Here is a 53,968-nt window from a genome sequence, read left to right as displayed (position 1 = left end):
CAGGGCCTCCAGCGGGGCTCCCCAGACGCCGCCGCGGATCTTGGCCACCACCGGGTCGCCCGCGTTTTCGGGCAGGGCCGCGGCGATCTCCGCGATACCGGCATGGGCCGCGGCGCGCAGCTCACCCGCGGCGATGCTGCCGCGGGCCTCCCAGCCGCCGCGCGGGGCGGCGATACCGGACCAGGCGGCGCGCACCTCGGCCACGGGCAGGGGAACCTCCTGCGCGATTCCCTCCTCGAGTTCCAGGCGCGCGAGGCGCTCCAGCACGGAGGCGGGGGCCACCACGGTATCAAAGGTTCCGCCCCCGGTATCGGCAAACGTGCGCAGGCCGAGGATCGTGGGGCCCGCGTCGAGGATGCCCCGCGGGGTGAACACGGGGGCATAAACGGCGAGAACTCCGCCGGCCCCGATCAGGCGAATCGCGCTCTCATCCACACGCTTGGCGCGTTTCAGGTATACCGTGAGATCGGCACGCGCGTGGACATCGCTCAGGGTGAAGGAAGTGTTCATCAAGAACCTAAACTATCCCTGACGCCCGGGCATTCCCAATCCCGCGCCCAATTCGCCCCCTAAGCTCCGAAGGAGACGCATGACCTCGCCGCTGGAATCCCTCCTGGCCACCCTGGATCTGACCGATACCGGTGCGCGCACCAGTGAGGATATCTTCACCGGGACCTCCGAGTGGACCCCCGGGGGCCGCGTATTTGGGGGCCAGGTGCTGGCCCAGTCGGTGGTCTCCGCCGCCCGCACGGTGGCCGAGGACCGGTTTATCCACTCGATGCACGGCTATTTTTTGCGCCCCGGGGATGTGGCCAAACCGATCACGTTCTCGGTGGATCGCATCCACGACGGCCGCTCGTTTTCCACGCGCCGCACCCAGGCATATCAGGACGGCCTGCCGATCCTGTCGATGATCGCGTCCTTCCAGGATGAGGATCCCGGGCTGGAGCATCAGGAGCGGATGCCCGAGGGCATTCCCGATCCCGAGACCCTGCCCTGCGCGGCCGATATTCTCGCGGGCGTGAAACATCCCGTGGCCGAGCAGTGGGCCACGGGGCGGGCCTTTGATATTCGACACGTTCCCGGGCCGATCTATCTCTCGGTTCCCGAGGGCCCCAGCGCGCGACAGGCGGTATGGATGCGCGTAAACGGTGCGTTCCCGGATAGCGATCTGCTGCACCGCGCGGCGCTGGCCTATGCGAGCGATTACACGCTTCTTGAGCCGATCCTGCGCGCGCACGGCGTGCCCTGGGTCACCCCGGGGCTGAAGATCGCGAGCCTCGATCACGCGATGTGGTGGCACCGCCGGGTGCGCGTGGACGAGTGGCTGCTCTATGTGCAGGAATCGCCCACCGCTCGCGGGGGCCGCGGGCTGTCCACGGGCAAGATCTTTAACCGCGCGGGCGACCTCGTGGCGAGCGTGGCCCAGGAGGGCATGGTGCGCGTGCCCGACGCGGACGCCTAGTCCCGCGCCGGGCGCACACCCCGCCGGGCGGGTCAGCGACCGTAGCGTTCGCGGTTTTCCTGGCCGCGGCGGATTCCCGCCTCGCGTCGCTCCGCGCCGAGGGAGCGGCCATAGCCGGGACCGTACTGCGGCGGGGATACCGAGGCGCCCCCGGTGACGTTCGCGGCGGGCGGGGCCGGAGCCACCGCCGCTGCGGCCCTGGCCGCCGCCGCGTCCGCCTCCGCGGCCAGGGCCGCGCGCGCCGCGTCCATATAGGCGTGGGTGACCCCCGCAAAATCGCCCTCGACGGTCGTGGCATCCTCGATCGCGCCGGCCAGCGCCGCGCGGATCTCCTCGGGGGCGGACGGCGACTCGGCGAGGATTCGCTCGCCATTTTCGCGCGCGGTTGCGAGCGTGGCCAGGATAGCGGCGGCGAGCGTATCGCGGGCCGTAGCGTGGCTATCGATCAGCTCCCGATGGCTCTCCATCGCGGCGGTCATTTTTTCGGCCTGTAGCGCGAGCTCCGCCGATCCGCGCCGCACGGATTCCCGGGTGGAGTCATCAGATTCTGTTCCGGGCTCAAAATCCAGCTCGGTCAACGGCATCCCCGCGGCCCCGATCCGCTCGTCAAATTCGACGAGTGCCGAGGCCAGGTCCTGCCGTTCCGGCGCGCCGAGGAATCCGTCCTCCGAGGCCTCAGATACCACCTGGGCCTGCGCGCGAAGGTCCTCGGACTCGGCGAGGCTCCCGGAGGCATGCTGCACGGATTCCAAGAACTCGGCATGCCGGGTCCCGGCCCGCTCCACCTCGAGGGCAAACTCGGCCGCCTCCGCGCGTGCGGTGCTCGCGCCGATCGCGGCCACCGCGGTGCCGGTTCCCGCCCCCAGGATGAGCACACCCCCGAGGATCAGGGCGAGGCGCTTGGGGACGCGGCGATTGGGCGTTGTGGTATCGGTGAGGGCTTCGGACATCGTGCTGGCGCTCCTTTATGTGGACCAGCCCGCATCCTATCCGGCCCGGGGCAGCGCCCCGGGATTCTGGCGCGTTAAGCCCCGCCCGGGGCCACACGCCCGGATTATGGCGGCTACTCGCGCCCGCGGAAGGTCAGCGGAGCCTCCAGATAGCGGCCCCAGGCTGCGCGCTCCTCGGCGCCGATCCGGCGCGGGCGGCCGGTGGCCGCGGTCACCAAGACAATCGTGGTGAGGGCGCGCGCATATACCGCGGAGTCCTCCTCCGCCGAATCGCGCAGCTCATAAAATACGTCCATGCTCGCGCCGCCCAGCGCGCCGATCCACATCCGCACGATGATCGGGCGCTGCCGATAATCCACCGGCAGCAGATACTCCACCCGCTGGGAGCCGATCAGCGTCATGGTCTCCGCGCCCGCGGAGGCCTCCACGAGGGCCATGCCGTCGTCCAGCTCGGATTCTCCCGGCTCGCGCTTCCAGAAGGCCCGCACCCGCGCCTCCTCAAAGAGGCGCATGATCTCGACGTTATTAACGTGGTTATAGGCGTCAAGATCGGCCCAGCGCAGGTGAATGGGAACATCGAGTTTCATGGGTGGGCGCTCCTTTTAGAATCCGGGGTGAAACGGGTGAGGGCCCGGTTCCGCGCAGGGAACTCCCTGCCCTCAGGGCATGGTATTCCCCGCGCGGCGCGCGGGCCCTCGGCTGCGTGACGCCTAGTCGCGCGTGAGCTTACGGTAGGTGGCACGGCCGGGCTTGGCCGCGTCGGCACCGAGGCGCTCGATCTTATTCTGCTCATAGGATTCGAAGTTACCCTCGAACCAGTGCCACTGCGCCGGGTTCTCCTCGGTACCCTCATAGGCGAGGATATGCGTGGCGATGCGGTCGAGGAACCACCGGTCGTGGGTGATGACCACGGCACAACCGGGGAACTCCAGCAGCGCGTTTTCGAGGCTACCGAGGGTTTCCACGTCCAGGTCGTTGGTGGGCTCATCCAGAAGCAGGAGGTTTCCGCCCTGCTTCAGGGTGAGGGCGAGGTTCAGGCGGTTACGCTCACCACCGGAGAGCACACCTGCCTTCTTCTGCTGATCGGGGCCCTTAAAACCAAACGTGGAGACATAGGCGCGCGAGGGGATCTCGACGTTACCCACCTGGATATAGTCGAGTCCATCGGAGACAACCTCCCAGAGGTTTTTCTCCGGGTCGATGCCGCCGCGGCTCTGGTCCACATAGCTGAGCTTCACGGTCTCACCGATCTTCAGCTCACCGGCGTCCAGGGGCTCGAGGCCCACGATGGTCTTAAACAGGGTGGTCTTACCCACACCGTTCGGTCCGATGATGCCCACGATGCCGTTGCGCGGCAGCGAGAAGCTGAGGTTTTCGATCAGGGTGCGACCCTCAAAACCCTTGGTGAGGCCCTTGGCCTCCAGCACCACGGAGCCCAGGCGGGGCCCGGCGGGAATCTGAATTTCCTCAAAGTCGAGCTTTTTGGTGCGCTCGGCCTCGGCTGCCATCTCCTCATAGCGGGCGAGACGCGCCTTGGACTTCACCTGGCGGCCCTTGGCGTTGGAGCGAACCCATTCCAGCTCCTCGGCGAGGCGCTTGGACAGCTTGGCGTCCTTCTTGCCCTGAACCTGCAGGCGCTCCTGCTTCTTCTCCAGGTAGGTGGAGTAGTTGCCCTCATAGGGGTAGAGCTTTCCGCGGTCCACCTCGGCGATCCACTCGGCCACGTGGTCGAGGAAGTACCGGTCGTGGGTCACGGCGAGCACGGCGCCGGGATACTTCGCGAGGTGCTGCTCGAGCCAGAGAACACTCTCGGCGTCGAGGTGGTTAGTGGGCTCATCCAGCAGCAGCAGATCGGGCTTCTGCAGCAGCAGCTTACAGAGCGCCACGCGACGCTTCTCACCACCGGAGAGGTTGGTGATCTCGGCGTCCCCGGGCGGGCAGCGCAGGGCGTCCATCGCCTGCTCCAGCTGGGAGTCGAGGTCCCAGGCATCGGCGGCGTCGATGGCCTCCTGCAGCTTGCCCATCTCCTCCAGCAGCGTGTCGAAGTCGGCATCGGGCTCGGCCATTTCGGCGGAGATTTCGTTAAAGCGGTCGATCTTGCCCTTGATCTCCCCCACGCCCTCCTGGACGTTTTCGAGGACGGTCTTGGACTCGTCGAGCTCGGGCTCCTGCATGAGGATTCCGACGGAATAACCGGGGGTGAGTTTTGCCTCACCGTTGCTCGGGGTGTCGAGGCCCGCCATGATCTTCAGGATCGTGGACTTACCGGCACCGTTGGGGCCCACCACACCGATCTTGGCACCGGGGATGAACGCCATCGTGACGTCATCAAGGATCAGTTTATCGCCGACCGCCTTGCGGGTTCGGACCATCGAGTAAATATATTCAGCCATATCGCTACCAGTCTATCGGGCGGGTGCTGCCCACGAGGCAGCCTCCGGAATTCAGTGCGGGGGAAACGGTGGAGTGGTAGCCACCCACCGTGGGGCCGTTCTGGCCGAGGAGACACTGATCTCCCCAGCGAACGGCAAATTCGAGGGCATCCACGGGGCGACCCAGCGTGGTGGTATCCGAGCCCACCTGCATCGTGGACTTATCAAAGCCCGCGGCCACGAGGCCGTCGATGATCTCGCGGCCCAGGGCCTCGGGATTGGCGGCGAGGGTCGCGCGGTTCACCTGGTCAAAAAACGGCAGGTTTTCCTCGGCGCTGCCGCCGGGGATCAGTACCGCGGGTTCGGTCGGGGCCTCGGTGGAGGCGGAGGGTTTGGGCGAGGCGGGAGCGTCCCCGCCGATCGAGCAGCCCGAGAGCAGCAGGGCGCTCAGCGCCAGGATACCCAGCGTCGGGACCAGGGGGCGGCGGCGTGCCCGACCGGCCACTACCGATGAACGCACTATCACAAAGAACTCCTCAGGCTGATTTCTCTTGGTTCTGGTCGCGGAGGCGACACCCGCCGGCGGCGGGGGCCACAACAGAGACCGATCCGAGTCTAGGCGGTCCATAATTTTTTTGGGTGAAAGCACACAGCGATTTGCCGGGTACGGGGGCGCGATGCGACGCGTGTGGCGTGATTGCGGCCCCGGGAGGCCGACAGCGTAAACACGCATACGCGCGATAGCGCCCCCACGCGCCCCACCCGGGGCACCCCGGGAACCTCCCGCCGAGACGCGCGGTTATCCCGGACCCGGCCGGGACCGGGGAGGCTCCGGATGCCGCGGCGCCCGGGAACCCAACGCGTCCATGCCGATTCCGGATCCATAATCGCCGATCGTGAATCCACCATCATCGGAGGCTCTTCGGGATGCACCTCGAAAACCGATGACCAATCACGGGCTGCGAGAAGGAACGCCACGCGCCCCGCACACCCGCGCCCGGTGCGCCTCGCCGCGTGCGGGACCGCGGAATGCTCCGCCGGAGGGACTCACGACCCCATAAGCACCACACCACACTGAGGCAATAAAGCTCGGCGCTCAGTCTTGATGTTCAGTCTCGGAACTCAACCTCGACGCTCAGTCTCGGAACTCAACCTCGACGCTGAGTCTCGGTACTCAACCTCGACGCTCAACCTCGCCACTCGGGCTCGGCACTCAATCTCGGCGCTCAGTCTTGAAGTTCAATCTCGACGCCCAGTCTCGGAGCTCAACCTCGACACTCGGGCTCGACACTCGGGCTCGACACTCGGGCTCGACACTCAACCTCGGCACCCAAGCTCGGCACCCAATCTCGACGCTCAACCTCGACACTCGGGCTCGGCGCTCAGTCTCGACGCCCAATCTCGGCACTCAGTCTCGGAACTCAACCTCGACACTCGGGCTCGGCACTCAACCTCGGCACCCAAGCTCGGTGCCCAATCTCGACGCCCGATCTCGACGCCCGATCTCGGCACTCGGGCTCAATAAGCAAGCCCGGCGTCTGCGCATGCAGTCCCGCCGACCCCGTCCCGCCGGCCTCTTCCAGTCGGCCTCTTCCCGCTAACCCCGCCCCGCAGGACTTATCTCGCCGACCTCACCCCGCCGACCTCTTCCCACCGGCCTCGCCCCGCCTGCCTCACCCCATTCCCCGGGGCGGCCACGTTGATGACCGCCCCGGCGAGGGGCGTGATGTGCCCGGTTGCGATGTGTGCCGGGGATTATTCGAGGGACGCACCGGAGACCCCACCACTCCAGTGTCCCCCTCCCCCGCTCCCCTCACGCACTCCTCGCGCCTTCTGTGGATAATTCATTCCCCACGCAAGCCCCGGGAATAACTCTCCTTAGAGCGGGCGCGTATATTCGGCGAAACGGCGGCGCACCGCGTTCACCTTGGGGACGGTCACCGCGAGGCAATAGCCCTGTCCCGGGTTCTTGGCAAAAAAGTCCTGGTGATAGTCCTCGGCCGGATAAAACTCGCCGAGCGGGGAGATCTCCGTGACCACTCCGCCTCCCCAGATCTCATCGGCCCGCTCGCGCGCCGCCTCAAATTCCGCGCGCTCCTCCTCGCTGCGATAAAACATCGCGGAGCGATACTGCGTGCCCACATCATTGCCCTGCCGGTTCAGCTGGCGCGGGTCGTGCAGCGTAAAGAAGGCATCAAGAATAATTTCGGCCGGGATGATGGTCTCATCAAATGTGACCTCCACCACCTCGGCATGGCCGGTATGCCCCGTGCATACGGCCTCATAGCTGGGTGCGACCAGCGTGCCCCCGGTATAGCCGGAGACCACGTCGCTCACGCCGCGCAGCGAACGATAGACCGCGTCCAGACACCAGAAACATCCACCGCCGAGTACATAGCTTTTCACCGTGATCGTTCTCCTTAGGTTCCGTGCGAGTCGAGTCTTCGCCCGCCGAATATAACACCGCAGGGCGCCGCATTGTTCCCCGCGGCCCGCGCACGGAAACCGGCGCGGTGATCCCGGGCGTGGCGGCACTGTCGGGGGTGCCGCGTAGCGTAATAGCCATGAAGCCACTCACCTCTACCCAGCACGGCGGACTTCGCCTCGTGGCGGTCCGTGATTCCCTCTGGCGCGTCATCGCGCGAGACGATCGCATCGTGGGCCATCTGGAGCGCCTCGATACCGCGGAGGGCTCCCGCTACCTGGCCAAACGATTCATCACCTCGCGCGCGAGCTTTGCGTCGCTCGGCGAGTTTTGGAGCGCCGACGAGGCCATCGATTGCCTGCACTGCCTCTAGCCCGTCCCCGCTAAAAGCCCGGGAATACAGCGACACGGCAGCGCGGAGCACCCCGAACAGCCCCGAACGCGGGTATTCTTCCGCTCATGGACTCGTGGAACTCTTTTACCGATTGGCTGGCCTCCACCGAGGCCCGTCCCGTGCTTTTTAGCGTGGTGGTGGCCGCCGTGGCCATTATCATTTCGGGGCTGATCGCCTCGCTCATTTCTCGCGGCGTGGTTCGCAGGCTACTGGCCCAGCGCGACCGCGAGGGCAAGGTGGCGGCCATTGCCGCCCTTATTGACGCCTCCACCGAGGCCGCGGTCTGGTCCTCGCTCACCCCGCAGGAGCAGGTTCTCGCCGATCGCGCCGTGGGGCAGGCCGATATTCTCATTCGTCTTCTTCCGGTGCGTGGCTCCGCCCTCGCCGCCAACTGGTCCTCGCATCAGCTGGCCGAGCTGAAGCGCCATTCGGCCACGTTTGGTTTTGAGCTTGACCCGGTGATCGCCGAGTTCCGCGATCGCCTGATCGAATGGCAGAATCGTCCCGGCCGCGCCAAAAAAATCTTCGAGGAAGACCTGGGTCGCTGGCGTTTTGAGAGCACCGAGCCCGCTGCGGAGGCCCCCGCGGCCGATCGCTGGGTGGATGCCCGCGCCACCACCACGCCCGCCGAGCCCGCCCGCCCCTTTGGGGTGGATGCCGCGGCCCCCACCACCACGCTTCCCGCCGCCGTCACGTCCCCGCTCGCGGGGGCCGATACCGGCACCCAGCGCCTGATCGATGATGTGGCGGCCATCGAGGCGGTCACCCCGGATTCCGGCGGGGACCGTCCCACGCCGCATCCGCTCTAGGCCAATATCACGGCGCCCTCGGGCCCGCTCCCCTCGGGGTGCGGGCCCGAGGGCGCTTATGGTTTACGGCAGTTCCCGCCACCAGGTATCGGCGGGGCCCACGGGCAGCGCGCGCTTATGGCGGCTCGTGATGAAGCGTCGCTCGATCGCGAGGGCTGCCTCCTCGGCGATCTCCTCGCCGCGCAGATAGGCGTCGATCTGGGTATATTCCACGCCCAGGCTGGACTCATCGGTCTGGCCGGGCTCATCGTCGAGCAGATCGGCCGTGGGGATTTTTTCGTAGAGACGGGCCGGCGCCTCCAGCTCGCGCAGCAGGTCCTTGCCCTGGCCCTTGGTGAGTCCGGCGAGCGGCAGGACATCGGCCCCACCGTCACCAAATTTGGTATAAAACCCCGTGACGGCCTCGGCCGCGTGATCGGTGCCCACAACCAGCAGGCCGTCCTGGCCGGCCAGCGCGTATTGCGCGATCATGCGCATCCGCGCCTTCACATTGCCCTTATTAAAATCGGTGATGTCCTCGCCGGTGGCCCGCCGAAACTCGGCGGCGATACCGTCCACTCCGGGACGAATATCCACGGTGCTATTTTCATCGGCACGGATGAAGGTGAGCGCAAGCTGCGCATCGTCCTCATCGTGCTGCACCCCGTGCGGGAGGCGCACGGCGATGAAGCGTGCGGTGCCCCCCTCGGCGCGCACGCGTTCGACGGCGAGCTGGCACAGGCGTCCGGCGAGGGAGGAGTCCTGCCCGCCGCTGATGCCCAGGACAAATCCGCGCGCGCCCGAGGCGCGCAGGTATTCGGAGAGGAAGGAGACGCGGCGGTTGATCTCGGTGCGCGGGTCGATCTCGGGGTGAACGTGAAGCTCGGAAATGATCCGTTCCTGGAGTGCTCTCATTCCTCTAATCTAATCCTCCCGCCGCCGCGCGCCAACCTCCATAAATCGGCTCCGGCCCCGGCTCGCGCGGGCGACACCGCTTTCCCACCCGATTCGCGACGCTCGCCTCGGCGTCTAGTATGCTGTCATGGTTGCCCCTCGTAGCTCAATGGATAGAGCATCGGCCTTCTAATCCGACGGTTGCAGGTTCGAGTCCTGTCGAGGGGACCAGGAGCCCCCGGTCGCGGCGGGGATATGCCCCGGGTCATGCCGGATACGGCGGCTGAGGTAATCCGCCCGGCACGCCCGGGTTCGGTCAATCCCGCCCCTGCCGGTGGGGTCGCCGCTAGCCTTATTGGCATGAAAATCATCGTGACTATTCGCTCACTTGAAACCCAGGTCATCGAGGTGGAGGTCGAGGACTATGCCACCGGCCGCGATCTTGCGCTCGCCCAGGTCCCGGAGGGGTGGGAGGCGCAGAGCCTCGTGCTCTCCGAATAATCCCACGCGACGGTGCGGAACCCCGAGATATACGCGGGGTGCCGCACCAATTTGGCCGGGTTAATGTATCCGGCTATCGGGACCGCGTTCACCGGATAAAACGTATGGGGCCTATCCGCGGCATCACGGGCGCGAGAATCATTTTGGGGCGGGTGCATAACCGCGGCCACGCAACCCACGTCGTCGGGGCGGCCTGCGAGGATCACCGGCCCGCCACCGGACGCCGACCGTTATTGAGGCCGCGCGAACCGCGGCGTTTCCCCGGGAGCCTTGGCGACGGAATCTCCCTCGCGATATCGGCCTATGCCCGGGGCTTCGCGCGCCCGAAGAGGTCCCGGTATCGGGTGATAAACACTCCCAGGATGCCCGCAAGCGCGCCCCCGGTCAGATAGCCGATCTGGTTGATGCCAAAGCGAACCACAATGGGCAGACTAATAAGCACGATGCCTCCGGCGATGATGCCCCGAAGCCAGCTCCGGCGCGTCTCGTTCAGGAACGCATCCAGCCCCCAGAAAATCGCCAGGGGTAGCACGGGAACAAAAACGAGGAGCCAATACGCCTGCCCCAATGAGCCCAGGAGCACCAGCAGAAAAACGCCCATGACGGTGATGGCGCCAACCGGAGCCCCCACGAGTACGTGGATGATCGCTCCCCTGCGTATCGCCCGCAACGTTTTGGCCGAGGGTGGGGTCTCCGTGGCCTCGCCTGCGGCGCGTGCAGCATCGCCCGGAAGATGTTTCTCTGAATCCATGAAACCGTCCCCAACTTTGGTGAGTGCCCACACTGCCATAGGTCGGGGGCCATCTCAACCGACAGGCGTGTATACCGCCATGTCCGGAGGACCAGGAGCGCCGCGGGCCGGGGATCCCGGCTGCCGGATCCCGGGCGCCTCCCGCCGCCGTTGTCCCTCTCGGATCTCGGCGTCACGGCGGAGCCCCACGGGTGCAGTGCGAACGCACTCGCGAGGGCAGATCAGGCCCGGGATAATGCGTTCCGGGGTCGCCGCGGGGGCGGCCCCGGACAGAATACGGCGCGCGACGTCGCGGCATTCAGACTCGGACTTCGGATGCCGCGCCGGTATGGCCGGAGTGGTTTATCCGGCGATCAGGGCAATCACGCCAAATACGGCGGATACGGCGGCGATCAGCAGGGCGATCGCGATCAGGACCGCGTGCACCGTATAAAACTTGGTGGGCTTACCCGCGGCATCGCGGGCGCGAGGATCGTTTTTTACGCGGGTCCAAAACCGCGGCCACACCACGGCGTTATACACGGCATTAATCAGCAGCAAAATCGCGAGTACGGTATTCACGCCCCCAGTCTATCCGGCGAATTTCCGCGAGTGTCCCCGATCGGGACTAACATGGGGCCATGGCAAATCTCGCGGACCGCTTGGTCTGGATCGACTGTGAAATGACCGGCCTCGACCTTGGTGTTGACGAACTCGTGGAAATCGCGGTGGTGATCACAGACTTCGACCTCAACCCCGTTGATCCCGGCATCGACCTGGTCATCAAGCCCAGCGCCGCGGCCCTGGAACAGATGGGCGAGTTTGTCACCACGATGCACACCACCTCGGGCCTGATTAATGAGCTCAACGACGGGCTCTCGCTCGAGGAGGCCGAACGCCGCGTCCTCGAGTATGTGCGCTCGTTTATTCCCGAGGCACGCAAGGCTCCCCTGGCGGGAAACTCGATCGGCACCGATCGTGCATTCCTTTCCAAGTACATGCCCGAGCTGGATAACCACCTGCACTATCGCAATATCGATGTGTCCTCCATTAAGGAGCTGGCACACCGCTGGTACCCCCGAGTCTATTTCCAGGCCCCCGCCAAGGACGGTGGCCACCGCGCCCTCGCCGATATTCTTGAGTCCATCCGTGAGCTTGCGTATTATCGCGCCGCGGCCTTTGTGGATACCCCCGGACCCACCTCCGAGGAGGCCAAGGCCATCTCGGAGGACGTGGTGGCAAAGTTCGCTCCAAATATGTAATAGACTAGTCACGTTGCAATCGCACGACACGAAGGCCTCGATTCGTCCCAGACGAAAAGAACCGATAGTATCGAGTGGTGACATGGTGGGTATAGCTCAGCTGGTAGAGCGCCTGATTGTGGTTCAGGAGGTCGCGGGTTCAAGCCCCGTTACTCACCCCAAGTAATATATGAAAAGAGGAGCATATGCTCCTCTTTTCTGTTTAACGCCCCGCGTCACGCCACGGCTCGCGCCACGCCCGAGCTACACGATTCGCCGAAAATTCTCGATAGGATTCAGACGTGATGGAACTCGATGCCGATGCGTTTGACACCCTCGTAAACGAGGTCTTCGACGCGCTCCCCGCCGAGATCACCGAGGGGCTCGAAAACGTGGCCATCACGATCGAGGATCTGCCCGAGGATGGCACCCTCGATCTCCTGGGTCTGTATCACGGCATCGAGCTTCCCGACCGCGATGCCTATGGTTATGGCGAGATGCCCGATCTGATCAGCATCTACCGCCTCCCGCTCCTGAATATCGTGGAGAACGAGGAGGAGCTGCGGGAAGAGGTGCGCGTCACGCTGATTCACGAGATCGGTCACTATTATGGGCTCGATGATGCGGAACTACACCGGCTTGGCTGGGGTTAGGGTGCCGTCCGCACACCCCAGACAGCCGTTATCCCCGGGAGGCCCACCGTGCGCATAGGACGATTTATCGGCGTGAGCCTCGGCACCATCGCGATTCTTGTGGTGGGCGCCTATGCCCCGGTCATGCTTGTGGGGCCACTCCCCGACCCCACCGTGAGCGTGGATGCCGTCCCCAGCCTCACGGTCACGGGGCCCGCGCTGCCCGCCACCGGCGCAAGCGCCGTCGCGGCCGGCAGCGAGCTGCTTGGTGCCGCGGGCGATACCGAGGCGCTGCCGATCGACGGCGCCACCCGCCTGATCACCGCACTCGTGGTCGCCGAACGCTTCCCGCTGGCCGCCGATGCCGCGGGCCCGGCCGTGCCCATCGGCGAGGCCGATTATCAGGACTTCCGGGCGCGCCTCGAGGCGGGCGAGCGCACGATTGCCGTCTATCCGGGTGATACCTGGAGCCAGCGCGAGGTCTTGCAGGCAGCCCTGCTCTCCGATAGCGGAAACCACGCCACTACCCTCGCGCTCTGGGCCTATGGCAGCAACGAAAACTATCTCTCCGCGGCCCGTACCTGGGCCCAGAAAAATCACCTGGACAGCCTCGTGCTGGTGGATGCCGCCGGAACCGCCGCGGGTAACCTCGCCTCGGCGGCGGACCTCGCCCGCATCGCGGCGCTCGTGCAGGCCGATCCCGGTCTGCACGCGATCCTCACCTCCGCCCCGAGCGGCATCGCCGCCCAGCGCGAGGTGGCCTCCCCCGATACCTATCTGGCAGAGCGCGGCCTCGGGGTGCTCTACCGCGGCTATAACGCCCGCGCCGGAATCATCCTGGTGTTTACCGCGCGGGTGCCCGTGGGCGAGGAATCCTTTGAGTTCGCGGGGGCCTCGCTGCGCAGCGATACGTGGGGCAGCCTCGAATCCGAGATGAACGCCCTGCTGGCCAGCGCGGAGGCGGGCGTGCGCTCGGGCCCGCTACTCGAAACGGGCACACCCCTGATCACCCTCACGGCGGCCTGGGGCGAACGCGTCCAGGGCATCTCGGGTGAGATGCCCAATACCGTGTATTGGCCCGTGCGGGCCCCGGAGATCTCCGTATCCGCCCGGGAGGCTCAGGCCGATGTGCAGAAGGGCGATATCGTGGGCACGATCCGCGTGGCCGAGGAGAAAACGGCGCCGGACGTGCCCATCCTGGCCACGGGATCGCTGGACTCCCCGGATATTCCGTGGCGCCTGCTGCATCCCCTGCCGCTGATCGGCGCCTGGATCGACTCCTTCTCCGCCCCTGCCCCCTAGGCCCGGAACGCGGCCCTATTCCGCGGCGGAGTGACCCTCGGGGATCACAAACGTCTCGGTGGCCCGCAGCCGGAGGTCGGCGAGGGCACGCGGATCCTCGCGCGCGGTGAAGATCTCATAATCGCGCTGCCAGGCGTCCCAGTGCGGCAGATAGGTATCGCCATCGCGGGCGAGCGCGCGGCGCTTGCGCAGGCCGTCCTCCGCGCCGATCCAGATCCGCAGATCCGCGAGCCGCGCGGAGGCCCGGGAGAGCGCGCCGCATCCCTCCACGATCAGCGGCAATCCGGGATCCACGGGGTATTGCTTGGTGGTGTGCCCGGCCTCCCAGTCATAGCCGGTCCAAAATCCACGCTCGCCGCGGCTCAGCGGCAGCAGCAGATCCCGCACCAGCGCCCGCGCGGCGGCCTCCAGCCCGGACCAGCCCGGATAGAGCCCGTCCATGCGCACCAGGCGTGGCGTATCCGGCCCCGGCCAGTGCTGCCGGAGCTCGCCGGCAAACGTGGATTTGCCCGCGCCGCTGGGGCCCTCGATCAGCAAAATTTGAGCACCGGGCTCGCCGAGCGCCGCCCAGGCCTGCGCCCGGGCGGCGCTCGAATCCTCCGGCCTAGTCAAAAACGAAATTCCAGTGTCCGGTGCTCACCGTGACGATCACGATCAGCGCGGCCACGGCAAGCCCCACCACGGCCAGCACGGCATCGCGCCAGCCCAGGGTGGACTCGCGGGCCCAGGTGCGCGGAATATCGCCGCCAAAGCCGCGGGCCTCCATCGCCATCGCGAGCTTGCTGCCGCGCCGGATCGAGAGCACCAGGATCGCCAGGCACATCCCCAGCAGGCGCCGCACCCGGCCGGTATCGGCCACACCGCGGGCCCGCCGCGCGAGCTCAAGCTGCCGCCAATCGTCCATAAACAGCCCCACCATCCGCAGCCCCGCCAGGGCTCCGAGGACAAAACGCGCCGGGAGGTGCAGGATCTGCGCGAGGCCATCGGCCAGGTCGGTGGGGTCCACGGTGATAAATAGCACCACCGCGGGCAGCGCAATCGCGAGCAGGCGCAGCATCGTGGCCACGGCAATCTCGATCGAACCATCGCTGATCTGGGCGACCCCAAACTCCCAGTACACCGTGCCCGACGGCCGCCCATAGAGCAGCATCGTCACGGCCGCGGCGGGGGCCGCGATCCATACCGGCAGGGTGCGGAGGAAAAACTGTCGCGCGGTGATCCCGGTAAACGGCAGCAGGATCGCCAGCGCCGCGAGCGCCGTGGCCGCGGATACCCAGTCCAGGGTCAACAGGAGAACCAGCGTGATCGGGACCGGGACCAGCAGCCGCGAAACGGCATTGGTGCGGTGGATTCCGCCCGCGCGTTCGGCCGTGACCACGCCGCTATAGGTGGTGGCGCTCATGCCTGTGTACCCCCGTTTGGTGCGGCCAGGACCAGCTCACGATCGGCGAGTGCCGCGATAAAGTCCTCATCGTGACTCACCGCGAGCACCGAGGTGCCGCCCGAGCGCAGCTCATCCACCAGCGCCACCAGCTCCGCCCAGGTCAGGGCGTCCTGCCCAAATGTGGGCTCGTCCAGCATCAGCACCGCGGGGGCCGCCACGAGGGCGGTGGCCACCGAGAGGCGGCGTTTTTCCCCGCCGGAGAGGGTGAAGGGATGGGCGCGGGCCAGGGCCGTGAGGCGCAGACGCCCCAGGATCTCGGTGATGCGGGCCTCGGTATGCTCGGCATCCCAGCGCAGCATGCGCGGGGAGATTTCGAGTTCACCGCGCACGGTGGTGCTCAGGAACTGGTGTTCGGGATCCTGGAACACCGATCCGATCCGGCCCAGCAGCTGCCGGGATTTCCAGCCGATGGGAGCGGGTCCCGCGCCCTGCGCAAGCGCGGGAGACGCCGCCAGCGTGCCCGCCTCGGGGCGAATCAGGCCGGCGAGGGTCAGCGCCAGCGTGGATTTTCCGGCACCATTGGGCCCGGTGAGGGCGAGGATCTCCCCCGCCCGCAGGTCCAGGTCCAGTGCCCGGGTGACCGGGGTGCCCGGAATCCGCGCGGCCCGCAGGCCGCGCCCGGAGAGCAGCACCTCGCCCGCGATGGTCGGCGGTCGCGGTGCAAGAACCGGCGGATGCTCGGGCACCCAGACCCCCGCGGCGGCCAGCTCCGCGCCGCGCTCGCGCAGCACGGTGGCGGGATCACCATCGGCGATCACCCCCGCACCGGGGCCCAGGACGATGACGCGGTCCACGATGGGTAGCCACGTGGAGACCCGATGCTCAATCACGATCAGTGTCGCGCCCGTGCGGTCCAGGGCGCGGCCCACGGCATCGCGCACCTCGCGCACCCCCGCGGGATCCAAATTTGCGGTGGGCTCGTCCAGGAGAATCAGCCCCGGATTCATCGCGAGTACCCCCGCGAGGGCGAGGCGCTGTTTTTGCCCGCCCGAGAGCCGCGAGGAGAGGTGGTCCAGCGGCAGGTCCAGGCCCACATCCCCCAGGGCCCGGCTCACCCGCGGCCAGATCTGTTCGCGCGGAACACCAAGATTTTCGCAGCCAAAGGCCACGTCATCACCCACGCGGGCGAGGATCATCTGCGAGTCGGGATCCTGGAGCACCAGGCCGGAGCGGCCGCGCAGGGACGCGGGTGGCACGCCGTCCACGGTCAGGGTCCCGTGGCTTTCGCCCTCGTCGTCCCCGCCCACCACGCCGGCGAGGGCGTGCATAAACGTGGATTTTCCGGCCCCGGAGGCACCCAGCAGCAATACCCGCTCGCCGGGGTTGATCCGGAGCGTGAGGTTATCCACCGCCCAGGCGAGGCGGGAGGCGTGGCGCCAGCCCCAGCCGCGGGCTTCCACCGCGGCCGGGACCGGCGCCGATCCGGGATTTATCACTGCGGCTATACCCGCGCGGTGGCCGTGCGGCCGGAGGCGAACCTATTCAGCGCCCCGGTGGCCGCCAGGCCGCGCACGGCAAACCACATCAGCAGCCCGGCGATCAGCGCGCCTCCCGCGACCTGGGACACCACATAGATGATCTGATAGTCGAGCTTGGCCCCGGGGTTCCAGAGGAACAGGTTATTAATCGAGGCAAAGAGCGCGGATACGGCTCCCGCGAGCATCGCTACCGGCAGATTCCAGACCCGGTAGGCGAAGATCAGGAAGACGATCTCCGCGCCGAGGCCCTGCACCAGGCCGGCCTCAATCGTGGGGAATCCACCCCACTGGTTACCCACCAGCGCGGAGACCACCGCGGCGAGGGTTTCCACATAGAGCGCCGCACCGGGCTTACGAATCACGAGGGCACCGAGAACACCACCGATATACCATACGGGTTCGGCGAAGCCCTGGACCCCGGGCAGGAGCGCCTCAAACGGCACTTTAATGCCGCTCCAGCCGATGTTATAAACCGCGAAGATGAGGGCCACGGCCACACCAAGCACGCTGGCCACGACGATATCAACGACCCTCCAGCGCAGGTTGGGACGGCCGCGGGTGGGGGTGGGTGCGAGATTTTTTTCGCGCTGCATAGACACTAAATCGTGCCCCTTTCATCAATAGACAATAGAAGGGCACGGGTTTGAGATGATTATCCTCCCTGCGCTGGCATGATCCAGATCAGGTTTGACGGTCGAAGGGATTACCTTCCTCTCAGCCCGGTACTCCGGACTCCCGTGTTGACCTCAGCATAGCGCAACGGCCCGGCCCGTCACCACCGGTGACGGGCCGGGCCGGGGCGGACGCGGCTATTTTTTGGCGGCGCGGATGATGCGGGACAGTGCGCGACCGAGTACACAGATCACGGGCACCGAGACGGTCAGGAGGGCGATGATATTGGGCGAGAACTTCCAACCCTCGCGGGTCTTCTCATAGGCACCGATGGGCAGGGACAGGCTGCCACCGCCGCCGCCGTTGCCCTCGCCGGCCGAGCCGGAATCGCCCGCACCAAAGCCGAACCAGCCCACGGCCACGGGGACCATGGTGGCGCCGTCCACCTCCACTGGGGCGCCATAGGAGGTGCCCACACCGGTGTTTTTGAACTTATCTGCAAGGTCCAACGCGATTTTACTCATGGCTCCACGCTACCGCGCCGGGCCCCGTTCGGATAGACCGCCGTCGGGTGGGGTGGGCGGAACCCGCGGATTTTTTCGGAGGAGGGAGGCGGGGCCGATGGCCGCCGTGCCAAATTTGCCGCGCAGGGTATCGATGGTATTTTCGGCCTCGCGCCACTCCTCATCGGGATCCCAGAGCGCGGCCTCGGGGACCACCCCGGCCTGGAGCCCCTCGGCGCGCACACCGATCAGGCGTACGGGCCGACCGCGGGACTCCAGGGAGGCCAGCAGCTCCACGGATTCCTCGTAGATGCGCCGGGCAACCCGGGTGGGTTCGGCGAGGGTGCGCGAGCGCGACAGGGTGCTGAAATCGCTATAGCGCACCTTCAGGGCCACGGTGCGGGCGGAGAGATCGGCGGCCCGCAGGCGCGATGCCACGCGATCGCTCAGCCCCAGGAGTTCCCGGCGCAGGGCGTGTTCATCGGTGACATCGTATTCAAACGTGACCTCGTGGCCGATGCTCTTCTCGGCGGCGGAGGAGGCCTCCACGCGGCGCGGGTCATAACCGCGGGATAGCTGCGAGAGTTTCAGCGCGGCGGCGGGGCCCACGGCGCGCACGAGCTGACGCTCGGGGGCATCCGCGACATCGCCAATGGTGTGCAGGGCGATGCGTTCAAGCGACTCGGCGGTTTTTGCGCCCACGCCCCAGAGTGCGCGGATGGGCAGCGGGCGCAGGAACTGCACGGTCTCGTCGCGGGGGATCACAAGGAGGCCATCGGGCTTGCCCTTGCCCGAGGCGATCTTGGCCACAAATTTGGTGGCCGCGATTCCCACGGTGCAGGCGAGGCCGGTTTGATCGCGCACGCGGCGGCGGATCTGCTGGCCGATCTGCGCGGGCGAGCCGAGCAGGCGGCGCGCACCCGAGACGTCGAGGAAGGCCTCGTCGATGCCCAGGACCTCCACCAGCGGGGTGGTATCGCGGAAGATATTCATGACGATGCTCGAATAGTGTTGATAGGCCGCAAAATCGGGCTCGATCACCAGCAGCGAGGGGCAGAGCTGGAGGGCGCGGGCCATGGGCATGGCGGCCCCCACGCCGTAGCGGCGCGCGGCGTAATTGGCCGTGGAGACCACGCTGCGGCCGGTGCGATGCCCGATGGCCACGGGGCGGTGGGCGTCTTCCGGGCGGTCCAGCAGCGAGACGGAGGCGAAGAAGGCGTCCATGTCGATATGCAGAATGGGCGTGCCGGAATCATCGGCATCCGCCGCGGATACCACACGGGAACGGCCATCCTGTTTACTCACCCCTCCATCCTCGCACCCACCACCGACAGCGCCGCCCGCGCGCCGCGCGACCCGCCGGGGCGGTGAGCCGCCCCGGGCTAGCGCGTGCCGGGAGGATCGTTATGCCGCGGGCTTTCCGGGTTCAGCAGGGAGTGCCGGCGGGAATAGCCAAAATAGATGGCCAGGCCAAGCACAAGCCATACGCCAAACCGGATAAACGTGAAGTGGTCCAGCTGCGAGATGAGGAAGGCCGAGGCGATGATGCCAATCGCGGGGACTATCGGCATCAGCGGCAGCCGGAAGGTGCGCGGGGTATCGGGGCGGCGATAGCGGAATACGATCACGGCGATACACACCACCAGGAAGGCCGCGAGGATTCCGATATTGGTGAGGTCGGCAACCTCGCGAATGGGGAAGACACCGGCCAGCAGCGCGGCGCAGAGACCGGCGAGCCAGGTCACGCGCTGGGGAACTCCCGCGCGGTCGGTCTTGGAGAACCAGCGCGGCAGCAGCCCATCGCGGCTGAGCGAAAACCAGACGCGGCAGCAGCCCATCGCGGCTGAGCGAAAACCAGACGCGGGAGCAGCCGAGGAGGAACGTGAGCACCACGGTCACGATCGAGACCACGGCCACCACCGAGATGATCGTGGCCACCACGGGCAAGCCCACCGCGCCAAAGGCCGAGGCATAGCCGGCCTTTTCGTCGATCTCGGTATAGTTTTGCATTCCCGTGAGCACCAGCGTGGCCGCGACATAGAGAGTAAGGGCGATGGCCAGGGACCAGAGGATCGCGCGCGGCATATGCTTTTTGCCGTCCCGGGATTCCTCGGCCGCGGTGCTCATGGCGTCATAACCAAATACCGCAAAAAACACCGTGGCCGCGCCGCCCATCACGGCACCAAAACCATTGGGCATAAAGGGATCGTAGTTTTCCGTGCGGATATAAAACGCGCCCAGCCCCACGATAAAAAGCACCAGGAGCACCTTAATACCCACCGCGATCAGCTCAAAACGGCCAAAGGCACGCACCCCGCGGCTGAGCACCCAGGTGACCAGGAGACAGGTGAGGATGGCCGGGAGGTTGATGATTCCACCGTGTCCCTCGCTCGCGGTGGAGGTCATCCACGCGGGCAGGTTGATGCCCACCCCGGAGAGAAAGGCCTCCAGATAGCCCGAGATACCGATGGACACAACGGTTGCTATTTGCTTAGGACTTAATCGACCCACCTTGGAATGATGCGGAATTCCGTGCTTGCGGCGCGCTCCCCCGGTGTTACCACGATGCCCGCTATGAGCTTCTTCAGCACCGCGTTTAGCCCAGCGAGGTCGAGCTTGTCCCACTCGGCCAGAAGGCCCTTGGCTACCTCCGCGGTGGTCCTGGCATCTTTGGCGTCTCGCGACGCCGCGCTAAGCCTCGTCGCTAGGTCCGTCCTTCGAGCTTCGAGCTGGGCCATGCTTTCCGCGTATGCGTCGTCCGGCACAATGCCCTTGGTCCAGCCCATCGTGAGTTTCACGATCCGCGCGCTGGTCGTGTCGAGCTGCTTCGATAGCGCCGTAGCGTGGCCAATCTGAGAGACTTTGGTACGCGCACGCTCGGCCTCTTGCATCGCGGCTCGGTCTACCTCGGCGGCCAGCTCGCCAACCCACTCCTTCACGGCGGCTTCGAGCGGCTCACGCAGTATCACAGTGTGGCGATATTTCGCGGGATTTCTTTGTCTCATCGGGCAGCGGAAGCTTCGCGAAGGCCCGTTGTAAGCAGTGACGCTCATGGGCGAGCCGCAGTCGGCGCAAATGACGAGCCCCGATAGCGAGTAAACAGGGTTTCGGTGTCGCGGGTGCGTGGTCGCCGTATGGCGGAGTTTTGTAAGGAAGGCTTCCCAAGTGTCGGTATCGATGAGGGCCTCGTGTGCGCCTTTGGTGTAGGTGTCGGTCGCGGCGGTATATAGCAGGCCTGCGGCGAAGCCGTTTCGCATCACCTGCTTGACCGTGACGAAGCTCCACTCCGCGCCCTTTGCCGTGGGTACCGAGTTTTCGTTGAGCCAGCGTGCGATGCGCGAAAGTCCCCAACCGGACAAGTACTTTTCATAGCAGGCGACCATCCATGGGGCGGTGTCAGGATTCGGCGTCTGCACAGGCCCATCGCCTCGCATGTAGCCGAACCGGACCGCATATGGTAAATGCGGGAGCCCTTGCATCTTTCGACGATGGAGGGCCTCTTTCCAGGAGTCCCCGATGCGTTCAGACTCGAACGCGGCGAATTCGGCCAGCATCCCGCGCGCGAGCCTCCCCGTGGAGGTGGATACGTCCACGTCCTCGGTCGCGGAGACGATAAGCCCGCCGGCGGATTCGACCTTGTCTACGGCGACAGCCCAATCTAGGCGGGAGCGCGAGAGCCGAGACCATTTCCAAAGCACGATAACGTCGGCGGTCTTAGCCTCGATCATTTCCATGACGCGGTGCACGGCGGGCCTATTCCAGGTGCGCCCCGAGATCCCTGGGTCGGCTTCGACCGCGACGATCTCGAAGCCGTGGCGGGCGCAATATTCGCGGCCTGCAGATTCCTGTAGCTCGAGGCTAATTGACTCTTCGCGTGCGGTGGACTGCCGCAGGTATAGGACGGCCTTGCGGGCGGGGCGCAGGTGCGCGATCGGTTGAGCGGTCATGCCACCTCTCCGGTGTCTAGGTATGCCTGAAATATTTCGCGGGTGACGCCGAGCTCTCGGCAGATCCGGTCTCCGTCGGGGTACAGCCTGAGCAGCTCGGCGATCTCTCGGGGGTTGATGAGGCGTTGCGCTGCGATGCGATTGGCGCGCGCCTCATTTTTGGGGTGATGCCCTGCGGGGTCGCAGTATTCGGCGTGGACTAGCTCATGGGCAAGTACCGAGAGCTCTACAAAGGAACGCATCTTGGGGCGGATGAATATTGCGCGCTGCTCGGGGACCCACATCCCTTTGGCCGTGCGCAGGGGCCACTCGATTATGGAAACGCCGAGTTTTTCGGCGTGATTCCACGGGTCGTATTGTTGCATTTATCAGTCCTCATCCGGGTATCCAGGTTCTTCGGTGTCGGGGTACGCCGCGTGGGGAAGCGCGTCGGGGTTGAAATCATCTCGCATTGGTACGACATTAGAACTTGCGTCGAGCTCAACCGGCTCGGTCAGCTGCGGCGAGGCCTCCCCGCTGTCTAGCCGGCGCACGATTTCTTGAGCGAGCTGCAGGTCATTGAAGTCACTCAGAGTGAATTCGCGCGGGGCCGCGCGGTTGATTTCCCCGTGTGTGAGGTAACCCGCGGCGAACAGCGCATAAATCGGGTCTTGCCCGTAGCCGCGGGCGAATGAAATCACAGTGCGAGGGTCGGGGGCTGCAGTAACACCCGATAGCCATCGGCTTACTGCTGCGGTGGACACTCCTGCGCGTTGCGCGATTGCCGCGTTACTCTCCCCATCCGTCACGGTGCGGAGATATACGGCCCAGCTAGATGTTGGTGCTTGCATGAAAGAAACCTTAACACACCTATTGCATCGGTGCAATAACTTTACATACGGGAACCGCGGAAACACGGGGATTTTTCGCGGCGATGGATTTTTTTAGGTTGCACCCGCGGAATTATTTGGTAGCGTTACAGCCATGCAAGATACATACACCGAAGTAACGTCTGCGGCTCAGCCCGGACTCCGGCTCAACCGCGCGAAGCTCGACGAGCTGCGCCGAGCGAACGGCATCGAGAGCGAAGCCGACCTCGCCCGTCTCGCCAACATTAACCCGACGACTCTATGGCGAGTCTCGACTGGCAAAACTCTCCCCTCCAACGGGTTTATTGCCCGCATGGTAGTCGCGTTCCCGCTTTGCCCCATGGGAGAGCTGTTTTTCGTCGATAAGGCTGCGGCTTAGTCATGAGCGCCGCACCCCTCGCCCGACCCTCGCGTGAGCAGTGCATCCGCGAAGCAGCCCAGGCCTTTGTCCAGGCGGTCCGCGATGTGAACGAACGCTCTAAGCCTGCCGAATAGCCGGCTCCTGCCGCCTCTGTGTGCGGCTTAGCCTGACCAGCTTCTAACCGGGTCTCTCAAAAACCACCCCTTTGACAGGGGTAATTGTTGCGCCCAAAAACAGGCCAACACCGGGTCTTACAGCTCGCCTTGATTGGTGGGGTTGGGGCACCGAACGTTCTTTCAAAATTCCACAGCGTGAAGTACCCCGCGAGGGCACGAGGTCACTAGCCGCCGTTGACTTGTCCGGCCAGCCACAGCACCAGATGCATTCCAGCGGGGAAACACATTTTTAGGCCAGTAGTACGGGGCCGCGACTTCCTCATCACCTGCGGGTGGGTTGCGGTGCTACACGGATGCATGTCGGGCGTAGAGGCGCCGCGGGCATCTAGGCACGGACTGGCCGGTCGCGGCCCCGTATCTCTCCGGGGCCGCGACCACTCGCAACAAAAGGAGAAGCATGGTTCTACTTATCTGGCTAGTCGCAGTCCCGGCCACGGTCTGCCTCGCCTGGGTTCTTTTCCCACTCGTGGTTGTCTCATACGAGGTTGCGCGGGAGAATGTGGGGCTCAATCGTTTGATTTCGGTTATCGCCGTTCCGGTTGTTTGCGTTGTCCTGCTCGCTGTTTCAGCGTGGTTCGCCATGTGCGGAACGTCGTTGACACTACGCCAAGCCAGGCAGGGACAACCCGCATGGGGGGAAGAATCGGCTGGCCTGTAAGCCGGCGACGCTTAAGGTACGACACGGTGGCGCCCCGACCCCCGCTAGAAGGTCTAGCCCGGTACCAATAAACACGCCTATGTCGCATGAGCGCTCCGTCCTCCCATACGACCTCAACCACGACTCGTCGGCTGAGTCTTACTTCGTCTGGGATAGAGCGCACGTGCCGTTGTCCCGCGGGAAGCGTGCAAGGGTCGTCTGGGTAGACGAGGGAGTACCCGTCATAGCGGTCAACCGCGAGCTCAAAACTCAGGGCATCGGCAGGGCCTCGATTCGCGGCAGTGACATGCACCTGTCCGAGCGAGTCGTGCATGAACGCTATTTGCACTCGTGCTCGCGCGGCTCTGCCGTTTCGTCGCGAAGCGATCCACGCAAGCGTTCCAGTTACCACGGCGAATACGGCCGATACGATCGCTGGCGCCCACTGCAACGGCGATGGATCAGCAGAGGGGACCAGGTCATCGATTCGCATGCCCAGATTCTAGGGCACTACCGCCGTCCCTCAGGGCACCTTGTGTGCCGGGGCATTGTCGGGATCAACCCCCGAGGCGGCACGGCGCTAACCGCGCAAAAGAAAACGCCCCGCTGTAACGGGGCGCTCAGTGAAAGGTGAAACCTTGACGAAATCTAATATTACCAGCTTCACCCTGCCATCCGCAGACTTGAAATGGATCGTGGATGGAACGGTGGTGGCCGCGAGCCGCGACGATATTGCTCCGAGCATCTGTGCAGTGCGTTGGGTGGTTACAGAAAAAGAGCTGCGACTCGTGGCCACCGACCGCTATCGGATGCATACCGCGACGCTCCCCATCCAGGGCGCGCCCGCCCCGGCGGAGTTCACCGCGCCGTTGAGCTTGATGCAGTGGGTGCAGCGCAATGCGCGGGCGTTCTGGCGCGAGTGGCCCAAAGTGGGCGAAAACGTTGCGCCAGTGAAAGTCGAGTTCGACCCGGAGACCGGCCTGATCGCGTTTGAGGTCCTCACGCCGAATGCCGGGGTGGCGTTGCGCATGAGTGGCGAAGCGGTGAAGGGCAACTTTCCGTCCATGCTCACCCTGCTTGCCTCCGCTCGCGAGTCGGAGCCGTTCGCGGGCCCCGTGGGGCTGAAGCCAAAGTTTTTCGGCGATTTGGGGAAGCTCGCGCAGCGCGACGACACCCCAAAGATGGTCCTCACCTCAAACCCCACGAGCGATAGCAAGCCGGGCCCAGTGATCTTCACTTACGCCGGAACCGGCGGGGACGTGTACGCCGAGGCGCTTATCCAGCCAAACCTTTTGATCCGATAGGGGAAATCATGCAGAACGAAATATTGCCGTTCAGCTTCGAAGGGCACCAAATACGAACCGTGGTGATCGACGGTGAACCGTGGTTTGTCGCTCGCGATGTAGCCGCGGCGCTCGGATACATCGATACAGCGAGCGCTATCAAACAGCACACGAAGGGGGTGGCAAAACACCACCCCCTTGAGACCCTCGGCGGAACCCAGAATCTTCGGGTCATCGCTGAGCCTGATGTGCTCCGCCTGATCATTGGTAGCAAGCTTCCCGCGGCCGCCGAGTTCGAAAAGCTGGTTTTCGAGGAGATCCTGCCGAAGATTCGCAAGACCGGCACATATGGGGTGCCGGCGATGCTCACGCCGGAGCAGATCGTGCACCAGGCGCTGCAGATCACCGCGGCCAAGGTTGCCGAGCTTGAAGCTCGCGCGCTGGATGACGCCCCGAAGGTCGAATATGTGGACCTTTTCGTATCTCCCGACGATATGGACACCATTCGGGCGCTGGGCAACGCGATCGGCGAGAAGGAAGGGGTGATCCGCGATCTCCTCATTGGTAAGGGGTGGATCTACCGGAAGCACATCGGCCGCCGATACTCCGTGTCAAAGGGCCATACGGAGGACGTGACCGAGTATTGGCCGGCGGCGGAGCATAAAGCGAAGTTCCGGCTGGTGCCGCAGCATAACGCGCCGCGGCATCACAACAATCAGGTTCGGCAGACACTGTATGTCACGCCGGAGGGTAAGACCGCGGTGGCTCGTCTTTTTGGTAAGGCGGCCGCGGCATGATCCCCCTGGACGAGCCCACCCCGCCCCAGCATCCGCCGCGTATCGAGACGGGCCCACTGATCCCCCGCGATGACACAGCGGTGATCATCGGCGGCCTCGTCGTGGTGATCGTGAGCGCGCTGGGCATCCTCGGAATGTTTTTCTGGGCGCTCCGATGAGCCGCTGGGCGTTCGTCGCGGCCAGCACGCTCGCGCTGGTCGCGGGCTTCATCGAAATCACTCTCAAAGGCGCGGTGGGCGGGGTTACCCTCGCCGCGCTTCTGCTCATGGCCGCATCCGTGGCCGCCATTTTTATCGAAGAAGGAAATCATGGAAATCACGAATCTTAAGGTCACCAATTTTAAGGGCCTGCGTCACGCCGATATCGACGTGGCCGGAAAACATCTCATCGTCATCGGGGGGAAAAACGGTGCAGGTAAATCCAGCTTCCTGGATGCCTTCGCAGAGATCATCGATCCGAAGGGCACGAAGCTCACCCGGCGCCCTATTCACGACGGGCAGGATCGCGCCGAGGTCACTCTCACAACTGATTGCCGAATCATCAAGCGGGTGTGGACCGGTGATAATGCGGGGACGCTGGCGGTCGCGGCGCTGGACGGCGCGAAATACGGTAGCCCCTCGGATGCGGTAAAAAAGTTGGTCGGCGCGGTGCCTTTCGACCCGCTGGAATTCACCCGCCGCCCCGAGAGTGAGCAGCGCCAGGCGCTCCTCGCCCGCGTCGATCTTCCGTTCGACCTGGCCACGCTGGAAGCCGAGCATGATCTCGCCTATAAGCAGCGCACCGACGCTAACCGGGAGGCGGAGCGCACCCAGGCCCACGCCGCGGCATTGCCCGACGGCGACGCGACCGCGACCTGGGCCGATCACGTCGAGCTACTGGCCGAGCTGGAAGCGGCCCGCGCCGCACAGCACGCCCATGACGCCGACCTGGCCGCGGTGGTGACGCAGGAGGCCCGGCAGAAGGCGATCCTCGCGGAGATCGCCGCGCTGAACTCCGAATACACCGAGCTGGAAGCCGCGATCCAGGCCACCGAAACCCGACTAGCCGTGTGGACCGCACCGGACATCGACGCGATCTCCGCACGCCTGGCCGGCGCCGAAGCCACCAACACCTCGATCCGCGAGGCGCAGGCCAAGGCCGCGGCGCTCGCCGAGGCGGCGGCCGCGAGCGAGAAGGTGGCCCGGATCCAGGCCGAGCTGGACCGGATCGCGAAGGTGAAGGCCGACGGGCTGGCCGGTGCGGCATTCCCCGCCGGGCTGAGCGTAGACGATGACGGCATCACCGTGGACGGGGTGCCTTTCAAGCAGATCAACTCGGCGAAAAAGGTGCGGGTAGCTTTCGAGCTGGTCACGCTCGCGCAGCCTGATCTTCGTATCGTGATGATCAAGGACGGGAGCCTGCTGGATTCTGAGTCGTTGATGGAGATCGAGGCTGTGGCTATCGCTCGCGGCTACCTGGTACTTATCGAGGTGGTCACCGAGGATGACTCGGCCGAGTTTACGGTCACCGAGGGGGTGCTCGCGTGAGCGCCGCGGACACCATCACTCGCGTGGAATACGGCTACCGGGCCCCCGACGGATCCGAGACATGGGGCGACAGCGGAAGCAGCGCCACTTTTGCCGGGTGCCGCTATCTTCTCGCACCCGACTATCAGGCCGATCCGGGGCGGCATCCGAACAACCGGGCCGCCTTGGTCAAGGAGTATCGCGCACATCTTCTGCGCCTCGGAATCCCCGAGGACGCGATCGTGGATTTGGTGATCGTGTCTCGGCAGGTCATCACAATCACGATGAGCGCCGAGGAGGTGGCCTCGTGACTCGGAACCGGCGCAGCGCGAAGAATGCGGGGGCGCGCTTTGAACGGGCGCAGGCCGACTGGTTAGCCGAGCGCCTTGGCGATGACCGTATCGACCGCCGGGTGAAGTCCGGCGCGAAGGACCGCGGCGATATCGGCGGGGTCCGCGCGATCCGCGGTGGCCGCGTCGTGATCGAGTGCAAGGACGTGGCCACGATGGCCCTGCCCGCGTGGCTCCGTGAGGCCGAGGTGGAGCGCGGGCATGATGACGCGGTTATCGGGGTGGTCATGCACAAAAAGCGTGGCACCGCCGATCCTGCCGAGCAGTACGTCACGATGACCGCGGAGACTTTCGCGGTGCTTCTTTTGGGCGGCGGGGACTTTGAGCGTGGGGTCACCCCATGACGTGGCGGGAGCGCATTCTCGATACCGGTGAGGACCGGGACGCCTGGCTGGGGTCCCGGTCCTCGATTATTGGGGCCAGCGACGCCGCCGGGTATGTGAAGCCGGAATCGGTGGATAAATATGTGCTGGCCAAGCTGCGCGCCGCGCACAGCACCTTCACGGGAAATCGATACACCGAGTCCGGGCATTTCTGGGAGCCGTACATGCTCGCTTGGAGCATGACGCCCGAGAACAAAGCACTCATTCACTCCCCGGGGAAATCGTGGGCCGCCGCCACCCCTGACGGCATCCGGGAGCTCTCCGACGGCAGTATCCGGCTCGCGGAGTGTAAGGCGAAACACGGGCGTGTGGTCACCGGCCCAGACCCTAAAGAGTGGCGCCAAATGGCGTGGCAGCTCCACGCCGTGCCGGAAGCGTCGGGCGTGGAATTCATCTGGGCTGAAATCATCAGCGACAGCCTGCGCGAGGGCAGCCCGCAACACATTTTTGTGCCTCGCGACCATCCGAAAATCATTGCGGCGCGTGACCTGATCCTGCCCATTGCAGCGCAGGTTCACGCCCGCCTCATAATCGCCCAACAGGCGATGGAGGAGTTCACACCATGACCGAATATAAGCATCCCACCCTGGCCGCCGCGCTGGCTGCGTTTCAGGTGCATTTGCCCCGAGTGGCGAAGGACAACACCGCGCGGGTCGTGACCAAGGAAAAGGGCTCGTACACCTACGATTACGCCGACCTCACCGATATCACCGATGTAGCGCTACCGCTGCTGGCCGAGCAGGGCCTCGCATGGACCACAATGCCCACCATGTTTGAGGGCGCTTTCGTCCTGATCTACACGCTTCGCCACGAGAGCGGCGAAACCATTGAAGGCATCTACCCGCTTCCCGGCGGCTCGACCCCAGCCCAACAGCTCGGCGGGGCAATCACCTACGCCCGCCGGTATGCGCTGTGTGCGGTCACCGGTATCGCGCCGGGCGGCGATGATGACGACGCCGGAACGGAGCCCGCCGCCGGGCCTATGCCGGCCCCGATGAATTGGGCGGAGCTCCTCGAAAAGGCTAAGACCGAGGCCGCGGTGCGCAGCATCGGCAACGGCGCGATGCGTGCCGGGCAGCTCACGGCCGACCTACGTACCGCGGTAGCTGGCCGGATCGCCGAGTTCGCGATCTCCGCGGAGGTGAGCCCTAATGGTGATGTTCCAGCAGCCGAGTAGCGAGGTCGCGGCGCTCGACACCGGCGAGCTCCTGGACTACGAGCCGGTCACTCTCCCCCAGCTTGAGCACGCGATCCTCACGCTCTCGCAGCGGGTGGAGGCGTCGGTGGATGTGATCGGCAGGATGTGGGATACCCGGTATCAGACGGAGCGCGATCTGATCGAGGCCCGCGGCACGGCCATCATGAAATCCACCCGGCCGACCGTCATGGAAAAGCGGGCCGAAGCTGATCTGGCCACGCTAGAGCTGCGCCGCAAGCACGATGATGCCAAAGCAGTGCTACACGCGGCCGAAGAGCTACAGCGCGCGCTACGGGCGCGACTGTCGGGCATGCAGACGCTGATCCGCACTATCCCCGCCGCGATCGGAAGCCAGCGGTGAGCGCGCGCATTTTCGCATCGTCGGTCGCTCCACGGGCTTATCCGGTGGCTCATGGCGTGGCTATGAAACCGTGCCCGCGGTGCGCGCAGCCGCGGCGCGCACCCGCGCAGGCGCGGCCCGAGCTGTGCCGAGATTGTAAGTACACGGTCCCGAGGGATGAGCGCGCCCGGTGGGCCGCATGATCCGCCAGCGCATCCCGAAACTCACCGCGGCGCAGGAGGCCGCGGCGTACCGGATCGTGACCGATCGCGACCCGGCCTGTGTGCGGTGCGGGGCCGGCGGAATCACGCGCGATCACCGGCAAAACCGGCAGCGCGGCAACACGCGACCGAGCAACCTGCAGGGTCTGTGCGGCACCGGCACTACCGGCTGTCATGGGTGGAAAACCATCAGTTCCGCCGCGGCAACAAATACGGGCTTCGCGGTCCCTCGGTGGGCCAACCCTGCCGAGTGGCCTGCGCAGCGGCTCGACCACGGGCGCCCCATCTGGGTGCTCTATGACGACCTCGGAGGGTGGGAGGAAATCACCGCCGCCGAGGCCAAACGAAGAATTGAAGGAGGATAGCTGAATGACTTACTCAACCGAACAGATGACCCAAATTCAAATTGAACACGACGCGGCAGCCGCAACTGAGCACTTCGCTGCCGAAATAATCCGAGAAACATCAGCAATCGCTCATTGGGGAGGCGACCACCCTTACGACGGTGTTTTGGAGATGATCCGCGAGCAGATATACGCACGAATTGGATACGCGCCGGAGGTTCGCAACCCGTCAAAGCGGACGCGCAAAGTCTTCGGGGTGCGCGAGTCCATGGTCGTGTTCAAGCGTGACGGTTACGCGTGCGTGGCATGCGGCGCAGGCGAAGAGCTAACGGTAGACCACATCCATCCGTGGTCAAAGGGCGGATCTGACGATCTGGACAATTTGCAGACGCTGTGCAACTCATGCAACAGCAGGAAGGGAGATCGAGAGTGGCCATCAAGCGCCCTCGACTGACGTTCGAGGAGCATTACACACAGCTGCCAAATGCATGGTTGCGTGACGCGCGATTGTCTTACAGAGCCCGAGGCCTCCTCGGGCTCTTGCTGTCTCATCGTCCGGGCTGGCGGGTATCGGAGCGTTCTCTAGTAACGGGCCCGAAGGAGAAACGGGATGCGATCAGAACTGCGCTTGCAGAACTGGAGCAGCACGGATATTTGGAGCGCGAACAGCGACGTACAGGTGCTGGCGGGTTCTCTGGCACTGACTATGTTCTAACGGACCCGTGGTCGGATAATCCAACCACGGATAGGGCAGAGTGGTCGGATGAGCCGCGGTCGGTTCAGCCGCGGTCGGTTCATCCGACCACTAAGAAGACTAGTAATAAAGAAGACTATGACTCTAAGGGGGGCGTCCCGCCCTCCCCCACCTGTGGAAAACACCCTTCGGGGACAACCGAAAAATGCCGCGGCTGCGGAGACGCACGTCGTCTCTACGACGTCCACCAGGAAACGCTAGCCGCCGAGGCCGCCGCGAGACCGAGCGTGGAGCTTCCGCCGCGTCGAGATATCAGCCCCGCCGAGTGCCGCCATAAGCACCTCGGCGGGTTTTGTGTCCACTGCGGAGCCGAGGAGGTCGCAGCATGAAAATAGTCGATCTGCCGCTTTTCGCCTTCGATGATTTCGAGCAGCCCCGCGCCTGGCCGCACCAGGTGCCACCACATTTCACCACCGCGTATTTCCAGGCAGATGAATTACGGGCCGCGTCCGCCTACGCCTCCGAGCTCTACCTGGCGACTGCGCCCTACGGCACACCGGCTCATGCGGAGGCGTGGAATCGTAAAGAACGCATGTGGCAGCCCTCCCCGGTGGACGGGCAGTATCGAGACGCAAACGGGCACCAGTTCGATCTCTTCACCGCGGGGGACGGGTATTGTCCCTGCCCGAGCGTCGGCTTCCGAGCCAATCCCGAGTGCCAGTGCGTGAAGCCGGGGTGCGTGCTCGCTCAATGCGACACCTGCCAATGGCGCACATTCCAGCGCGGCGAGCCTGCAGCGGTGGCGGCCTGGCATGATCATGCTTTCCCCGGCTGGCGGGATCTGCCCGTGGTGCCGCCGTCGGTAAAGCGCAGGGATGACCGGATGGAGCCACACCGAGACCTCCGGCAGTGGTGCTTGGACCACTACCCCGCCGAGTGGCTGGCTCTTCCGAGCGCGCCCATCGTCACCGAGCGCGGCGGGGCGGGCACACGCTCGGTGCCGCACATGTCGCCGTGGGGTGGCTTTGATATCAGCCACACGCTACGGGACGAGGTGCTGCTGTGATCGCGGTGTGGCCCGACGGTGGCGAGTGGATAGAAACCGCGGCCGACCGCGATATGCGGCTTTTCCTGCAGGGCCTCGACCCCGAGGTGGTGCAGGCCGAGCGGCATGTCAATTTCACCGGCACCGAGAAACGAATTCTCGATGCAAAAACCAAAGCTGCCCGGCCTGGCCCGGTCGGCTTTTTCTTTACCCAAAATCAACTCGACGCCGCCGCGGAGGCGGCAGAACGGAGGCCATGATGGCCGGAGAAACAATCATCACCGTAGTGGGCAATCTGACCGCGGACCCTGAGCTGAGATACACCCAGTCAGGCTTGGCGGTCGCGAATTTCACGATCGCTTCGACGCCGCGCAACTTTGACCGGCAGGCGAACGAGTTCAAGGACGGCGAAGCGCTGTTCATGCGCGCGTCCGTCTGGCGCGAGTTCGCTGAGCACGTCGCCGGTTCGCTGACCAAGGGAAGCCGTGTCGTTGCGACCGGTCGCCTGAAGCAGCGTTCCTATGAGACGAAGGAAGGCGAGAAGCGCACGTCGATCGAGTTGGAGGTGGACGAGATCGGCCCGTCGTTGCGTTATGCGACCGCTCAGGTGTCACGCACCGCGCCTCAGGGTGGCCGTGGCGGCGTCGGGAGCGCTCCCGTGGGTCAGAGTGCCGGACCGGGCACGAACGCCCCGCAGGACGAGCCCTGGGCGTCCGCGGGACCTGCCACGGACTCGTGGAACACGCCCGCCTACGCCGACGAAACACCGTTCTGATGCGATACGTCCCACCCACGCGAAAACACCCGCCACCACCACCCACCGGCTGCGCCCAATGCCGCACCCCTCACGGTCTTTCCGCTCTCCCCTGCACCTCATGCGGGCGAAACGTGAAGGCCATTTTTGTACCCAAAAAGGACCCAAAATGATTGAAATTCTCTCTAAAAAGCAGATCAGCCCGCACACCGTCGAGGTGGAACTTGCCCCCATCGAAGTCCGCGGAATACCGCGATCATCCTTCTCCCCTCGCGCGGTGGTGGTATCTCGCGCTCAGGTGAGTATCGCGGGCAAAAACGTTTACACCCGCCTGTACCGGGTGACGGACGGAAAACATGCGACCGAGATTTTTGAGGACTTCCGCGACTTGGACCCGCGCATCTCGCAGATTCGCGGGGAGCTGACCGCCGAGCTCGGGAAGAAGGCCACCGCATGACCGAGAAGAAAAGCGTCTATCGCGGAGATTTGGAAATCGCCTTAATCGACAGCATCTCTGTGGAGGTGATCGTCGGGCGAACCTCGCTCGTCACAGTCGCATACGAGGACGACGAGGGCACCACGATCGCCGCGGTAACCGTCGTGGTGGAGCCTGGCGAAGGCGGGCTTGAGGGTGACGCCCTCGGCACCGCGGTAAGCGATGCGCTTGCGGCTCTGACTGCTCGGCTGACCGAGCTGGGGCTCACCGTCAAAGAGGCGGCAGCATGACCAAGGGGCCCGGCAAGCGGGAGTGGGTCGGCTCCGCGATTTTCGTCGGAGTGATTTTGGTGGCCGCTTGGGGCGCCCGGATCATGATGGCCGGCGGCGATCTGGGCTGCGCTTTCGCGGAGGATCCCGCCCTGTGCGCGACGGTGAAGGGGCTGGGCCTGTGACTGGTCAGGAGATCCCGGAATCCGTGACCGAGAAGGTCAGCACCGATGACGCCGAGTGGATCGGCTTCAAGCGTGACGACCTTGTGCGCGCACTCCGGTACCGCGGGCATCAACGCGACGCTGCAAAGGCGTTCAGCGAAGCGATCCCTGACGAGGTTTTCCAGATCATCCGTTCGCAGGCAGTCGAGGAGCTAGCCGAGTGCTACATCGTTGGAATGCGCGCCACGATCCGGATTCACGAGGCGCTGAAGTACGCCAAGGGCATGTGGCCGGGTGATACCGATCTGTCGGTAGCCGCCAAGAAGGCGCGTGCTGACAGCCTGCGCCGACTGTCCGGGGGCGGGGTGAGTGATGCCTGAGACTGAACGGCCGCGCCTGGTGGAGGCAGGCACTGGGTCGCAGATTCTCCCGCCGGTCCATGCTCGCTGGTATGACAGGGCGACGATTCCCTCGTATGTAGCCCATCTGGCTTGTGACGCTGATTTGCGCGCCACAACCGCGTATTACATGGCGGTAGCCGCACGGCTGACCGTCACCAAACAGACCGAAGGAGATACAACACCATGACCGAAGATGAAACCCCGACAGAGCCGGACCTGACCGGGTTCCCGGAGGTGCAGCACCGTATCGAGGGCGGGAAGTTCGTTTGCCCCGGCGACGAAAACTCCCGATGCCACCAATACCCGGGGTGCGACGGTGAGCATGAACGCTGGCCGTGTGGGTGCGAGTACGTGGCGCACGCCGAGTGCTGGATCAAGCCATGGATTGATGCTTCTGGGGATCTGGCCGATTCTCACGACGAGTCGGACGGTGTGTATGCGCTGGCGAATGAGGACTTCCCAGACGGAGACGTGTCCTGGTCCTTCGAAGGGGATTACACGCTGTTCCGGTACAAGGAGGCCCCCAGTGAGTAGCAGGAAGGGTCCCCTGGTGATTCTGAGCCCCTATGGCATCAAGCCGGGCGCGACGACACCTGACGGGCGTGTGGTGGCGTCTGGGCGCACGGTCGAGGTGGAAAACATGATCGTCGCGGAGCTGGAATACACCGATGGAACGATCGGCGCGTTTACGTGGCCGCTCGGGCACAACTGGAAGGAGGCGCCTGGTGTCTGATGTACAGAAGCTAATCGCCGAAGCGCGGGCCCGGGCACTGACCGCGCAGGGAGTCAAGACGGCCCCGGATGAGCTGGGCCTGAATACCCAGCTGCTGATCCGTCTTGCTGACGCTCTTGACGCTGCTACCTCCCCGGTAGAGCCGGAACCGGCCGCGGTGGACCCAGCCAAGCTAGTGGCTGAGGCGTGGGAAAAGTATTTCGAGCAGCACGGCATGACCGTCAACCATGAGATCTATGAACCGGGTGGATGGCGGCACAACGGCAGGTATTCGAGTACATGGTCCGTGACTGGGTGGGTGCCGAACAACTTGTTCGAAGTACTGGCACGGCTGGCGATAGAAACTCTGGCTCTCCCGGATAGTCTGGCCCCGAGCGTCCACGATGACCGGGAAGCTTCGGTGTCGGCGCTTGTTGATGCTCTCGGAGACTTTCCCGATGGGGAGACCCTCGACCCGAACCGCAGTTATCTCACCCAGGAAGCCGAGTGCGCGGCGGATGCAGTTCTCGCTGCTGGGTTCTCTCGCCCTACAGTGGGTGCCTTCTCCTCGGGCGGGCCTGCCGATACGATTCTCGCAGCGTGGGGCCAGTACTTCGAGAGCAGCGGGCTGGCCACTGAATGGACGCGCGCCAGTCGCCCGGAATACACCACGGGTCGACCGCGGGCCACCTGGTCCGTGGTGGGACGCCCGCCGGTTGACATGCTCTCAGTGCTGGCGCGTCTGGCAGAGGACACGCTCTCTCGCCCTGTAGGTGGGGAGACGGAGACCGAGTACGGCGCTATGGCCATAGGGCGCGGCGATGTGACTACCTGGGCGGGCAATCGCGGAGGCGCCGATGCGCTGGTGATCCGCTGGCCTGAAGTCTTCCAACTTGTGAAGCGTCAGGTTACCGCGTGGCTTCCGGTATCTCCCGAGCAGGACGGGGGCAAACGATGAAGCCGAGCAAATACGATCTGGGCGAAGCACGCGTGGAGGCCTTTGCCATTGCCCGAGAAAGCGGGATGAATATGGACGATTTCAACCGGTTGTGGCGATGTTTCATGAGAGCAGTCGGCAACCAGCGGCGCCGAGACGGGGGCAAGGCATGAGTGCCCCGTTCTTCCGGTGCGCATGGAAACACCGCGGCCATGAGCGGTTCGTGTATCAGTGCATCCGTAGGGCGGGGCATTGGCTTCGGTGCATGGATGTGCGTGGGGGCCGATGGCGAGGTGGGGTCTGATGGATAGCCGTATCGCGGCGAGCGGGCTTCCGCGCTGCAAGGTTGACGGCGCCGAGGCTGATCTGGTCTCGATCTCCCCAGATGGGTCTGGGTGCGATTGGATTTGCTGGACGTGCTGGAACCGCGACGGATCATATGGGAAGTTCGATGGATAGCCGTATCAAGGTGAAGCGTTTCGATGGCCGCCCTATCCGGGTGATCGTGCGCGACGACGATTTAGCCGCGATCGGGGAGGCCAACTTCTACCGCTGCCTCGCCGAGGTCGATCTAGAACCACACATGATCGTGGAAGGCCCCACTCGGTCGAAATCGCGGCCCTACGTCTGGACAACATTTTTTGATGAAGGGCGCACCCACAACGGGACGCCCGGAACGGAGGTAAGCCTATGAATGAGAGGCTGTGTGCCCGAGGCTGTGAGCGGGACGCTTTGCACGGGATACTTATCTGCTGGCGGTGCGTAGACCGCGTGAAGGCGGCGCTCGATTGCACAGCCGATCTGGTGGCGCATCTCGGGGGACTGATCGATCCACGCCGCGCACAGGTATACAACGAGCAGGTTGTTTCCCGCCCGCTTCTCGTGACGGGGCAAGCGCCGATGAGTGTGTCTATGATCGACGCCCGGGACGCCATCGCGGCCGCGCTCGTGAAGTGGGCGAAGCATTACGGGGACCCGCGGGAATACCTGTACTACTCGCGCGGCGTGCCAGCCACCGCGACGCCGGAGCGCGCCGCCCACGTGCTGCGCGGCGCGGCCGAATGGATTGTCACCGCCTGCGACCTCGGCAACCTGGACGACACCCTGGGCCTGTGCCGAGACCTACTCAGGACACCAGACGATCCGACCGCATGGACAGTGGAACGCGCGAAGGACACCTATATGCCCGACGAGCGACCCTCGGTGGTCAAGGGAGAAAAGTGTCCAGAATGCGGGCTTCTCACGATCAAGCGAACCCCCGTGGGAGCGCACGGCGAAGACCCCACATTCGAGTGCCTCGGCTGCCATTGGACGCCGCCTGCCGCCGAGTATGAGCGGTTTCGATCACTATTCGATGACGGAGTGCGTAGATGATCCCTGATACGAGTAACCATGTGTATGTCCACCGCAAGGAGGCACACGTGTTCGTGGGCCGGCTCCCAGCCACAATCAGAAAGTGGATCAGTGAAGACCGCATCGGGGTAACCGAATCGGGAATGATCTGGCTGCCCGACCTGGTCGAACTTGCGAAACGGCGCAAGCGTGGCAGGCCACGAAAAACATCACAATAATCACACTCTGACTGCTATACTTGACGTAGTCGATAATTGCACCCACCAGAGAACTGGTGAGGTGCTTTTTATATGAAAGGGCCACTCCTCACGGGGTGGCCCTTTCGTGTTTAAGTCGGCAGGTGCCGGGGCCTGACCTCTCCCCGTTTGAGGCGTGCGCGCGCCGAGAGCACCGACCGCGCACCGGGAGTTCACCGGCGGCATTGCGACCGCGAACGAACGATAAATGCGCGGCCGCCGGGTGATACGCTCCCCGGCGGCCGCGCACCATAAACCACAACCAAATAAACGCCCGTCGCCCCGGGGATGCATACGGGGAAGTGTTGGTAGCTAGCAGTGAAGCGGGACGGTACGGACTGATCATCCGGAAACCCGTGGAGGCTGTCGCGGTAAAACCACGGAGTAGCTACTCGCCTGCTGTTCTCAAGCAGGTTCGCACCAACACGGGAGCCCTTGCTTTGGCAGTACCTCGGGGTCGATATCGTCCGAGGCGCGCGTTCGAATCGCGCATGGGGCACAATGCGAGATCGCTGGCCAGCCTCGCAGGAGACCAGGCCGTCTCGCGGGACGCCCAAGGCGGGCCGGTGTAGGCATCGGCGCGGCCTGGCAATTATTCTGCAGTGATGATCCGATGCACCTGCATTCGGGACATGCGGATCTCACGGGCGATCTGCGCTACCGGGACCCCGGCAGCGTGCGCGGCAAGGATCGCCGCGTCACGCTCTACCAAGGCCCGGGCCAGCGCATCTGCTGCAGCGTTCAGCCGCTCGATGCTATCCACGACGGTTCTTTACCGCGAGGATGAGCGCCGCCACGGCCACGATGAGCGCAGCGATTGACACAGTGATGGTGATTGCTTCCATGTTTTCCCCCGTTGGGTAGGGTGGGAGTGTGGCCCCAAGATAGTTGCGGCATCTTGGGGCCTCCTCTGGCTAGTCCTTGCGGTTTCGCTTGGCTGTCTGCCAGAGGATTACCGCGGTGATCATGTTGATCATTGCGGTGAGGATTCCGATGATTTCCATCGGCTCCTCCTCCCTGTTGGGGTATCTCCCCAACAAGTTAAGCGTAACACAATGTTACACCTGGGTGCAACCCCAAAAACCAGGCCCCACCTTCACCGGCGGGGCCTTCCGCATTTAAGGAGCATTATGCACGCCTGCCCTGAATGCCAGGCCGAGTATCCGTCACCACTAGCCGCGGCAGAGTGTGGCGAAGCTGACCGGGTTCAGGACCGCCGCAACCGCGCATGGATGAAAGGATCCGGACGATGAACAAAACCAACCGACTCTACCTTCTAGAAACTAAAGTGGCCCGCCTGGAAGAAGAAACCAGGACATTGCGCGCCTCGCTCAGGCTAAAGGCCGAAAAGCCCACCCCAGTCACCACGACGGAGACCTGGATCAATCGAGTACAAGCCGCGATCGATCCGGCCGGAACTTTAGACCCGTTCGGGGATATGCAAGTCTTCGGCGCAGCGCTCATCCATCTCCTAAGCGACAACGCCACCGGGAGTAAGCCTCCTCGCCCCGCGTGTATTGAGAGCGCCCATTACTGGGAAGTCCTCACCGCGCAGAAGGAGACATTCACTGGCCCTGCTCAGATCGCACAGCGCCTCCAATGCCAGCTATGCGGCGCGACCCAGGCTATCCCTGACGCCTAGCTGCTAATCCCCCTGGGGGAACGGCGGAAGTTCAGCGAGGGCCTTCTCGTCTCCAAAGTGTTGAAGCAGCGCGACTATTAGCGCGCCGATCTCTCGGCCCATGTTTGAAACGGCTCCATTAGCAGCCATGACGTCCATGACACTGGCAGAGAAGTCCCCGCGAGCGAGACGCTCCCCTAACTCAGCATTTGTCCGCAGAGCTCCTACGTTAAGCGCCATAACACGGTGAGCGATCTTCAATAATTCATCTGCGGTCGTTTCTTCAAAAGCCATGCCGACCATAGTACCCAAAGCCTCCGACATCGTTCGTGAGCGCGTCAGCAGAATCGAGGTGCCCATGGCCGAGCGCCGAACATTCTCTGATGAAGAAACGCGCGTAGAGGCCCGTCGCCTGTACGACCTAGGGATGGGATGCAACGCGATCGGTCGAGAGATCGGCATCGTCCCCTCTGCCGTGTCCGCGTGGGCGAAGCGGGAGGGGCTCAAGTTTGACCGGTCGAAGGTGATCGCGGCGAACAAAGCGAACGCTGCTGACCTTGAGCAGAAACGTCTCCGTCTGGTGTCGAAGATGGCGGACGTGGCCGAGGACGCGCTGGACAGTCTCGACGCCCCGTACCTGGTGTATAACTTCGGCGGCAAGGACAACGAGTACCGAGACGAAGTTCTCGACGCTGCCCCGATGGATGCACGGCGTACCGCGGTCACTATGGCTGGTATCGCGTTCGATAAGGCCTCACGTGTGATTGAGCGTGAAACGGATGTGTCCGGCGCTACTTCCGTGCTGGGTGCGCTGCAGGCCGGTCTGGGTGCGGTAGTGGCCGCGTTGGATCAGGACACCCCGCCCGATGAGCAGGATGGTTAGCGCGGGCGCGCTGGCGGCTCTCACTGAAACCCTGTCCGTGTCTCAGATGCGGTCGCTGGTGTATTCCATCCGGAAGAAGATCGCGCTGTGGTCGGGCGCGGTATCCGCGGGCAAGACTTTTATCAGCTTGTGGGCGTTCCTCATGGCGATCCCTCTCGCCCCGAAGGGCGGCAACATCATCATTGTGGGCCGCACGCTGGACACGATCTACACCAACATTTTCGTGCTGCTGCAAAGCCCGGAGATCTTCGGGGATCTCGCCAAACAGGTGATTTACACTCGGGGCGCTAAGACCGCGATCATCCTCGGCCGTGTCGTGCACCTGTATGGCGCGAATGATGCCAGCAGCGAGACGAAGATCCGAGGCTCCACCGTGGGCCTCGCCTACGTGGACGAGCTCACGATCCTCCCCGAGGGTTTCTGGGACATGCTCATGACCCGGCTTCGGGTGAAGGGCGCGCGCTGTCTGGCCACGACCAACCCGGGATCCAAGAACCATTGGTTGCGGAAAAAGTGGATCCTCAAGGCCAGCGAGAAAAACCTCATTCACTTCCCTTTCACGATGGACGACAACCCCTCGCTGGACGCCGAGTATGTCGCCGATATGAAGGTGCAATTCGCGGGCGTTTTTTATGACCGGTTCATCCGGGGACTGTGGACCAACGCCGAGGGCGCCGTATACAACTCGTGGGACGAGAAAAAACACATGATCAGGTGGCAGGATATGCCGCCGATTGCCCGCGTCCTCGCCCTCGGTGCCGACTATGGAACCACGAACACCACCGCGGCCCTGCTGCTCGGCATCACCGCTGAGGAGCGCCCCCGCCTGGTGCTTATGGATGAATGGTCCTATTCATCGAAGAAGCACCACGGGCACACCCTCTCCGACGCTCAGCTATCCGCACGGCTCCTCGAATGGCTCGACAACACCGAGCACTCCCCTCACGGGCCAGTGACCCCGGAGATGCTGATCCTCGACCCGTCCGCGGCATCCCTGCGGGCGCAGCTCGCCGAGTCCGGCCGCAACACCTGGCCCGCACACAACCGGGTGGACAAAGGCATCGGCCTGGTCGCGTCCCTACTGTCCGCCGGCGCGCTCCTCATCACCGATCGGTGCGAGGGCGTCCTCGAAGAAATCACTGAATACTCGTGGGACCCCAAAGCCACCGAGGCAGGCGAGGACAAGGTCGAAAAGGTTGACGACCACTTCATGGACGCCATGCGCTACGCGATCTACACCACCCGATCCACCTGGCTGCCGTATCTTCGGTATGCCCTAGCCGCCTAGGAGACCCCATGCCGCTACCGGCTGAAAACTCGGCGTTCCCGCCGGCCCCGTTCGATGTCGCCTATGCCAGCTATGCCGAAAACGAGGCATGGTATTTGGGCGATCTCAAGAAGCTCGGCGAGATCTACTCCCAGAATGGCGCCAAACGTCAGGCCACCCACCTGCGCGGCGGGGCACCTCACCGCGGCGGTCTCATGGGTGGAGTGTCCCGCATGTTTTGGGGACGCCCTCTGCCGCAGGGCCAGGAGTCCCGACGACTCCACATCCCGGCCCCGGCAGACCTCGCCATGCTCGCCGCAGACTACGGGTTCGCCGAGCCTCCGACTGTGGCCCTGCCCGCCAAGGTGAGCACCGACACCACGACCTCGACCAAGATCGACACGATCCGCCCAGAGCAGGTGCGCCTTGATCTAATCGCTAACTCGGATGCGGTGAAGGCCACCTGGAACGAGATGGGCGAGCTCAAAAGCGTGTTCGGGGCGTGCGCGGTCATCACTGAATGGGACCGTGATGTCGCCGAGCATCCGTGGCTGCGTTCCGTGGCCGCAGACAGCATAATTCCCGAGTGGCGAGGGGCTAAGCTCTCCGCCCTCACCCTGTGGACCGCCTACCCGGACCCGGACAACGCAAACGTGGTCTATCGGCACCTGCAGCGGCACGAGGCAGGGCGCATCGTCAACCGCCTCTACAAGGGCACCGGGGCCAAGATCGGCTCTATCGTGCCTTTGCAGACGATCCCCCAAACCGAGTACCTTGCCCAAATCACCTCGGAAGGCCAGGACGAAGGAACACTGCTTACCGGCATTGAGCGCCTCACCGCGTCGTACAACATCAACATGCCGTCGCGTGAATGGCGGAAGCTCGGGGACCTCCGGTATGCCGGGCGCAGCGACTTTGCTGGCATCCTCCCCCTGTTCGACCAGCTAGACGAGACCTGGACAGCCTGGTCTCGAGCGATCCGACTCTCGAGGGCCCGGATCACCGCGCCCTCAGCGTTCCTCACATCCAACGGCCCCGGCCAGGCGTCCACCTTTGACGAGGACCGGGAAGTTTTCACTGGCCTCGATCGCCCCATCGGCGACTCGGAGACCGGGTCGGGTCTGGACTTCTTCCAGCCAGATATTCCCGTTGAGCAGTATGAGGCAACAGCCTACGCGCTCTATCGGGAGATCCTGCGCGCCGCGGGGTACAGCCCCTCGGCGTGGGGTGAATACGGCAACCAGGTCAAGACCGCCACCGAGGTGCAGGACCGCGAAAAAGCATCCGAGCGTACCCGAGACAAGAAGGCGCTGTACGACAAGGCAGCGATCTCTGAACAAGCGTCGGTCGCTCTGGAAATCGACGGGCTCCTGTCCCCCGGCCAGGGCGGCGGCCGGTTCGATCTGCCCTCGGTCAGCTTCCCCGCAGTATCCCAGTCTGACCCGTTGCGAGACGCGCAGGTCATCGGGCTCCTCGACGGGGCCGCGGCGATCACCACAGACACCAAAGTGCGCACCGCCCACCCGGACTGGGATGACACACGAGTGCGTCAGGAAGTCGAGGGGATCCTCGCTGACCGTCGGCCCGCGGCGGATCCCGCCAGCCCGAGCTTCTAACAGGAAGGGGAGCAGATGTTCGTCCCACCAGAGCATCTACTCCCCTCAACCCTGGTTGACGAGCTCGGCCGATTGGTCGCCACGGTATACGGGGATCTGGAGCGGCAGCTTGTGGCCCGCGCCAAAGCTATCTTCGCCGAAGGTATGGGAGAACGCCCCGACCTGGCCGCGCGCATGCAAGCCCTCCGCGAGTTGGAAGCCGAAGCGCGGCGCATGATCGCAGGCATCAACCCGGAGTTCGCATCCGAAATCATCGGGATCGCGTCCGAACGCGGCATCCAAGCAGCAATCACCGCGCTCGGCATCATCCCGGGGTTGGACCGCGCCTCACTCATGCGCCCTGCTGACGCGCGAGCAATCACCGCGCTCACCGCGGACCTGCAAAACGGTCTCACCGAGGTTCACCGGCGCATCCTCCGATACCCCCAGGACGTCTATCAGCGCATCACAGCGTGGTCGGCGCCCGGGGTGCTCGCCGGGCAGGACACGCTCCTCGCGGCCCAGCGCCGCGCGGTGCAGCGTTTCCTCTCCGAGGGAGTGACCGGGTTCGTGGATGTCGCAGACCGGCAGTGGCGCATCGGCACCTATGCCGAGATGGCCACACGTACCGCGGCGGCCCGGGCCTGGACCGACTCGGGGATCTCGACCATGCACGATGCAGGCATCACCCTGGTGTCGATCGTGGTCGGGAATAGCGCGTGCAAGCGCTGCGCACACTGGGCCACCCGCATCCTGTCCACCGACGGCACCCCCGCCGGCGTCTACGAGATGCCGCACGCCACCCAAGACCATATGGTGCGGGTCAGGGTGGACGGCACCCTCGATGATGCTCGCGCCGCCGGGCTCATGCACCCCAACTGCGGGTGTGCCGCGGTCGCCTACCTGCCCGGGCTCACTGTTGTTGCGGATGCGACAACCTACGATGCCCAGGCAGAGGCAGAGCGAACCGCGCAACGCACGCTCGAGCGTGAGGCGCGCAAGGCGAAGCGCGCAATCGCCGCTGGCGACAATGCACCCAACGCGCGAGAGGACCTGCGAGACGCTCAAGCAGCGCTCCGCAAACACGTCAAATCCACCGGCAGCGCCCGCAGATCGTATCGGGAGCAACTGTGGTTCACTGATGGCCGCCCGGACTCCTCCAAGCGCGGTGTCATCGCCGAGGGCAAGCCGTACCTGCTGGACCTCCACGACCCATACACGCGCCTCGCAACCGCCGGGCTAGACATCACTCCACTCGACGGCTACAACGCCCGCATATCCGGCGCCCGCTGGACCACCAGACGCGCCAAGGGCGACGGCCACGACCTCACCACGCTCCTCACCGACGCTGGGCGCACCTCAAACCGCGCCGTCATTGACATCAGCGCCTCCACACTTCCGACCGGGCAGGCCCTGGAACGGATCAACGAATACGCCGAACAGTCCGGCCTCACCGAGGTCATGCTGATCACCCCGAAACGGGTCGCGCGGTTCGACCTTCAACGCGGCTGGATCCCAGTCGCCTAAGCCCCCACAAACCGTGGGGGCTTTTTTCGCACCCATCGAGCCCGCCAGGAGCGGGACGAAAGGAACACCATGCTGCACAACCTCGCTCGCCCATACCTTGCCCCCATGGATCGCCTCTCGCTGCGCGGCATCCGATTCATCGAGGGCGCCAGCGAAGGCGCGGCCGGCTCCGCCCCGACGCCCACCGCTGAAACCACGTCGGGGCAGGCCCCCGCAGGTAACAGCGCCCCGGTGGAACCCGGCAACCTCGACGTTGAAACAGCGAACAAGGAAACCGCCAAGGCCCGCGCCGAAGCCGCAAAATATCGCACCGCAAAAACAGCAGCCGAAGCCGAAGCCGCGAAAACCTCAAAGGCCCTGGCCGATATCACCAAGCTACTCGGCGGAGGCAGCGATGAGACGCCCACCCCTGAGCAACTGACTCAGGCCATCCAGGAGCGTGACGCTGCACTCGCAACAGCCACCGAGGCCCAGGCGGCCCAGGCGCGCGAGAATGCCGTGCTACGTGCCGCCCCGGGCCTGAACGCCAACGGAGACAGCCTGCTCGACTCTCGAGCGTTCACCGCCACATTGGCCGAAGTTGATCCGTCGGACAAGGACGCGATCAAGACCGCGATCACCACGGCGCTCGCCGCGAACCCCGCGCACGCGCTCACGCGAGTGTCCGGGTCCTCCGGCCCGGGCGCTGGCGGCGGCGAGCAGAAAACCACACCCAAAACCACCCTCCTGAGCGCGGTATCTGCGCGCCTGGGCGGCTAGCCGAAAGGAGCACACTGTGCCCGTTTCCCTTCTCGAAGCAAAGAACAACACCTCCGACGAAATCAACCACGGCGTCATCGACGAGTTCCGCAAGTCGAACGCGATCCTCGACTCCCTCGTTTTCGATGACATCGTGAACCCCAACGGCGGCGGCGGCACCCTCACCACCGGATACCGTCGCCTCAAGACCCAGGCCACGGCGAGCACCCGTGCGCTGAACACCGAGTACACCCCGCAGAACGTCGAAACCTCGATGCACTACGTCACCCTGGCCGTGATGGGTGGAACCTTCCAGGTGGACCGCGTCATTGCCAAGCTCGGTGCCGCAGCATCCGGCGCGGTCGCACTCAACCTCGCGCAGAAGGCGAAGTCCACCGCCGCACTGTTCTCCGACCTCGTCATCAACGGCGACGTCGCCACCAACGCTTCCGCGTTCGATGGTCTGGACAAGGCCCTTACGGGTTCGTCCACCGAGTTCCGCGCCGGCCAGATCACCAACTGGGCCGACTTCGACACCGACAACCGTGCCGAGCACAAGGCTCTCGACGCGATCGACGAGTTCCTCTCCACCCTCGATGGCACTCCGACCGTCATCGTCGGTAACTCGGCGTCTCTCGCTCGCGTCCGTGCCGCCGCACGTCGCGCCAACATGTACACCAAGAGCCCCGTGGATGGCCTTGTCGGTGCAGATGGCCGTCCGATCGAGCGCGAGACCTACGGTGGCCTGATCCTCGTGGACGCGGGCGCAAAGTCCGGGTCGAACGACCAGATCATCCCCATCCAGGAACGCACCATCGATGGGAACAAGGTTGCCGGGCTGACCGACCTTTACGCCTACCGGGCCGGTCTCGATGGTTTCCACGGAGTCTCGACCACCGGTGGCGGCCTCATCGACTACCGCCTGCCGGACTTCACCAACATCGGCGCAGTTCAGGAGGGTGGCGTCGAGCTCGGTCCCGTCGCAGTCGCGCTCAAGGCCACCAAGGCCGCCGCGGTATTCCGCAACATCAAGGTCCGCTAACTCCACCCATCAGGGCGGGCACCCGACATGGGTGCCCGCCCGCAGATTTGAAAGGCACAATATGCCCAAGATCACTACCCCCGTGAAGGGGTTCGTAGGCGAGGTCGCCGGTGTCACTTTCGCGAACGGCGAGGCCGAGACGACCGACGAGACCGCGATCGGCTATTTCGAGCGTCACGGGTACACCGTGACGCAGACCGACGCTGAGAAGCGCGCCGAGGCCAAGGCCGCGAAGGAAGCCGTTGACGCTGCCAAGGCCGAGGCCGAGGCCGAGGCAGACGCCGCAGAATCCGCGCCTATCGCTGCCGAGGCCGACAAGGCCAAGGCCGACGCAACCAAGTAGGAGGCGACGGTGACCGTAACGATCACTCTGCCCGGGGCACACCCGGGCGAGACCCTGCACGCGGGCATCATCTTCACCGATGGCGTCGTGAAGCTCGACGAGGTATCTCCGAACGCTGAGCGATACCTCGTGTGGGGTGGCGCGCGAGTCCGGCGGCCGAAAGCACAGCCGCCGAAACCCTCCACGCCCGAGCCAGAGGCCCCCAGCAATGGGGACGCCTAAGCCCTACGCGACACCGGCGGACTTCTACGACTGGACCGGAGAGACACTGCCCCAGACGGGCGGTGTCTCCCCGGCTGATCTCCGGCGCGCGGAGATCCGGGTCGATGAAATGCTCATCGGTGTCGTCTACGCCGTGGACAGTAGCGGCTACCCCACCGACCCGCGCGTGATCCGCGCGCTCATGGAGGCAACCTGCGCTCAGGCGGCGTGGTTTGACGAGACCGGGGACACCGCGGGCGCGCTCGCGGTGCTCGGCGGCGGGGCGATCGGGTCAGTGAAACTGCCCACGGCCACGACCGCGGCCGGCGGGAAGGGCGCGACCATCGACCTGCGCTACAGCAGCGAGGCCGCGGATATCCTCGCGGCCGCGGGCCTGGCCACACGCTCGGTGCGGTACGCATGAGGATCCCGAAGCGGTATATGCCACATACGGTCACTTTCCGACCGGTGCTGGGCGAGGGCGCTGACGGCCCAGTGCTCGGCGACCCGGTCACGGTGCGGGCGTATGTCGAGCAGGGCTCGGCCGTGGTGATCAAACTCACCGACGGCAAAGAGATCACATCTACCGGATTCGTGATCATCGACCCCGGGCTGGCCCCGGCCCCCGAATCGATCCTCGAGACCTCGCAGGGAGCCGCACGGGTGATCAAGAACGAGATATTCGATCACCCGGACGCACCTTCCCACATCAAGATCCGCATCATTTAGGAGGCTCATGTCTTATATCTGGCGCGGCCCCGAGGTGACAGCTCACATCTTGGCCGCGGGCGTAGGCGGAGTGAATAAAGCCGCCGAGCGCCTCAAGGCGGTATCGGTGCCGCGAGCCCCCAAGCTCGACGGTGTGCTGCGCGCTTCCGCACAGGTCACCCCGGCGACCGCGGGCGATCCCACCGCGGTGGTGTCCTATGACACTCCGTATGCGGTGAAGCAGCACGAGGAGCTGGGCTACCGGCACCCGGGCGGCGGCGGGGCCAAATACCTCGAAGCCCCGTTGCATGAGCACGCCACGGAGCTGCAAGCAATCATCGCCAAGGAGATCGGCGGTGCGCTGTGAGCACATCGACTGATCTTCTCGAAGGCCTCGCCCGGCTCGTACATGCCGGCGGGGCCTTTGTCTTTCGCCCCGAGGGGGTCTATCTCCCCGGGGAGGCGCCGATCACTTTCGGCAGCCTCCACGGCTCGGCGTCGCCCGCGCTGTGTCTCACCGAGTACACCCCGGCCGAGTCGCGCACGCGCGCCGCGCACGCGCTGATCCAGGCCCGGGTGCGCGCGCCCAGCTATCTCGCCGGCGTGCGTCTCGGCGACGAACTGCGCGGCCTGCTGCACGACCTCTCGTATCTCTCGCTTGGCGCCGTGCGCGTGTCCAAGATCACCCGCATTTCCACCGCACATCTGGGTCCCGATAGCTCCGGCCGTCACGAGTGGGCCCACAACTTCCAGCTGCTCTACACCCGCAGCGTCACCCCGTCTAAGGAGACAACCCATGCCTGAAACCCCCAGCTATGCAGACGTAAAGCCCACCGTGGGCGACATCGCCAACTCTTTCGAATATATGTTCGACATCAACACTGGCACGATCGCGGCCCCGGTCTGGGTCAACGTCCCCGATATCACCGGTCTGAACCCTCAGCCCACGCCCAAGCTCAAGGACATCGCCACCTACGCGCACAAGGGATCGAGTGCCCAGGTGAAGGTCGGAAACGACTTCGCTCTCGATTTCAACCTCCTCAAGATTCGCGATAAGACCGGCGAATTCCAGCCCGAGTGGCTTGCGCTCAAGGCTGCAGCCGATGCCAAGGGCGAGGCCAACAACATCGGCATTCGCTGGTACGACGCGCTGGGCGCATCCGACGCCTACCAGGGTGTCGCGGCTGTGTCTCGCGGCAACCGGCCCTCCACCGGCAATGACGATGTGGAATTCGACAACTTCTCGCTGGCCGGCGTGGGCGAGATCAAGCCCATCGCAAACCCCCTCAAGAAGGCCGGCGAGTAACACTCCCCCAGCCGCGGGGCCGGAATCGTGGATGGTCCGGCCCCGCTTTCACCTCCACTCATCCACCCACAATTTTTGGAGATTTTCATGGCACAGATCACTATCGAAGAACGCGGCCGCAACCTCGTCCTGAACATCGGCGGCGAGCTCGAATACGTCGTCGCCCCCGTCCCGGTCGAGGTCGGACAGCTGCTTCTCTCGCTGTTCCTGCGCATCTATACCGGGCAGGAAGGCGACCTAGAGAAGGCCTCCGCCGACCTCGCCGAGATGAGCCTCGGTGGCGACCTCGCGGAGCGCGCCCGGGGCGAGCTCCGCGCCGAGGAATACGTGGACGTGATCAACGCCGCCTTCTACTGGCAGGCACACGGCGGCGGCATCAAGGTCATCCAGTCCTATAAGGACGGTGGCGCCCCAAAAGCAATCGAGACGCTTTTCGAAGCGGCCGGAGTGCAGCTGACGCCACTATCGACGACCTCGCCGAATTCGGCATCGGAGACCCCGACCCCGTAACCGGCCGGCATCCCGGATACCGATACCCGAAGTGGTATCGGGACGAGATCGCCGCCATGGGCCGCCCCACTGAGCGCACAACTCCGCGGGGCGTTTCTCTACCCACATTCTGGCGACACGTTTTCGCCGAGTGGGGCGAATCGGTGTCCTGCGACCTCCTCGAGGTGTACGGCATCGACACCTTCGCCGAGGACTTCCCCGATCGCTCCTGGCACTCAGTCCGAGCCCGCATCGACGGGCTTTTGAGTACCCGCTCCCGCCTGGCCGCATGGCTGGCCTCACACGACATTAAGGAGCCCACATGACGATGATGATCGGCGAGCTCGGCGCTCGCATCACCCTCCTCGACAAGAACAAATTCGAAGCCGATATCGACGGTGTCGGCCAACGCTTCGGCAAGCTCGATAATGTTGGGTCGAGCGCGGGCAAGGCGATCAGCAGCTCGATCAAGGCTGCCGCGGCCACCACCGTGATCGCCGGCACCGTGGCCGCCGCGTATGGAGTGCAGGTTTTCAAGACCGGCGCCGCATACAACACCCTGCAGCAGACTTCGCGCGCGGCCATGACCACCCTGATGGGCGGGGCCAAAGAGGCCAACGCCCAGATGGACAAGCTGGACGATTTCGCCCGCAATAGCCCCTTCTCGAAGGCCACTTTCATCACTGCCCAGCAGCAGATGATCGGCTTCGGCATCGAGGCAAAAAAGGTCATCCCCTACCTCGGGGCGATCCAAAATGCCGTGGCCGCCACGGGTGGATCCAATGAGTCGATCGCGGAGATCGTCGAGATCATGGCGAAGATCCAATCGTCGTCGAAAATCACCGCCGACGACTTCGCCCAATTCGGCAATCGAGGTGTGGACGCGGCCACGATCATCGGCACCCAGATGGGCAAGACCGGCGCAGAAATCCGCGCGATGGTCACCAAGGGTGTTCTCCCCGCGGAACAGGCGCTCGACGCTCTGGCCGCCGGCATGGAGACCAAGTTTGCGGGCGCCGCGGCCAACGTGAAAAACACGATGACGGGCGCCGCGGACCGGGTGAAGGCCGCGACCCGCGATATCGGGGCGGCCCTGGCCGAGCCTTTCGTGTCCAAGAACGGCGGCGGTCTCGCCGTCAAATGGGCCAATGACTATGCGGATGTTTTGCGTGGTGTGGAGAAGGCCGCCGGGCCGATGGTATCTATGCTTATGGGCCGCGCCGTGCCCGCGATCCAGGCGGTTGATGGCGCCTTCACTCGCGCGAAAATCGCGGTGAATGGGTTCTCGGTCACTCGAGTCGATTCGGAGCTCAACTCGCTCGGCGCACACGCTCCGGCGATAGCCGCCGTGGGCGGGGCCGTGGTGGCGATGGGAATGCAGGGTATCCCCGTCCTGGGACGATTCCTGCCTGCGATCAACCCGGTGGCGGGCGCGCTTCTCGCGCTGGCCGCCACCTCCCCGCAACTGCGCTCCGCGGGCGGGGAAATCCTCACCTCACTGTCGCCGCTGATCCCCGTCGCGGTACAGCTCGGCAACACCTTTTCGACCTCGCTGACCGCAGTGCTGCCGGTGGTCGCCGGCGGGCTCACCGCTGTAGCTCGAGTCGCGGAGGTCGGGGCGAACGCTATCGCGGCAATCCCCACCCCCGTGCTCGCGGCCGGGATCGCGTTCCTTGGGATGCGATCGGCGATGAGCGCGCTGGAAGGCCCAGGCAAGGCTCTATCCGGTGTCGTGAGCGCTGTCACTGAGCATTTCCAGGCGTCAAAGGCTACGGCTGAGGCAATGGGCGGATCGGTGAGCGTTCTCGGCGCTGCAGCCCACGCAGGCGCTGGGGGCGTGACGGCGATGGGCGGTGCTCTCAAGGCCGCATTCCTGTCTAACCCGATCGGTATTGCCCTCACGGTAGCCGCTGGCGCGGTCGCGATCTTCGCGGCCGCCAACGCCGACGCTGCGGAGAAGGTGGCCGTGCACAATAAGCGCACGGCGGATCTTCGCCAGACCCTCACCGAGACCGGCGGCGCGGCTACGGCGGCGACCCGCGACGTGATCGCGGCTTCCATTGCGGAGGACGGCATCGGCGAGGCGGCCAAGAGCGCAAGCGTCGCGCACGAGATGCTCACCGACGCGATCACCGGAGCCTCCGGCGGCGCTCAAATCTTCAAGAACACCATGCGCGACCAGGCGAAGGCCGCGATGGAGGCTGCCGGCAAGACCGAGGATGCCGAGCGTGTCGCCAAACAGCTCGGACTCACCTATAACGACATCATCGACCACACCTTGGGCTTCTCCGAGGCCCAAGGAACCGTGGGGAAGGCTTTCGAGGACGCGGATGCTCGTGGCTTCGGGTACCGTCTAAGCCTCGATAAAGTCACCGAGGCAGTCGGCGGGTCCCTCGACGCACAGCAGCAGCTCGTCGGCTTTGTGGAAGCGCAGAGCAACGCATTCCGCGAAGCTCAGGCTGAAAATGCGGCATACCGGCAGGCGCAGCGGGATCTCGCCGCGGCGATGACAGAATCGGCGCGCTCAAACCAGGCTTTCAACGATGCCCTTTCGGTGGCCCGTGACACCACCAAGGACATGGAGACGCGGGTTTCCGCGCTCAAGCAGGCTTTGGATGAGCTCGAAGGGGGGACCAAGAGCGCGGCCGCGGCTGAGCTCGATTTCGCGCAGAAAAACAACACGCTGCGCGACTCGCTCGCGGCCACCGATCAGGCCGGCATCAAGCTGTATAGCAGCTTCCTCGACGGGGCCGGCGCAATTGACCTCACTAACAGCGCGGGCGTGAGCTTCGGTAAGTCTTTGACCTCGCTCAATGGCGACATGCTCGCGGCCAGCGCGCGGGCATATGATGCCGCGGCGGCGACAGGTGACCTGGAAGGGGCTACCCGGGCCGCGCGCGAGGCCGGCGAGCAGTACATCGGCACAATCAGGCAGACCATGCTCGATATGGGCCTCACCGTGGACCAGGCTGATGCTCTGATCGGGAAATATTTCTCGATGCCGGGCACAGTCTCCACCCTGGTTACCGACAGCGGCAGCATCGATGAAACAACCCAGGCCGCGATCGGGCTGGCCAATGAGATGCGGAAGCTCCCCGCCGATCACATCATCGAGATCAAAGACAACGGCACCGCGGAAGAAGTGCAGTCGCAGCTGCAGGCGGTCGCGATGCTCGCCACCTCCAACCCCAGCGGCGATGTGACGATCAAGGCGCCCACCGCGCCCGGTGTTATTGACGCGCTCAAGGGCATCGGATTCGAGGTGGAAACGCTCGCGGACCGGCCCGGAGAGATCAGACTGGTCACGCCAAACCTGGCCCAAACCGAGGGCAAGATCGACGAGGTTACCGCCAAGAAGCGTGAGGCTGCAATCCAGTCCGTCGTGAAGGGCGGGCCGGAAGCCGATCGTCTCCTGGGCGACATCGCAGACCGCGCGCGCAACGCCGACATTCGGGCCCAGGCCACAGGGCTGGGCGAGACCGGTGTGCAGCTCGACGGCGTGGCCAAGGCCAACCGCAACGCCGATATCAAGGCGAAGGCCACGGGCCTGGGCGAGGCCACAACGGATATCAACCGCGTCGCAAATGCCAGCTACCGTGCGACCGTGCATGTCAGCACGTCTGGGCTTGAGGCGAGTTTCGCCTCAATCGAGCGGCTCAAGGGCGCGGCCGTGGGTATCGGTGTTCTCAAGCCCACAGGCTCCGCGATCGGCAACATTTTCAATCACGGGACCGGCGGGACCTCGGTGCAGGCTTTCGCGAATGGCGGGACGATTTCCACCGGCATGTATCGCGGTGGCCCTCCGCTGCTGAAATTTGCGGAGCCTGAAACCAATTGGGAAGCGTTCATCTCCGGGAAACACGGGGAGGAGGCCAGGAACCGCAAGATCACGGTCGATGCAGCCTCCCGCCTCGGAATGGAGGCTTACCCCAAGGGGACCCTGGCCGGTGCTGCAGGCCAGGGCGCTGTGCAGGTATCCCTCGACGGCATGAGGGTGAAACTCATCATCGGCGGACAAGAAATTGACGGAATCATCGATGCTCGCATCGACTCACACGACCAAAATACGGCCCACTCTGCGGGCCTGGGATGGAGCGAATAGTGGACACATCGATCACAGCAGAAGCATTCCTCGACCGCCTACCCAGCCCGCAAGCAGAAGTCGTGATTCGAGGTGTTCCACGCGAGGTCGCCGCCTTGACAATCTGGCGCACGGCTCACGGCGTCACTCAGGAGGTGCGCGGCGCGATACGGGCCGCCGTAGTTGACTCGCTCGCTCGCCCCGACCTCGAAGTGCCTTTTGGCGTGCCGGTGCAATACCGGGCGGAGCTTTTTAGCTTGCTCGGTATCTCGCTGGGCTTCACCGCGACCACCACCACTCAGGTGGACTCAGCTGATACGTGGGTGCACAACGTGCTCATGCCTGCGGGGGCCACCCGAGTGCAGCTTCGCGCGAAGTCTGCGCGCACGATCTCGCGGCCCTCGCGCGGCACTGTCGTGCGTATACCCGGGCGGGAGGCCGGAGTTCTCATTGGCGCAGGCCGCCAGGGAGTGACGGGCGTGGACCTCAGCGTGATCACCGACACCGTAGATGCCGCCGACCGCATCCAAGCGATGCTCGGAAGCGAGCAGAATTCGGCGCCCGCCGTCCTGTGCTTCCGCCTCGGGGCACACGAATTCACGCGCCTCCCGCAGCCCTTCTACGCCGGTGTACTCGACATCGTCGAAGAAGATGTCAGTGCGTCAATCGGTGGGGGCATGATGTACCAAACCATGGTCGGGGATGAGGTTGCCCCGCCCCTGCCTGGCCTGTTTATTTCCCTCCTCACCCGAGCGCACCTCAACGCCTATTACGGCACCCGCGCTGCGCTCAACGCGGACAACGCTTCCCGCCTATCCGTGAACCGCCGATACGACCTTGTGAGGTGACATGCGAGCACACGAACCTGAGCTTATAGAGGCTCTGAAAAGCTCCTTCAACTACCGCCTTTTGGCAGATGTCTTCCACGGCACCGACCCGGTGATGAGAGATGTACAGCTTACTCAGTGGACCTATAAATGGTCGCTGGGGGCCGAAATCAAATCGTCCGGGTCGGCCACCGTGGTCTATCAGTCGGTCGAGGGAG

Annotated in this window: 71 protein-coding genes, 2 tRNA genes, 2 pseudogenes and 1 riboswitch (2 of these 76 running past the window's edge); of the genes and pseudogenes, 52 read left to right on the top strand and 23 right to left on the bottom strand. The window is 64.7% G+C overall.

Features of this window, described 5'->3' with window-relative positions:
* A protein-coding gene (locus tag KXZ72_RS00930; RefSeq protein ID WP_226083382.1) for a hypothetical protein crosses the window boundary here: on the bottom strand, positions 1-510 show its 5' portion. Its footprint begins 156 nt before the window's first position; 510 of the gene's 666 nt are visible here — the first part of the coding sequence; its start codon is at positions 508-510; the stop codon falls past the left edge of the window.
* A 79-nt stretch (positions 511-589) separates the two neighbouring features.
* Here KXZ72_RS00930 and KXZ72_RS00925 point away from each other — a divergent pair, with 79 nt between their 5' ends.
* Entirely contained in the window at positions 590-1,465 is an 876-nt protein-coding gene (locus KXZ72_RS00925; protein WP_226081837.1) for an acyl-CoA thioesterase, read from the top strand.
* 32 nt (positions 1,466-1,497) lie between these two features.
* Here the strand turns inward: KXZ72_RS00925 and KXZ72_RS00920 are convergent, their stop codons facing one another.
* From KXZ72_RS00920 to msrA, 5 genes are all read right to left on the bottom strand, one after another.
* Positions 1,498-2,415, bottom strand: a complete 918-nt coding sequence (locus KXZ72_RS00920; RefSeq protein WP_226081835.1) for a hypothetical protein — start codon at positions 2,413-2,415, stop codon at positions 1,498-1,500.
* A gap of 113 nt (positions 2,416-2,528) precedes the next feature.
* A complete protein-coding gene (locus tag KXZ72_RS00915) occupies positions 2,529-3,002 on the bottom strand; it encodes an acyl-CoA thioesterase (RefSeq protein WP_226081834.1) in 474 nt (157 codons plus the stop codon).
* A gap of 123 nt (positions 3,003-3,125) precedes the next feature.
* On the bottom strand, positions 3,126-4,808 hold the full coding sequence (ettA, locus tag KXZ72_RS00910; protein WP_226081833.1) for an energy-dependent translational throttle protein EttA: 1,683 nt from the start codon (positions 4,806-4,808) through the stop codon (positions 3,126-3,128).
* 4 nt (positions 4,809-4,812) lie between these two features.
* Entirely contained in the window at positions 4,813-5,307 is a 495-nt protein-coding gene (locus tag KXZ72_RS00905) for a DUF6993 domain-containing protein (RefSeq protein WP_226081832.1), read from the bottom strand.
* A gap of 1,358 nt (positions 5,308-6,665) precedes the next feature.
* Positions 6,666-7,193, bottom strand: coding sequence for a peptide-methionine (S)-S-oxide reductase MsrA (gene msrA / locus KXZ72_RS00900; protein ID WP_226081831.1), 528 nt, complete (start codon positions 7,191-7,193; stop codon positions 6,666-6,668).
* A gap of 158 nt (positions 7,194-7,351) precedes the next feature.
* Here msrA and KXZ72_RS00895 point away from each other — a divergent pair, with 158 nt between their 5' ends.
* Together KXZ72_RS00895 and KXZ72_RS00890 are read left to right on the top strand one after the other, a co-directional pair.
* On the top strand, positions 7,352-7,585 hold the full coding sequence (locus KXZ72_RS00895; protein WP_226081830.1) for a hypothetical protein: 234 nt from the start codon (positions 7,352-7,354) through the stop codon (positions 7,583-7,585).
* 86 nt (positions 7,586-7,671) lie between these two features.
* Positions 7,672-8,415 (top strand): hypothetical protein, encoded by a 744-nt coding sequence (locus KXZ72_RS00890; protein WP_226081829.1) that lies wholly within the window; start codon positions 7,672-7,674, stop codon positions 8,413-8,415.
* A 63-nt stretch (positions 8,416-8,478) separates the two neighbouring features.
* Here the strand turns inward: KXZ72_RS00890 and nadE are convergent, their stop codons facing one another.
* Positions 8,479-9,309, bottom strand: a complete 831-nt coding sequence (gene nadE / locus KXZ72_RS00885) for an ammonia-dependent NAD(+) synthetase (RefSeq protein WP_226081828.1) — start codon at positions 9,307-9,309, stop codon at positions 8,479-8,481.
* A 134-nt stretch (positions 9,310-9,443) separates the two neighbouring features.
* On the opposite strand from nadE, the gene KXZ72_RS00880 reads away from it, so the two are divergent.
* Positions 9,444-9,519, top strand: a tRNA-Arg gene (locus KXZ72_RS00880).
* Positions 9,520-9,648: 129 nt separating this feature from the next.
* Positions 9,649-9,789: a hypothetical protein gene (locus KXZ72_RS00875; protein ID WP_226081827.1), complete on the top strand. Its 141-nt coding sequence runs from the start codon at positions 9,649-9,651 to the stop codon at positions 9,787-9,789.
* Positions 9,790-10,090: 301 nt separating this feature from the next.
* On the opposite strand, the gene KXZ72_RS00870 is transcribed toward KXZ72_RS00875, so the two are convergent.
* Positions 10,091-10,540 carry a hypothetical protein gene (locus KXZ72_RS00870; protein ID WP_226081826.1) on the bottom strand — a complete coding sequence of 150 codons (450 nt, stop codon included), beginning with the start codon at positions 10,538-10,540 and terminating at the stop codon, positions 10,091-10,093.
* 342 nt (positions 10,541-10,882) lie between these two features.
* Positions 10,883-11,101 carry an SCO4848 family membrane protein gene (locus KXZ72_RS00865; protein WP_226081825.1) on the bottom strand — a complete coding sequence of 73 codons (219 nt, stop codon included), beginning with the start codon at positions 11,099-11,101 and terminating at the stop codon, positions 10,883-10,885.
* A 59-nt stretch (positions 11,102-11,160) separates the two neighbouring features.
* Here KXZ72_RS00865 and orn point away from each other — a divergent pair, with 59 nt between their 5' ends.
* From orn to KXZ72_RS00845, 4 genes are all read left to right on the top strand, one after another.
* On the top strand, positions 11,161-11,781 hold the full coding sequence (gene orn, locus KXZ72_RS00860; RefSeq protein ID WP_226081824.1) for an oligoribonuclease: 621 nt from the start codon (positions 11,161-11,163) through the stop codon (positions 11,779-11,781).
* 85 nt (positions 11,782-11,866) lie between these two features.
* Positions 11,867-11,942: transfer RNA gene (locus KXZ72_RS00855), tRNA-His, on the top strand.
* 123 nt (positions 11,943-12,065) lie between these two features.
* A complete protein-coding gene (locus KXZ72_RS00850) occupies positions 12,066-12,413 on the top strand; it encodes a metallopeptidase family protein (protein ID WP_226083381.1) in 348 nt (115 codons plus the stop codon).
* 48 nt (positions 12,414-12,461) lie between these two features.
* Positions 12,462-13,694, top strand: a complete 1,233-nt coding sequence (locus KXZ72_RS00845; RefSeq protein ID WP_226081823.1) for a hypothetical protein — start codon at positions 12,462-12,464, stop codon at positions 13,692-13,694.
* 15 nt (positions 13,695-13,709) lie between these two features.
* On the opposite strand, the gene KXZ72_RS00840 is transcribed toward KXZ72_RS00845, so the two are convergent.
* The 12 genes and pseudogenes from KXZ72_RS00840 to KXZ72_RS14775 all read right to left on the bottom strand — a co-directional run.
* Positions 13,710-14,306, bottom strand: a complete 597-nt coding sequence (locus KXZ72_RS00840; RefSeq protein WP_226081822.1) for a nucleoside/nucleotide kinase family protein — start codon at positions 14,304-14,306, stop codon at positions 13,710-13,712.
* The gene (locus tag KXZ72_RS00835) at positions 14,299-15,096 is read right to left on the bottom strand and encodes an energy-coupling factor transporter transmembrane component T family protein (protein WP_226081821.1); all 798 of its coding nucleotides are present in this window, start codon (positions 15,094-15,096) and stop codon (positions 14,299-14,301) included. Before KXZ72_RS00835 ends, KXZ72_RS00840 begins: the two co-directional genes overlap by 8 nt.
* Positions 15,093-16,574 (bottom strand): ABC transporter ATP-binding protein, encoded by a 1,482-nt coding sequence (locus KXZ72_RS00830; protein WP_226081820.1) that lies wholly within the window; start codon positions 16,572-16,574, stop codon positions 15,093-15,095. Before KXZ72_RS00830 ends, KXZ72_RS00835 begins: the two co-directional genes overlap by 4 nt.
* A gap of 5 nt (positions 16,575-16,579) precedes the next feature.
* Positions 16,580-17,209, bottom strand: a complete 630-nt coding sequence (locus tag KXZ72_RS00825) for an ECF transporter S component (RefSeq protein ID WP_226083379.1) — start codon at positions 17,207-17,209, stop codon at positions 16,580-16,582.
* 47 nt (positions 17,210-17,256) lie between these two features.
* Positions 17,257-17,365: riboswitch (TPP riboswitch) on the bottom strand.
* A gap of 60 nt (positions 17,366-17,425) precedes the next feature.
* Positions 17,426-17,752: a hypothetical protein gene (locus KXZ72_RS00820; protein WP_226081819.1), complete on the bottom strand. Its 327-nt coding sequence runs from the start codon at positions 17,750-17,752 to the stop codon at positions 17,426-17,428.
* Between the two features lie 9 nt (positions 17,753-17,761).
* Positions 17,762-19,036, bottom strand: coding sequence for a DNA polymerase IV (gene dinB, locus KXZ72_RS00815; RefSeq protein WP_226081818.1), 1,275 nt, complete (start codon positions 19,034-19,036; stop codon positions 17,762-17,764).
* Between the two features lie 77 nt (positions 19,037-19,113).
* Positions 19,114-19,569, bottom strand: coding sequence for an APC family permease (locus tag KXZ72_RS14785; RefSeq protein WP_404823656.1), 456 nt, complete (start codon positions 19,567-19,569; stop codon positions 19,114-19,116).
* 109 nt (positions 19,570-19,678) lie between these two features.
* Positions 19,679-20,161: pseudogene (locus KXZ72_RS14780) on the bottom strand (APC family permease); the annotation flags it as partial.
* A gap of 68 nt (positions 20,162-20,229) precedes the next feature.
* Entirely contained in the window at positions 20,230-21,678 is a 1,449-nt protein-coding gene (locus KXZ72_RS00805; RefSeq protein WP_226081817.1) for a recombinase family protein, read from the bottom strand.
* The gene (locus KXZ72_RS00800) at positions 21,675-22,043 is read right to left on the bottom strand and encodes an ImmA/IrrE family metallo-endopeptidase (RefSeq protein ID WP_226081816.1); all 369 of its coding nucleotides are present in this window, start codon (positions 22,041-22,043) and stop codon (positions 21,675-21,677) included. The genes KXZ72_RS00805 and KXZ72_RS00800 overlap by 4 nt, the downstream gene beginning before the upstream one ends.
* Positions 22,044-22,046: 3 nt before the next feature.
* Entirely contained in the window at positions 22,047-22,358 is a 312-nt protein-coding gene (locus KXZ72_RS00795; protein WP_264159419.1) for a hypothetical protein, read from the bottom strand.
* 24 nt (positions 22,359-22,382) lie between these two features.
* Positions 22,383-22,508, bottom strand: a pseudogene (locus KXZ72_RS14775) (hypothetical protein); the annotation flags it as partial.
* A 133-nt stretch (positions 22,509-22,641) separates the two neighbouring features.
* Between KXZ72_RS14775 and KXZ72_RS00790 the strand changes: the two are divergent.
* The 25 genes from KXZ72_RS00790 to KXZ72_RS00670 all read left to right on the top strand — a co-directional run bounded on the left by KXZ72_RS00790 (position 22,642) and on the right by KXZ72_RS00670 (position 36,907).
* On the top strand, positions 22,642-22,905 hold the full coding sequence (locus tag KXZ72_RS00790; protein ID WP_226081814.1) for a helix-turn-helix domain-containing protein: 264 nt from the start codon (positions 22,642-22,644) through the stop codon (positions 22,903-22,905).
* A gap of 1,433 nt (positions 22,906-24,338) precedes the next feature.
* The gene (locus KXZ72_RS00785; protein ID WP_226081813.1) at positions 24,339-25,004 is read left to right on the top strand and encodes a DNA polymerase III subunit beta family protein; all 666 of its coding nucleotides are present in this window, start codon (positions 24,339-24,341) and stop codon (positions 25,002-25,004) included.
* 8 nt (positions 25,005-25,012) lie between these two features.
* Positions 25,013-25,780: a BRO family protein gene (locus KXZ72_RS00780; protein ID WP_226081812.1), complete on the top strand. Its 768-nt coding sequence runs from the start codon at positions 25,013-25,015 to the stop codon at positions 25,778-25,780.
* On the top strand, positions 25,777-25,938 hold the full coding sequence (locus tag KXZ72_RS00775; RefSeq protein WP_226081811.1) for a hypothetical protein: 162 nt from the start codon (positions 25,777-25,779) through the stop codon (positions 25,936-25,938). Before KXZ72_RS00780 ends, KXZ72_RS00775 begins: the two co-directional genes overlap by 4 nt.
* Positions 25,935-26,108, top strand: coding sequence for a hypothetical protein (locus tag KXZ72_RS00770; RefSeq protein WP_226081810.1), 174 nt, complete (start codon positions 25,935-25,937; stop codon positions 26,106-26,108). The genes KXZ72_RS00775 and KXZ72_RS00770 overlap by 4 nt, the downstream gene beginning before the upstream one ends.
* Entirely contained in the window at positions 26,089-27,306 is a 1,218-nt protein-coding gene (locus tag KXZ72_RS00765; RefSeq protein WP_226081809.1) for an AAA family ATPase, read from the top strand. The genes KXZ72_RS00770 and KXZ72_RS00765 overlap by 20 nt, the downstream gene beginning before the upstream one ends.
* On the top strand, positions 27,303-27,596 hold the full coding sequence (locus KXZ72_RS00760) for a DUF7316 family protein (RefSeq protein ID WP_226081808.1): 294 nt from the start codon (positions 27,303-27,305) through the stop codon (positions 27,594-27,596). The genes KXZ72_RS00765 and KXZ72_RS00760 overlap by 4 nt, the downstream gene beginning before the upstream one ends.
* Positions 27,593-27,979 carry a hypothetical protein gene (locus KXZ72_RS00755; protein WP_226081807.1) on the top strand — a complete coding sequence of 129 codons (387 nt, stop codon included), beginning with the start codon at positions 27,593-27,595 and terminating at the stop codon, positions 27,977-27,979. The genes KXZ72_RS00760 and KXZ72_RS00755 overlap by 4 nt, the downstream gene beginning before the upstream one ends.
* Positions 27,976-28,584 carry a YqaJ viral recombinase family protein gene (locus tag KXZ72_RS00750; RefSeq protein ID WP_226081806.1) on the top strand — a complete coding sequence of 203 codons (609 nt, stop codon included), beginning with the start codon at positions 27,976-27,978 and terminating at the stop codon, positions 28,582-28,584. Before KXZ72_RS00755 ends, KXZ72_RS00750 begins: the two co-directional genes overlap by 4 nt.
* The gene (locus tag KXZ72_RS00745; RefSeq protein WP_226081805.1) at positions 28,581-29,195 is read left to right on the top strand and encodes an ERF family protein; all 615 of its coding nucleotides are present in this window, start codon (positions 28,581-28,583) and stop codon (positions 29,193-29,195) included. The genes KXZ72_RS00750 and KXZ72_RS00745 overlap by 4 nt, the downstream gene beginning before the upstream one ends.
* A complete protein-coding gene (locus KXZ72_RS00740; RefSeq protein ID WP_226081804.1) occupies positions 29,170-29,577 on the top strand; it encodes a hypothetical protein in 408 nt (135 codons plus the stop codon). Before KXZ72_RS00745 ends, KXZ72_RS00740 begins: the two co-directional genes overlap by 26 nt.
* Positions 29,578-29,755: 178 nt before the next feature.
* Positions 29,756-30,142, top strand: a complete 387-nt coding sequence (locus tag KXZ72_RS00735) for an HNH endonuclease signature motif containing protein (RefSeq protein ID WP_226081803.1) — start codon at positions 29,756-29,758, stop codon at positions 30,140-30,142.
* Between the two features lie 4 nt (positions 30,143-30,146).
* Positions 30,147-30,575: an HNH endonuclease gene (locus tag KXZ72_RS00730; protein ID WP_226081802.1), complete on the top strand. Its 429-nt coding sequence runs from the start codon at positions 30,147-30,149 to the stop codon at positions 30,573-30,575.
* A 625-nt stretch (positions 30,576-31,200) separates the two neighbouring features.
* Positions 31,201-31,881 (top strand): DUF6349 family protein, encoded by a 681-nt coding sequence (locus tag KXZ72_RS00725; protein WP_226081801.1) that lies wholly within the window; start codon positions 31,201-31,203, stop codon positions 31,879-31,881.
* On the top strand, positions 31,878-32,120 hold the full coding sequence (locus tag KXZ72_RS00720; RefSeq protein ID WP_226081800.1) for a hypothetical protein: 243 nt from the start codon (positions 31,878-31,880) through the stop codon (positions 32,118-32,120). Before KXZ72_RS00725 ends, KXZ72_RS00720 begins: the two co-directional genes overlap by 4 nt.
* Positions 32,120-32,635 carry a single-stranded DNA-binding protein gene (locus KXZ72_RS00715; RefSeq protein ID WP_226083555.1) on the top strand — a complete coding sequence of 172 codons (516 nt, stop codon included), beginning with the start codon at positions 32,120-32,122 and terminating at the stop codon, positions 32,633-32,635. The genes KXZ72_RS00720 and KXZ72_RS00715 overlap by 1 nt, the downstream gene beginning before the upstream one ends.
* A gap of 148 nt (positions 32,636-32,783) precedes the next feature.
* On the top strand, positions 32,784-33,071 hold the full coding sequence (locus KXZ72_RS00710) for a hypothetical protein (protein WP_226081799.1): 288 nt from the start codon (positions 32,784-32,786) through the stop codon (positions 33,069-33,071).
* Positions 33,068-33,340, top strand: coding sequence for a hypothetical protein (locus KXZ72_RS00705; protein WP_226081798.1), 273 nt, complete (start codon positions 33,068-33,070; stop codon positions 33,338-33,340). The genes KXZ72_RS00710 and KXZ72_RS00705 overlap by 4 nt, the downstream gene beginning before the upstream one ends.
* Complete coding sequence (locus KXZ72_RS00700; protein ID WP_226081797.1) at positions 33,337-33,504, top strand: hypothetical protein; 168 nt, start codon at positions 33,337-33,339, stop codon at positions 33,502-33,504. The genes KXZ72_RS00705 and KXZ72_RS00700 overlap by 4 nt, the downstream gene beginning before the upstream one ends.
* The gene (locus tag KXZ72_RS00695; RefSeq protein WP_226081796.1) at positions 33,501-33,863 is read left to right on the top strand and encodes a hypothetical protein; all 363 of its coding nucleotides are present in this window, start codon (positions 33,501-33,503) and stop codon (positions 33,861-33,863) included. The genes KXZ72_RS00700 and KXZ72_RS00695 overlap by 4 nt, the downstream gene beginning before the upstream one ends.
* 204 nt (positions 33,864-34,067) lie before the next feature.
* Complete coding sequence (locus tag KXZ72_RS00690) at positions 34,068-34,418, top strand: hypothetical protein (protein ID WP_226081795.1); 351 nt, start codon at positions 34,068-34,070, stop codon at positions 34,416-34,418.
* Positions 34,419-34,434: 16 nt separating this feature from the next.
* Positions 34,435-34,617, top strand: coding sequence for a hypothetical protein (locus KXZ72_RS00685; RefSeq protein WP_226081794.1), 183 nt, complete (start codon positions 34,435-34,437; stop codon positions 34,615-34,617).
* Positions 34,610-35,554 carry a hypothetical protein gene (locus KXZ72_RS00680; RefSeq protein ID WP_226081793.1) on the top strand — a complete coding sequence of 315 codons (945 nt, stop codon included), beginning with the start codon at positions 34,610-34,612 and terminating at the stop codon, positions 35,552-35,554. The genes KXZ72_RS00685 and KXZ72_RS00680 overlap by 8 nt, the downstream gene beginning before the upstream one ends.
* A gap of 430 nt (positions 35,555-35,984) precedes the next feature.
* Complete coding sequence (locus KXZ72_RS00675; RefSeq protein ID WP_226081792.1) at positions 35,985-36,227, top strand: porin family protein; 243 nt, start codon at positions 35,985-35,987, stop codon at positions 36,225-36,227.
* A 77-nt stretch (positions 36,228-36,304) separates the two neighbouring features.
* Entirely contained in the window at positions 36,305-36,907 is a 603-nt protein-coding gene (locus KXZ72_RS00670; RefSeq protein ID WP_226081791.1) for a hypothetical protein, read from the top strand.
* A gap of 807 nt (positions 36,908-37,714) precedes the next feature.
* On the opposite strand, the gene KXZ72_RS00665 is transcribed toward KXZ72_RS00670, so the two are convergent.
* Positions 37,715-37,885 carry a helix-turn-helix domain-containing protein gene (locus KXZ72_RS00665; RefSeq protein WP_226081790.1) on the bottom strand — a complete coding sequence of 57 codons (171 nt, stop codon included), beginning with the start codon at positions 37,883-37,885 and terminating at the stop codon, positions 37,715-37,717.
* Positions 37,886-38,371: 486 nt separating this feature from the next.
* On the opposite strand from KXZ72_RS00665, the gene KXZ72_RS00660 reads away from it, so the two are divergent.
* Positions 38,372-38,764, top strand: coding sequence for a hypothetical protein (locus KXZ72_RS00660; protein WP_226081789.1), 393 nt, complete (start codon positions 38,372-38,374; stop codon positions 38,762-38,764).
* A 3-nt stretch (positions 38,765-38,767) separates the two neighbouring features.
* Here the strand turns inward: KXZ72_RS00660 and KXZ72_RS00655 are convergent, their stop codons facing one another.
* Complete coding sequence (locus tag KXZ72_RS00655; RefSeq protein WP_226081788.1) at positions 38,768-39,037, bottom strand: hypothetical protein; 270 nt, start codon at positions 39,035-39,037, stop codon at positions 38,768-38,770.
* On the opposite strand from KXZ72_RS00655, the gene KXZ72_RS00650 reads away from it, so the two are divergent.
* The 17 genes from KXZ72_RS00650 to KXZ72_RS00570 form a co-directional block, all read left to right on the top strand.
* The gene (locus tag KXZ72_RS00650; protein ID WP_226081787.1) at positions 39,036-39,626 is read left to right on the top strand and encodes a hypothetical protein; all 591 of its coding nucleotides are present in this window, start codon (positions 39,036-39,038) and stop codon (positions 39,624-39,626) included. The genes KXZ72_RS00655 and KXZ72_RS00650 overlap by 2 nt on opposite strands.
* Positions 39,610-40,914 (top strand): PBSX family phage terminase large subunit, encoded by a 1,305-nt coding sequence (locus tag KXZ72_RS00645; RefSeq protein WP_226081786.1) that lies wholly within the window; start codon positions 39,610-39,612, stop codon positions 40,912-40,914. Before KXZ72_RS00650 ends, KXZ72_RS00645 begins: the two co-directional genes overlap by 17 nt.
* Before the next feature lie 8 nt (positions 40,915-40,922).
* Positions 40,923-42,509: a hypothetical protein gene (locus KXZ72_RS00640; protein ID WP_226081785.1), complete on the top strand. Its 1,587-nt coding sequence runs from the start codon at positions 40,923-40,925 to the stop codon at positions 42,507-42,509.
* A gap of 15 nt (positions 42,510-42,524) precedes the next feature.
* A complete protein-coding gene (locus KXZ72_RS00635) occupies positions 42,525-44,015 on the top strand; it encodes a phage minor capsid protein (protein ID WP_226081784.1) in 1,491 nt (496 codons plus the stop codon).
* 105 nt (positions 44,016-44,120) lie between these two features.
* Positions 44,121-44,774, top strand: coding sequence for a hypothetical protein (locus tag KXZ72_RS00630; protein WP_226081783.1), 654 nt, complete (start codon positions 44,121-44,123; stop codon positions 44,772-44,774).
* A gap of 16 nt (positions 44,775-44,790) precedes the next feature.
* Positions 44,791-45,795 carry a major capsid protein gene (locus KXZ72_RS00625; RefSeq protein ID WP_226081782.1) on the top strand — a complete coding sequence of 335 codons (1,005 nt, stop codon included), beginning with the start codon at positions 44,791-44,793 and terminating at the stop codon, positions 45,793-45,795.
* 61 nt (positions 45,796-45,856) lie between these two features.
* A complete protein-coding gene (locus KXZ72_RS00620) occupies positions 45,857-46,138 on the top strand; it encodes a hypothetical protein (RefSeq protein ID WP_226081781.1) in 282 nt (93 codons plus the stop codon).
* A 355-nt stretch (positions 46,139-46,493) separates the two neighbouring features.
* Positions 46,494-46,763, top strand: coding sequence for a hypothetical protein (locus KXZ72_RS00615; RefSeq protein WP_226081780.1), 270 nt, complete (start codon positions 46,494-46,496; stop codon positions 46,761-46,763).
* 17 nt (positions 46,764-46,780) lie between these two features.
* Entirely contained in the window at positions 46,781-47,068 is a 288-nt protein-coding gene (locus KXZ72_RS00610) for a hypothetical protein (protein WP_226081779.1), read from the top strand.
* A gap of 7 nt (positions 47,069-47,075) precedes the next feature.
* Positions 47,076-47,414, top strand: a complete 339-nt coding sequence (locus tag KXZ72_RS00605; RefSeq protein WP_226081778.1) for a hypothetical protein — start codon at positions 47,076-47,078, stop codon at positions 47,412-47,414.
* Complete coding sequence (locus tag KXZ72_RS00600; protein WP_226081777.1) at positions 47,411-47,851, top strand: minor capsid protein; 441 nt, start codon at positions 47,411-47,413, stop codon at positions 47,849-47,851. Before KXZ72_RS00605 ends, KXZ72_RS00600 begins: the two co-directional genes overlap by 4 nt.
* Positions 47,844-48,353 carry a phage tail tube protein gene (locus KXZ72_RS00595; protein ID WP_226081776.1) on the top strand — a complete coding sequence of 170 codons (510 nt, stop codon included), beginning with the start codon at positions 47,844-47,846 and terminating at the stop codon, positions 48,351-48,353. Before KXZ72_RS00600 ends, KXZ72_RS00595 begins: the two co-directional genes overlap by 8 nt.
* A gap of 87 nt (positions 48,354-48,440) precedes the next feature.
* Complete coding sequence (locus tag KXZ72_RS00590) at positions 48,441-48,863, top strand: hypothetical protein (protein WP_226081775.1); 423 nt, start codon at positions 48,441-48,443, stop codon at positions 48,861-48,863.
* A 143-nt stretch (positions 48,864-49,006) separates the two neighbouring features.
* Positions 49,007-49,168 carry a hypothetical protein gene (locus KXZ72_RS00585; RefSeq protein ID WP_226081774.1) on the top strand — a complete coding sequence of 54 codons (162 nt, stop codon included), beginning with the start codon at positions 49,007-49,009 and terminating at the stop codon, positions 49,166-49,168.
* Positions 49,165-52,944 (top strand): tape measure protein, encoded by a 3,780-nt coding sequence (locus KXZ72_RS00580; RefSeq protein WP_226081773.1) that lies wholly within the window; start codon positions 49,165-49,167, stop codon positions 52,942-52,944. The genes KXZ72_RS00585 and KXZ72_RS00580 overlap by 4 nt, the downstream gene beginning before the upstream one ends.
* Positions 52,944-53,771, top strand: a complete 828-nt coding sequence (locus KXZ72_RS00575) for a hypothetical protein (protein ID WP_226081772.1) — start codon at positions 52,944-52,946, stop codon at positions 53,769-53,771. Before KXZ72_RS00580 ends, KXZ72_RS00575 begins: the two co-directional genes overlap by 1 nt.
* Before the next feature lies 1 nt (position 53,772).
* Positions 53,773-53,968: the 5' portion of a hypothetical protein gene (locus KXZ72_RS00570; protein WP_226081771.1), read on the top strand. The gene runs 911 nt beyond the window's last position; only the first 196 of its 1,107 coding nucleotides appear in the window; the start codon lies at positions 53,773-53,775; the stop codon falls past the right edge of the window.

Origin of the sequence: Mycetocola spongiae, assembly GCF_020424085.1 — a bacterium.
GTDB classification, from domain to species: Bacteria; Actinomycetota; Actinomycetes; order Actinomycetales; family Microbacteriaceae; genus Mycetocola; species Mycetocola spongiae.
The sequence above is the reverse complement of the archived record's forward strand: the minus strand, read 5'-3'. Positions and strand labels throughout refer to the sequence as shown.

Coding starts and splice junctions, on each gene's coding strand:
- KXZ72_RS00925 (WP_226081837.1), top strand. CDS start 590: ATGACCTCGCCGCTGGAATCCCTCCTGGCCACCCTGGATCTGACCGAT.
- KXZ72_RS00920 (WP_226081835.1), bottom strand. CDS start 2,415: ATGTCCGAAGCCCTCACCGATACCACAACGCCCAATCGCCGCGTCCCC.
- KXZ72_RS00915 (WP_226081834.1), bottom strand. CDS start 3,002: ATGAAACTCGATGTTCCCATTCACCTGCGCTGGGCCGATCTTGACGCC.
- ettA (WP_226081833.1), bottom strand. CDS start 4,808: ATGGCTGAATATATTTACTCGATGGTCCGAACCCGCAAGGCGGTCGGC.
- KXZ72_RS00895 (WP_226081830.1), top strand. CDS start 7,352: ATGAAGCCACTCACCTCTACCCAGCACGGCGGACTTCGCCTCGTGGCG.
- KXZ72_RS00890 (WP_226081829.1), top strand. CDS start 7,672: ATGGACTCGTGGAACTCTTTTACCGATTGGCTGGCCTCCACCGAGGCC.
- nadE (WP_226081828.1), bottom strand. CDS start 9,309: ATGAGAGCACTCCAGGAACGGATCATTTCCGAGCTTCACGTTCACCCC.
- KXZ72_RS00875 (WP_226081827.1), top strand. CDS start 9,649: ATGAAAATCATCGTGACTATTCGCTCACTTGAAACCCAGGTCATCGAG.
- KXZ72_RS00870 (WP_226081826.1), bottom strand. CDS start 10,540: ATGGATTCAGAGAAACATCTTCCGGGCGATGCTGCACGCGCCGCAGGC.
- orn (WP_226081824.1), top strand. CDS start 11,161: ATGGCAAATCTCGCGGACCGCTTGGTCTGGATCGACTGTGAAATGACC.
- KXZ72_RS00850 (WP_226083381.1), top strand. CDS start 12,066: ATGGAACTCGATGCCGATGCGTTTGACACCCTCGTAAACGAGGTCTTC.
- KXZ72_RS00835 (WP_226081821.1), bottom strand. CDS start 15,096: ATGAGCGCCACCACCTATAGCGGCGTGGTCACGGCCGAACGCGCGGGC.
- KXZ72_RS00825 (WP_226083379.1), bottom strand. CDS start 17,209: ATGCAGCGCGAAAAAAATCTCGCACCCACCCCCACCCGCGGCCGTCCC.
- KXZ72_RS00820 (WP_226081819.1), bottom strand. CDS start 17,752: ATGAGTAAAATCGCGTTGGACCTTGCAGATAAGTTCAAAAACACCGGT.
- KXZ72_RS14785 (WP_404823656.1), bottom strand. CDS start 19,569: ATGGGCTGCTGCCGCGTCTGGTTTTCGCTCAGCCGCGATGGGCTGCTG.
- KXZ72_RS00805 (WP_226081817.1), bottom strand. CDS start 21,678: ATGACCGCTCAACCGATCGCGCACCTGCGCCCCGCCCGCAAGGCCGTC.
- KXZ72_RS00800 (WP_226081816.1), bottom strand. CDS start 22,043: ATGCAACAATACGACCCGTGGAATCACGCCGAAAAACTCGGCGTTTCC.
- KXZ72_RS00790 (WP_226081814.1), top strand. CDS start 22,642: ATGCAAGATACATACACCGAAGTAACGTCTGCGGCTCAGCCCGGACTC.
- KXZ72_RS00780 (WP_226081812.1), top strand. CDS start 25,013: ATGCAGAACGAAATATTGCCGTTCAGCTTCGAAGGGCACCAAATACGA.
- KXZ72_RS00775 (WP_226081811.1), top strand. CDS start 25,777: ATGATCCCCCTGGACGAGCCCACCCCGCCCCAGCATCCGCCGCGTATC.
- KXZ72_RS00770 (WP_226081810.1), top strand. CDS start 25,935: ATGAGCCGCTGGGCGTTCGTCGCGGCCAGCACGCTCGCGCTGGTCGCG.
- KXZ72_RS00765 (WP_226081809.1), top strand. CDS start 26,089: ATGGAAATCACGAATCTTAAGGTCACCAATTTTAAGGGCCTGCGTCAC.
- KXZ72_RS00750 (WP_226081806.1), top strand. CDS start 27,976: ATGACGTGGCGGGAGCGCATTCTCGATACCGGTGAGGACCGGGACGCC.
- KXZ72_RS00745 (WP_226081805.1), top strand. CDS start 28,581: ATGACCGAATATAAGCATCCCACCCTGGCCGCCGCGCTGGCTGCGTTT.
- KXZ72_RS00740 (WP_226081804.1), top strand. CDS start 29,170: ATGGTGATGTTCCAGCAGCCGAGTAGCGAGGTCGCGGCGCTCGACACC.
- KXZ72_RS00735 (WP_226081803.1), top strand. CDS start 29,756: ATGATCCGCCAGCGCATCCCGAAACTCACCGCGGCGCAGGAGGCCGCG.
- KXZ72_RS00730 (WP_226081802.1), top strand. CDS start 30,147: ATGACTTACTCAACCGAACAGATGACCCAAATTCAAATTGAACACGAC.
- KXZ72_RS00725 (WP_226081801.1), top strand. CDS start 31,201: ATGAAAATAGTCGATCTGCCGCTTTTCGCCTTCGATGATTTCGAGCAG.
- KXZ72_RS00715 (WP_226083555.1), top strand. CDS start 32,120: ATGGCCGGAGAAACAATCATCACCGTAGTGGGCAATCTGACCGCGGAC.
- KXZ72_RS00710 (WP_226081799.1), top strand. CDS start 32,784: ATGATTGAAATTCTCTCTAAAAAGCAGATCAGCCCGCACACCGTCGAG.
- KXZ72_RS00705 (WP_226081798.1), top strand. CDS start 33,068: ATGACCGAGAAGAAAAGCGTCTATCGCGGAGATTTGGAAATCGCCTTA.
- KXZ72_RS00700 (WP_226081797.1), top strand. CDS start 33,337: ATGACCAAGGGGCCCGGCAAGCGGGAGTGGGTCGGCTCCGCGATTTTC.
- KXZ72_RS00690 (WP_226081795.1), top strand. CDS start 34,068: ATGACCGAAGATGAAACCCCGACAGAGCCGGACCTGACCGGGTTCCCG.
- KXZ72_RS00675 (WP_226081792.1), top strand. CDS start 35,985: ATGGATAGCCGTATCAAGGTGAAGCGTTTCGATGGCCGCCCTATCCGG.
- KXZ72_RS00660 (WP_226081789.1), top strand. CDS start 38,372: ATGAACAAAACCAACCGACTCTACCTTCTAGAAACTAAAGTGGCCCGC.
- KXZ72_RS00650 (WP_226081787.1), top strand. CDS start 39,036: ATGCCGACCATAGTACCCAAAGCCTCCGACATCGTTCGTGAGCGCGTC.
- KXZ72_RS00655 (WP_226081788.1), bottom strand. CDS start 39,037: ATGGCTTTTGAAGAAACGACCGCAGATGAATTATTGAAGATCGCTCAC.
- KXZ72_RS00645 (WP_226081786.1), top strand. CDS start 39,610: ATGAGCAGGATGGTTAGCGCGGGCGCGCTGGCGGCTCTCACTGAAACC.
- KXZ72_RS00640 (WP_226081785.1), top strand. CDS start 40,923: ATGCCGCTACCGGCTGAAAACTCGGCGTTCCCGCCGGCCCCGTTCGAT.
- KXZ72_RS00635 (WP_226081784.1), top strand. CDS start 42,525: ATGTTCGTCCCACCAGAGCATCTACTCCCCTCAACCCTGGTTGACGAG.
- KXZ72_RS00630 (WP_226081783.1), top strand. CDS start 44,121: ATGGATCGCCTCTCGCTGCGCGGCATCCGATTCATCGAGGGCGCCAGC.
- KXZ72_RS00620 (WP_226081781.1), top strand. CDS start 45,857: ATGCCCAAGATCACTACCCCCGTGAAGGGGTTCGTAGGCGAGGTCGCC.
- KXZ72_RS00610 (WP_226081779.1), top strand. CDS start 46,781: ATGCCACATACGGTCACTTTCCGACCGGTGCTGGGCGAGGGCGCTGAC.
- KXZ72_RS00605 (WP_226081778.1), top strand. CDS start 47,076: ATGTCTTATATCTGGCGCGGCCCCGAGGTGACAGCTCACATCTTGGCC.
- KXZ72_RS00595 (WP_226081776.1), top strand. CDS start 47,844: ATGCCTGAAACCCCCAGCTATGCAGACGTAAAGCCCACCGTGGGCGAC.
- KXZ72_RS00590 (WP_226081775.1), top strand. CDS start 48,441: ATGGCACAGATCACTATCGAAGAACGCGGCCGCAACCTCGTCCTGAAC.
- KXZ72_RS00580 (WP_226081773.1), top strand. CDS start 49,165: ATGACGATGATGATCGGCGAGCTCGGCGCTCGCATCACCCTCCTCGAC.